This is a genomic window from Microvirga sp. BSC39 (assembly GCF_000739015.1).
GTDB lineage: Bacteria > Pseudomonadota > Alphaproteobacteria > Rhizobiales > Beijerinckiaceae > Microvirga.
In genome coordinates this window covers 1-56868 of the sequence record NZ_JPUG01000046.1, presented here as the reverse complement: position 1 = coordinate 56868, position 56868 = coordinate 1, and the positions used below count along the sequence as shown (strand labels likewise).

Below are 56868 nucleotides of genomic sequence, written 5' to 3'. Positions count from 1 at the left end.
CCGCTTTCGATCGTCTCGGCGAGGGCGAGGGAAAAGGCGGGCCTTGCGCCGCCCGGCAAGACGATCTCGACGGGATCGGGGCAATCGCCCGTCTGCCATCCCAGATACGCCGCCTTGGCCGCCGCCGTGGCGCAGGCGCCCGTGGTCCAGCCACGGCGCAAGGTTCCGGCGGGTTTGCTCTCGTCCATAAGCCCTCTTACAACGTCCCCATGAATTCCAACAGCCACATTGCCGCCGGTTGGTTCCGGAGGTCTGCATGACCGCCCTCTCCCGCCTCACGCCGCCTTTCGCGCCCGGCACGGTCTGGCTCGTCGGCGCAGGTCCTGGCGATCCCGGCCTGCTCACGATCCATGCCCTGAACGCCCTCGCGAAGGCGGATGTCATCGTCTACGACGCCCTCGTCGATCCCGCCGTCCTGTCCTTTGCCCGCGAGGGGGCTGCCCTGGAATTCGCCGGCAAGCGCGGCGGCAAGCCCTCGGCGGTTCAGCGGGACATCTGCGAACGGCTGATCCAGCTCGCCCGCGAGGGCAAGCGGGTGCTGCGGCTCAAGGGCGGCGACCCCTTCATCTTCGGGCGCGGGGGCGAGGAAGCGCTCGCGCTGTCCGAGGCGGGCATTCCCTTCCGCATCATTCCGGGCGTGTCGAGCGGGCTTGCTTCGCTGGCCATGCATGGCGTGCCGGCGACCATGCGCAAGACGAACCACGCGGTGATCCTGGCCACCGGGCACCCTGCCCCGGATGCGGAGATCGAATGGGCGTCGCTGGCCCGCACCGGCGCGCCGATCGTGCTCTACATGGCGGTGTCGAACCTGCCCTCCATCGTGCAGGGCCTCATGGAGGGCGGGCTTGCCAGCGACACGCCGGCGCTCGTGGTCCATGGCGCGACGACGGCCAAGGAAAGCGTGGTCGAGGGAACGCTCGCGACCCTGCCGAAGCTCGCCGTGGACGGGCTCATCCGCTCGCCCGCCATCGTGGCCATCGGGGCCATCGCGGCCTTCCGCTCGGCCATCGCCAATCACCTGCTCGAATTCGGCAGCGAGGCGGCCCAGTGAGCCTCGGCCCGGGCCTGCTCGTCGCTGCACCCCGTTCGGGATCGGGCAAGACGACCATCGTGCTCGGCCTTCAGCGGGCGCTGACGCGACGCGGCCTCAACGTGCGCGGCGTGAAATGCGGCCCCGATTACATCGACCCGGCGTTTCACGCAGCCGCCACCGGCACCCCGAGCTTCAATCTCGACAGCTTCGCCATGAGCGCGCCCCTGCTCGGCTCGATCGCATCGCAGGCTGCCGGCAATGCAGACCTCGTGATAGCCGAAGGCTCCATGGGTCTCTTCGACGGCATCCGCCACGAGATCGGCCGCACGGGCGCGAGCGCCGACATTGCGGCCCTGTTCGGCTGGCCGGTGATTCTTGTGCTGGATGTGTCGGGACACGCGCAATCGGCCGCCGCCGTAGCACTCGGCTGCGCCCGCTTCGATCCGCGCATCAATGTGGTCGGCGTGGTGCTGAACAAGGTCGCGAGCGACCGGCACCGCAGGCTGGTGGAGGACGGAATGGCCCGCATCGGCCTGCCCGTTCTCGGCGCACTCGTACGCAACGCGGACTTGGCCCTGCCGGAGCGCCACCTCGGTCTTGTCCAGGCAGGCGAGACGGAGGAGCTCGACGCGCGACTGGAGCGCCTGGCGGACGCGGTGGAGGACGCCGTCGATCTCAACCGGCTCATGGCCTTGGCCCGCCCGACGCAGCTCGCCAGCCCTGATGACGTGATCCCCCTGCCCCCGCCGGGCCAGCGGGTCGCGCTGGCGTCGGACCAGGCCTTCTCCTTCGTCTACCCGCATGTACTCGCCGGCTGGCGCAAGGCGGGTGCGGAGATCGTCACCTTCTCGCCGCTCGCCGACGAGGCTCCGCCTTCGGATTGCGACGTCTGCTGGCTGCCGGGGGGATATCCGGAGCTTCACGCTGCGCGCATTGCAGACGCCAGTCGCTTTCTCGAAGGCCTGCGGAGCTTTGCAGAGAGCCGGCCGGTTCACGGGGAATGCGGCGGCTACATGGTCTTAGGCATGTCCGTTGAGGATGGTGAAGGCCATGCCCACGCCATGGCGGGCCTCCTGCCGGTCGAGACAAGCTACGCCAAGCGCAAGATGCATCTCGGCTACCGGGTCGCGGATCTCCTCCACGACGGCGTGCTTGGACAAGCCGGCGCGCGCCTTGTCGGCCATGAGTTCCACTATGCCTCCGTCACGCAACGCGACAGGTCGGCGGAAACGGCTTTCGCTAAAATTGCGGACGCAGAGGGCAGCGACCTCGGCACCGCCGGCCATCGCAGGGGTCTCGTGACGGGGAGCTTCTTCCACACCATCGCGACCCGCTGACGGTGTGATCCCTCAAACGCTCACGCTGCGGCAGGCGCGCTGAATTTCACCCACGAGACGGCCGGGCTGCACGGGCTTCTGAAGCACGACGATGTCGGGATGGCGGTCGCCCACGCCCGAGGGCAGCCCTGCGCTGCCGGTATAGACCACGACGCCGACCTTCCGGGCACGCAGGGATTCCAGCACAGGCGTCACGTCCCCATCGCTCAGGTTGACATCGAGCACCGCCGCATCGATGGCCTGGTCGGCCTTGACGGTCTGCCTCGCCTCTCGCAGCGACCCGACGGGACCGATCACCTCCCCCTCGGCCCGCTCGATCAGGTCGCTGATGTCGGTTGCAATGGCAGGATCGTCTTCGACCACGAGAACACGCAAGCCATTCAACATCCCGGTCTCCTCGGTTGCAGGACAAGGGCTTTAGATCGAGTCAATTCGCCATGTCGGCGGCTGTTCCGGCTGCCGGACGAGGGGCAGCCATGTGCCTGAGGACGAGCCTGGGGAACAGAGCTTCGCAAATGCACGTTTCGACAGGTTAGCGTTTTCACATCATGTCATGAGTCCGGCTTGTGAGCAGCAGCCCATCACCGTTCAGAGGAGCCGAACTCCTCCCCATGTCGAACCGATCCGAGGAATTGGCATACCGGCTCCGGCAGCAGGAGGTTCTGGCGGGCTTCGGCCTCTTCGCCCTGCAGGCAACGGACCTCGATGCCCTTCTGCAGGAGGCCTGCAGGGTCAGTGCTGCCGGATTGGGAAGCGAGCTGGCGAAAGTGCTCGAATACCGCCTGGATGACGACGAGTTCCTGCTGCGGGCCGGCGTCGGATGGCGGCCCGGCGTGGTCGGGCATGCGCGCGCCGGGGCCGACCTGGGCTCGGCAGCCGGCTATGCGTTCCGCACCGGTGAAGCCGTCCTGTCCAGCCATCTCGGAGCCGCCGCTGCCGAGGGCGAGGACCGGTTCCGCGCCTCTCAGGTCATGATCGAGCACGGCGTCCGTCGCGCCATCAACGCGCCGATCCGCGGACGCGACTGGTCCTTCGGCGTGCTTGAAGTCGACAGTCCGCAGGAGAGCAAGTTCACCCAGGCCGACCTCGCGTTCCTGCAGGGTGTGGCCAATATCCTGGGCGTCGCCATGGAGCGCGTCAGGGTCGAGCAGGCGGTGCAGGAGAGCGAGGAGAGCTTTCGCACCCTGGCCAACTCCATCCCGCAGCTCGCCTGGATGGCCGACGCTTCCGGCTCGATCTATTGGTACAACCAGCGCATTTTCGACTACACGGGCCTGGGTTTCGAAGAGATCAAGGGGTGGGGCTGGCGCTCCCTGCATCACCCCGACCACGTGGAGCGGGTGGTGGAGCGCATCCGCCGCTCCTTCGAGACGGGCGAGCCGTGGGAGGATACCTTTCCGCTCCGCGGTCAGGATGGTTCCTACCGCTGGTTCCTCTCCCGTGCCCTGCCGATCCGCGACAGCGCCGGCCGGATCCTGCGCTGGTTCGGCACCAACACCGATGTGACCGAGCAGCGGGAGGCGGAGGAACGAAACCAGCTGATGACCCAGGAGGTCAGCCACCGGGTCAAGAACTCCCTGGCCCTGGTGGCGAGCCTGCTCGGGCTTCAATCCCGCTCGACCACCAACCCCGAGGCGCGGCAGGCCCTGGAGGATGCCTATGCGCGGGTGCAGACCATCGCGCAGATCCATGATCGGCTCTGGCGGCAATACGACGCGCAGAGCGTCGACCTGTGCGGCTTCCTCAACGACCTCTGTCACAAGCTGCAGGAAACAGCCATGGAACACCGGCTTGAGTTTCATGGCCATACGGTCATGATCACGACCGATCGGGCGATTTCGCTAGGCTTGTTGCTCAACGAGATCGTCACCAATGCATTCAAATACGCCTATCCTGAAGGGGGCGGCGGACCTGTCGAGGTGCGTCTCTCGGCGAGCGGCGGGGAGCTTCGGCTGGAGGTGGCGGATCAGGGCGTCGGCCTCCCGGCCGATTTCGAATTCTCAAAGCATCGTCGGAGCCTTGGATCACGCCTGATCGTGAACATTGCCCGACAGCTGCAGGCTCAGGTGGAACCGAGCGCGAACTCCCCCTCAGGGGCACGTTTCACGGTGACCATGCCGGTCGAACCGAGCTGACGGGTGAACCTCCTGAAGGGGTGGGAGTTGAACAGAACCCAACAAGGAGACCACCATGCGCCTGAAACTGATCCTGCCCCTGGCCGCCCTCCTCGCGCTGTCCGCCTGCGGCGACGATGGTCCGGACCAGACCGGAAGCACGGACAATAACAACCAGCCGGCCACGACGACGCCCGCCAATCCCGCCGCTCCGAGCCGCCCGGCCGGACCGCCTGCGCAGTAAGCCGACGCCTGTTTTTATAGTCTGAAACTCCCCCGAGGCGGCGACGCTGAACGTGCGCCTCGGCCTTATCCCACGCTCTTGCGCTCACAAGCTCTTCGCACTCTCCTGACCTACGTCATGTCCGGAACAGGGACGGCATCATGCCGCGGCAGGGCCTCGACGAGGAAATCGTCATCCTTTTGCCGCAGCCGTGGTTCTTGATCCGGCGAAAGCGTGGAAGGAAGCAAGCGGACAATCAAGCTTGGCAGCTCCATTCCGGAGAGCGCATGGCGCTCCCGCCGGGACCCAAGCTCCTGTCCTTGCGTCGAGGATCGTGGAGGCGCCCATGAGAGAGGCATTCCATATCGGACAGCTTGTCCGCATCAGCAGGCCCGCCGCGGGCTATGCGGATCACCGCACCTATTGCATCGTCTGCCTTGTGTCGAAGACGGGCGGACACGCGGTTTACCGGGTCAAGAACACGGTGGGGATCGAGCGCCTCGTCAGATCCGACGAGATCGAGCCGGCGGCTCTCACAGCCGTCCCGTAGAAAGAGCGTCCGAATCCCCGATGGGTCACTCGGCCCGCCGGAGATCGATCTCCGGCGGCGTATTAGCCCATGGTAGCGGGTGACGGCACCTTGCCCTCCCCGGACTGGCGCGACAGAATGCTTCCCTAACGACGCCCAAAATGGGCAGCCGGCAACAAGACCGGCAGGTGCATGCGTCGGCACGGCCATGCATCAAGAGGGAACGTAGCCATACCGCGCCATGAGACGCGCGGGTGCCAGGGAGGTTGACGTCTTTGACGGCAGCAGCAGATGCGCGCGCGGACACATTCCCAAAACTGCTCGTGCGCAATGCGCGCATGCGCCCGAACCGCACGGCGTTTCGGCACAAGGACCTGGGCATCTGGCAATCCTGGACATGGGCCGAGGTGCACGAGATCGTGCGCGCCTACGCCAGCGGGCTGCAGGCCCTCGGGCTGAAGCGTGGCGGCAAGATCGCCATCATCGGCTATAATCGCCCCTATCTCTACTGGAGCATCGCCGCCGCCCAATGGATCGGCGCGATCCCGATCCCGGTCTATGCCGATTCCGTCGCGGACGAGATGGCCTATGTGCTGGCTCATGCGGAGGTCACTCACGCAGCCGTGCAGGACCAGGAGCAGGTCGACAAGCTTCTCTCCGTGTCGGAGCAACTGCCCCAGCTTCAGCATGTGCTCTATGACGAGCAGAAGGGCCTGAGGGATTACGATCACGGCCACCTCCACTCCATCGAATCCGTCGTGGAGGAAGGCCGTGCGCGGCTCAAGGATGCCCAGGAGGCGGAAGCCGTCGAGCGCGCCCTGCAGGATGGCAAAGGCGCGGATCTCGCCATCATTCTCTACACCTCCGGAACCACGGGCCGCCCCAAGGGGGTGATGCTCACCTCGGACGCGGTGATCGCGGCGGCCGAGATCGGCTGTGATTTCGACAAGCTCGACGAGAGCGACGAGATCATGGCCTATCTGCCGATCGCCTGGGTGGGCGACCACATCTTCTCCTATGCGCAGGCGTTTCTCGCCGGGCTCTGCGTGAACTGCCCCGAAAGCCCTGAGACGGTGGCGGACGACCGCCGCGAGATCGGCGCCACTTACGTCTTCGCCCCCCCGCGCATCTTCGAGAGCATGCTGACGCTCACCATGGTGCGCATCGAGGATGCGAGCGCCTTGAAGCGGCGCATGTTCCACTACTTCATCAACCACGCCAACAAGGTCGGCGAGAGGATCCTGAACCGGGAGCCGGGCGTCGGCGCCTGGGACCGCCTGCTCTGGAAGCTCGGCAACGTGCTCGTCTATGCGCCGCTGCGCAACCGCTTCGGCATGACGCGCGTGAAGGTGGGCTACACGGCGGGCGAAGCCATCGGGCCCGAGATCTTCCGCTTCTATCGCTCCATCGGGGTGAACCTGAAGCAGCTCTACGGGCAGACGGAAGCGAGCGTCTACATCACCATGCAGCCCGACGGCGAAATCCGCGCCGACACGGTGGGTCGCCCTGCCCCCCAGGTGGAGATCCGCATCGCCGACAACGGCGAGGTGCTCTACCGCTCGCCCGGCATCTTCGTGGGCTACTACAAGGACGACGAGAAGACCGCCGAGACGAAGACACCCGACGGCTTCGTGCATTCGGGCGATGCCGGCTTCTTCGACCAGAACGGCCACCTCAAGATCATCGACCGCGCCAAGGACGTGGGCAAGATGCGCGACGGCGCGCTCTTCCCGCCGAAATACGTCGAGAACAAGCTGAAGTTCTATCCCAATATCAAGGAAGCGGTCTGCTTCGGCGACGGCCGGGATTATGTTGCCGCCTTCATCAACATCGACCTCGTGGCGGTGAGCAACTGGGCCGAGCGGAACGGCGTCACCTACGCGTCCTATCAGGAGCTCGCCGGCCATCCGCGTGTGTACGACATGATCGAGAAGCACGTGGACGAGGTGAATCGCTCTCTCGCCTCCGAGCCGCGGATGGGAGGCGCACAGATCAAGCGCTTCCTGATCCTGCACAAGGAGCTCGATGCCGACGACGGCGAACTCACGCGCACGCAGAAGGTGCGCCGCGGCTTCATCGCCGACCGTTACGCCCCCCTTATCCAGGCACTCTACGACGGCTCCGCCGAGGCCGACATCTCGACGGAAGTCACCTTCGAGGACGGTCGCAAGGGCGTCATCTCCGCACGCGTCAAGATCAAGGACATGACGCTCTATCCGGCCGAACACTCCACGCCCCTTCCGGAGGCCGCAGAATGAGAGCGCCCGACAATCCGGTCTTCGCCAAGGGCGACGTGCTGCTCGCCGTTGATAACGTCTCCCTGGGCTTCGGCGGCGTGAAGGCGCTCACCGACGTGTCCTTCGACATCCGCAAGAGCGAGATCCGCGCCATAATCGGACCCAACGGCGCCGGCAAGACATCGATGCTCAACTGCATCAACGGCTTCTACTACCCGACCGAGGGACGCATCACCTTCAAGGGCGTGAAGCGCCCCAAGATGCGGCCCTACGAGGCGGCGCGCGGCGGCATCGCCCGCACCTTCCAGAACGTGGCCCTCTTCAAGAGCATGTCGACGCTCGACAACATCATGGCCGGCCGGTCGATCAAGATGCGGTCGAACTTCTTCTGGCAGCTCTTCCGCCATGGCCCGGCCATGAAGGAAGAGGTGGAGCATCGCCGCTTCGTGGAGGAGATCATCGACTTCCTCGAGATCCAGCACATCCGCAAGACGCCCGTGGGACGCCTTCCCTATGGCCTGCAGAAGCGGGTCGAGCTCGGGCGCGCGCTCTCCATGGAGCCGGAGCTTCTGCTCCTCGACGAGCCCATGGCCGGCATGAATCTCGAGGAGAAGGAGGACATGTCGCGCTTCATTCTCGAAGTGAACCAGCAATACGGCACCACCATCGCGCTCATCGAGCACGACATGGGCGTGGTGATGGACCTCTCCGACCGGGTCGTGGTGCTGGAATACGGGCGCAAGATCGCCGACGGAACGCCGCAGGAGGTCAAGGGCGATCAGCGCGTGATCGATGCCTATCTCGGCGTGGCGCATTGAGGACGGGCGATGGACATTCTCTATAAGGTTTTCATCGAGCCCTTCGTGTTCATGGGCGAGGCGCCGGATCTTCTGATCCAGACCCTCTGGGAGGGGCTCGTCTCCGGCGTGCTCTATGCGCTGATCGCGCTGGGCTTCGTGCTCATCTTCAAAGCCTCGGGCGTGTTCAACTTCGCGCAAGGGATCATGGTCGTGTTCGCGGCCCTGACCCTCGTGGGGCTCTACGAGAGAGGCGTTCCGGCCTTTCTGGCCCTGATCCTCGCAGTGCTCGTGATGCTCGTTCTCGCGGTCGTGGTGGAGCGGGTGGTGCTGCGGCCACTCGTCAACCAGCCCGACATCATCCTGTTCATGGCGACCTTCGGGCTCACCTATTTCCTCATCGGCTTCGGCGAGCTCATCTTCGGCGGCAATCCGAAGGAAATGATCACCGACGCGCTGTTCCTGCCCCAGGGAACCTCGGAGGTGGACATGCTGGGCGGGATGGTGCGCTTCCAGCACCTCGACATCGCGGCGGCCATCATCGCCTCGATCATGATCGGCCTGCTGGCGGTGTTCTTCTCCAAGACCCGCATCGGCCGGGCGCTGCGCGCGGTAGCGGACAGCCACAAGGCGGCGCTTTCGGTCGGCATCTCGCTCAACCAGATCTGGGTCATCGTGTGGTTTGCCGCCGGCATCGTGGCGCTGGTGGCGGGCATCATGTGGGGCGCGCGCTCCGGCGTGTCCTTCTCGCTCCAGATCATCGCCTTGAAGGCCCTGCCGGTCCTCATCCTCGGCGGCTTCACGTCCATCCCCGGTGCCATCATCGGCGGGCTCATCATCGGCGTGGGCGAGAAGATCGGCGAGTTCTACTGGGGCCCGCTCGTGGGCGGCGGCATCGAGACGTGGCTCGCCTACGTGATCGCCCTGCTCTTCCTGCTCTACAGGCCGCAGGGGCTGTTCGGCGAGAAGATCATCGAACGGATTTGAGAGGGATCATTCAGTGCTCTACCGTGAGGCCGGCCAGTTCAAGACCAACTACGTCGCGGACAGCGCGATCTTTCCCCTGCGCCAAGACAGGCTCGGGCTCGGTCTCATCATCGTGGCCGCCTACGCGCTGGCTTTCATGGGAAGCGACTTCCTCCTCCAGGCGGTGCTGATCCCGTTCCTGGTGTTCTCGCTCGCGTCCATCGGGCTCAACATCCTCACGGGCTATACGGGCCTGCTGTCGCTCGGCACCGGCGCCTTCATGGGCGTGGGCGCCTATGCCTGCTACAAGCTGATGACGGCCTTTCCGGGGGTGAACGTCATCGTCTGGATCTTCGTGTCCGGCTTTTTCTCCGCCGCCATCGGGGCTCTGTTCGGCCTGCCTTCCTTGCGCATCAAGGGCTTCTATCTGGCGGTCGCGACGCTCGCCGCGCAGTTCTTCCTGCAATGGTGCTTCATCCGCATTCCGTGGCTGGTGAACTACAACGTCTCGGGCGCCCTCGAGGCGCCCCTGCGCACCCTGTTCGGCATTCCCATCGTCGGAGCGACCGCCACGCCGCAGACGCGCTATCTCGTGGTGCTGACCATCGTCATCGTGCTCACCTGGCTTGCCTCGAACCTCGTGCACGGCCGCATCGGACGCATGTGGATCGCCATCCGCGACATGGATCTCGCGGCGGAACTCATGGGCATCCGCCCCCTGCAAACGAAGCTCCTGGCCTTTGCCGTGTCGTCCTACTATTGCGGCGTTGCCGGCGCGCTCCTCGTGTTCCTCTGGTATGGCGGCGCCGAATACGACGTGTTCAACATCAACCAGTCGTTCTTCATCCTGTTCATGGTGATCATCGGCGGCCTGGGCAGCCTCATCGGCTCGTTCTTCGGCGCGGCGCTCATCTTCATCCTGCCGATCGTGCTCGGCATCGTGCTGCCGGCGATGATGTCGCCCTTCGGCATCTCGGTGGGCGCGGATGTGATCGAGCATCTGCGCTTCATGATCGTGGGCGCTCTCATCATCTTCTTCCTGATCGTCGAACCGCACGGCCTCGCGCGGCTCTGGCAGATCGGCAAACAGAAGCTCCTGGTCTGGCCGTTCCCCTACTGACGGTGGGCTGCAAGGAGACGAACAAGACGGAACAAGAACTCGGCCTTTCAGCCGATACAACGGGAGGAAACGCAAAAATGTCGTTTCGCAAATTTGGTCTTGGATTAGTCGCCGCGACCCTGCTCGCCGGCACCGCGCTGCCGGCCTTCGCACAGGACTCGGTCTATGTTCCCCTCTTCACCTACCGCACCGGCGCCTTCGCCGGATCCGGCATTCCCATCGCCGACGGCATGCATGACTACCTGCAGATGCTGAACGAGCGTGACGGCGGCATCGGCGGCGTGAAGCTCGTGCTCGAAGAATGCGAGACCGGCTACGACACAAAGAAAGGTGTCGAATGCTACGAGTCCGTGAAGGGCAAGAACCCGGTCATCGTGAACCCGTGGTCCACCGGCATCACCCTGCCGCTGATCCCGCGCGCCTCCGTGGACAAGATCCCGATCCTGTCCATGGCCTACGGCCTCTCGGCCTCGGCCCGCGGCGACATCTTCCCGTGGATCTTCAACCCGCCGGCCACCTACTGGGACGGCATGTCGATGATCGTGAAATACATCGGCGAAAAGGAAGGCGGGCTCGAGAAGCTGAAGGGCAAGAAGCTCGGCTTCCTGCATCTGGACGCCGCCTTCGGCAAGGAGCCAATCCCGCTGCTGCAGGAACTCGCCAAGCAGTACGGCTTCGAGGTGGCACTCTACCCTGTTGCTGCCCAGGACATGCAGAACCAGTCCTCGCAGTGGCTGAGCGTGCGCCGCGACCGTCCCGACTACATGGTCATGTGGGGCTGGGGCGCCATGAACGGCGCAGCCGTGAAGGAAGCGGTCCGCTCGGGCTATCCGATGGACAAGTTCTATTCTGTCTGGTGGCCGGGTGAGGACGATGCCCGTGCGGGCGGTGCAGGCGCCAAGGGCTTCAAGATGCTGAATTGGCATGCCGTGGGCGCGGATCTCCCTGCCCTGAAGGACATCCAGAAGCACGTGGTCGACAAGGGCCTCTCCAAGGCGCCGAAGGACAAGGTCGGCGAGCTCCTCTACAATCGCGGCATCTACAACTCGCTGCTGATCGCCGAAGGCATCGCCCAGGCCCAAAAGGTCACCGGCAAGAAGGTCGTGACCGGCGAGGACGTGCGCCGCGGCATGGAGAACATCAAGCTCGATCCGGTCCGTCTCAAGGAGCTGGGGCTTGAGGGCTTCACGGACCCGATGACCCTCACCTGCACGGACCACAACAGCCACAGTGCGGCCTTCATGCAGGAATGGGACGGCTCAAAGTGGGTGAAGATTTCCGAGCCCATCAAGCCGATGACCGAGCAGGTCCGCGCCCAGCTCGACGCCGCAGCAAAGGACTACGCCGACAAGAACCCCGGCTGGCCCAAGCGATCCGAGCGTTGCGACAACCAGAGCTAAGGCCACAGCCCCTCTCCCGCTTTGCGGGAGAGGGTTTCCCAGGTGCCAACTTGGGGCGGGAGCGGGAAACGTTCGATCTTCGGCAGTCCTTCTCCCGCCTCAAGCCGTTCCCGCCCTCTCCTGCGACTAAGGAGAGGACCAGGAGATTGTCATGACCGCCGCCCTCCAGCCCGCTCCTGCCCAAACCGTCCTCACGGTCAACAACATCGAGGTCGTCTACGACCACGTGATCCTCGTGCTGAAGGGCGTCTCGCTCACCGTGCCCAAGGGCGGCATCGTGGCGCTCCTCGGCGCGAACGGCGCCGGCAAGACGACGACGCTCAAGGCGATCTCCAACCTGCTGCATGCCGAGCGCGGCGAGGTCACCAAGGGCTCGATCGAGTTCAAGGGCGAGCGCGTCGACAAGCTCTCGCCGAACGAACTCGTCCGGCGCGGCTGCATCCAGGTGCTGGAGGGCCGCCACTGCTTCGGCCATCTCACCATCGAGGAGAACCTGCTCACCGGCGCCTTCACGCGCAAGGACGGCAATGCCGCCATCCGGCGCGACATCGAGGCGATCTACGAATACTTCCCGCGCCTCAAACAGCGGCGCACCTCCATGGCGGGCTACACCTCCGGCGGCGAGCAGCAGATGTGCGCCATCGGCCGGGCCATGATGTCCAAGCCCTCGATGATCCTGCTGGACGAGCCCTCCATGGGTCTCGCGCCGCAGATCGTGGAGGAGATCTTCGAGATCGTGCGCAAGCTCAACGCAACGGAGGGTGTCTCCTTCCTGCTTGCGGAGCAGAACACCAACATGGCGCTCAAATACGCCACCTACGGCTACATCCTCGAAACCGGCCGCGTGGTGATGGACGGGCCTGCGAAGATGCTGCGCGAGAACGAGGACGTGAAGGAATTCTACCTCGGTGTATCGGAAGGCGACCGCAAGTCGTTCCGTGCAGTGAAAAGCTACAAGCGGCGCAAGCGCTGGCTGGCCTGACACGAGGATGTGCCGAACCGCACTTGACGCTACGTCATAGCTTTTCCTACGGTCCGTTCCCGTGAGCGATGAACAGCTCGCGTCATTCCTTACTGGGGGCATTCAATGGACTTCGCACAAGCAATCAGAACCGGTCTCAACAAATACGCCACCTTCACGGGTCGGGCCCAGCGTTCGGAGTACTGGTACTTCTTCCTGTTCCTGATGATCACGAACATCGTCGCGAGCGTCCTGGACTCGGTGATCTTCGGCGACATCCCGGTTCTCTACCTCATCGCCACGCTGGCTCTCATTATCCCCAGCATTGCTGCGGGCGTGCGCCGCCTGCACGATACGGACAAGTCGGGCTGGTGGCTGCTGCTGGGATTCATCCCATTGGTCGGCGCCATCGTGCTGATCGTGTTCTTCTGCCAGCGCGGCACCGTTGGGCCCAATCAGTTCGGACCGGATCCGCTGCAGGCGTCGATCGCCAACGCGCATATGGCCCGCGCCTGATACTCTGTCTGCGCCAACACGCGAGTGGAGAGATCATCGGACGGCTCCGACGATCTCTCCGAAACAGCATCCAATTGAACGAGGGATACGCTCTTGGCAGATCACTATGATCCTCTCGAAACCCGTGATCCCTCAGAGCGCGAGGCGTCGCTCTTCGCGCGGCTGCCGGAGATCCTGAGGCAGGCCATGCACTCGCCGGCCTATGCCGAGCGTCTGCAGGGGATCGATCCTGCCGCTATTACAAGCCGTGGGGCTCTGGCGACCTTGCCCGTGCTGCGCAAGGCCGAACTGCCGGGCCTGCAGAAGGCCGCCCTTCCCTTCGGTGGCTTCGTGGGCGAGGCGCCAGGATCGTTCGGGCGCCTCTTCACCTCGCCCGGTCCGATATTCGAGCCTGAGCCCGCTGTCGCTGACCCATGGCGTTCCGCGCGCGGGCTGTTCGCGGCCGGGTTCCGGCGTGGCGACGTGGTGCTCAACACCTTCAGCTATCATCTCACCCCCGGCGGCTTCATCATGGATTCCGGCGCGCGGGCCCTGGGCTGCGCCGTCATTCCGGCCGGGCCCGGCAACACCGAGCAGCAGTTCGAGCTGATCGAAGCCTATCGCCCGGTGGCCTATTGCGGCACGCCGGACTTTCTCAAGATCCTGCTCGACGGCGCTGCGGCATCGGGACGGGACGTCTCCTCCATCAGGCGCGCGCTCGTGTCGGGGGCGGCCTTTCCAAAATCCCTGCAGGAGGAGTTCTCCGCAAAGGGCATCGAGGCCTATCAGGCCTATGCCACGGCGGATCTCGGCTTCATTGCCCATGAGACCTCCGCCCGCGAAGGGCTCGTGGTGAACGAGGACATCATCGTCGAGATCGTCCGGCCAGGCACCGGCGATCCGGTTCCGGAGGGCGAGGTCGGCGAGATCGTCGTCACCACTCTCGACCCGCACCACCCCTTCATCCGCCTGGCCCTCGGCGACCTAACAGCCATCATGGCGGGACCCAGCCCCTGCGGGCGCACGAACATGCGGATCAAGGGCTGGATGGGCCGGGCCGATCAGGCCACCAAGGTCAAGGGCATGTTCGTGCGCCCCGAGCAAGTGGCGGAGATCGGCCGCAGGCATCCGGAACTGGGCCGCCTGCGCCTGATCGTGACCCGCGAGGGCGAAACGGACGTGATGACCCTGGCGGCGGAAACGGTCACGCCGAGCGACGACCTTGCCGCCGCTCTCGGCGCGACGTTGCTCAGCGTCGCGAAGCTGAAGGGTACCGTGACTTTCGCCTCGCCTGGAAGTCTCCCGAACGACGGGAAGGTCATTGCCGACGAGCGCAGATACGATTGAGCCGCCTTGCTTTCATCCTGGCAATCCGGCTTTGCGTGAATGCAATGACAGCCAAGCTTACATGCCTTGAACGCCTGACTCGCAGTTCATAATCTCAAGCTAGACAGTGATTCGGAAAATCGTGAAAAGATGAGGAATCACAAAAAGAAAGAGCACCCCGAAGGGTGCTCTAAGGTGTCCGGCCGTAGGGGCAAAAATGACCGGAGATGCCTAATAACGCAGGCACCGAAAGTTAGTTCCAAATTTTTTTGAAAAATTTTCGCGCCGGGACAACGCCTCAATGAGGTCACGTTTTCCGGGTCTAGAGCTGAGCTTCCCGTGGGGGCAACTACGGGCCGGGGCCGCGACCACAGATCCTTCAAGGACGGGTCGCGGCTATTCCCCTCTTCAGCACCCGTTCCTACCCGTTGGCCGGTTCAGGGAACGAGAGTAGGCCCGGGACATCCCGGGCCTGATTGGCATGGGCCAGATCGGCCTCAGAACGTGCCGAACTTGAAGTTCAGCTTGGCCCGGGCGATGAAGAAATCGTTCTCATTGTCCCCTCCGGTAGGAGCGACGACCGGAATGGCTGCTCCTCCGCCGGCCGGCGTGAAGGTTCCGACCACGCCATTGAAGTCGTCATCGTCCTCATCGAAGCTGAGCCACAGGCCCTCGATACCGAAGGTGACCGCCGAGGAGCCGAACCAGTTCACGGGCAGAGCCCACTCCACGCCACCGCCTGCAACCCACCCGGTGGTGTCCTCCGAATAGGCAAGACCACCTGTGGCGTAGATCAGGACGCGGTCGAACGCCACGCCTGCGCGGGCACGGACGGTGCCGAACCAATCCGACAGATTGTTGTCGAACTCACCGGGCACGAAGGTGCCGGGAGCACCGGCCGGAAAGAACCTGACGTCCTCGCCCTCATCGGTGTCCGCCCACTGGATGTCGGTCTCGACGCCGATCACGAAGGACCCGATCTGATAGTTGTAGCCAATCTGGGCGCCGCCGGTGAATCCACCATCTCCATTGTCCGGGAAGACCAGCGTCCCCGGGGTAGCGCCGCCGAGGACGACGGTCTCTTCATCATCACTGCGCCAGCCCCAGCCGGCGTTCGCGCCGCCGTAGAAACCGCTCCAAGTGAAGATCGGGGCCGCCGCAACGAAGGGAACCGGAGGCGGTGCTGCGCGGGCCGGGAGGTCCGCAGCGGAGGCAGCGGCTGCAGCAAGCGTCACGCTCGCAACCCCTGTCAGGAGGCTAAGTACGCACTTTCTCATGACCGTAACCCCTTGGTGTGAGGAACCACGGGCAAAACTTACGCCTCTTGCGCAAGGGAAGGCTATGGCAAACCAGCAACACCTGAGCAAACGTCGAGTATTCAAATGGCAAAAAAGTAGTACCACCTTTGTAATTAAGAATATTATCTATAGATCCTGAAAATAAGTCTCTTAATAATTTATTGAAACTTGATTGACATTGCTGTTCGCGGATGCCCTAATATCTATGTTTTCGGCTTGACAACCGAAGGCGAGGAGATCACTCAACCCTGCCCCACCGGGCGGGGTTTTTTCTGGAAAGCCGCCTTTGGCGTTCCGGTCGGGCTAGAGATCGCCCAGCAACAATTGAGCCTGACGGCCTGTCTTCGCGCTCGGGCGCTTCTTGTCCGGAGACGCAGCAGCCCGAATGTCGCGCCTCTCAGCGCGCTTGCGCCCATCCGGATTGGCCATCCGCGCCTTCGCCTTGTCTCTTGCGATGGCTTCGGGGGCCGCCGGGTTGTCATCCAGCCACTTGCCGCGCTTGATCACCTCGTTGACGCGGCCCTGGTTGACGCCGAGCTGGAAGGCGATCTCCTGCTGGGTCATCTCCGTCGTCGCATGGAGCTCCAGGATGTGCCTGGCGAGTTCCGGTGTCATCTTGCGCCCGGCGATGCGTCGCGCAGGCGTCACTGAACGCTTGGTCCGGTCCCGATCCCGCAGCTTCTGCAGGATGGCGAGGGCCATGTGCATTCCCTGCTCGCGCAGGGCATCCTCGAATTCCTTGAGCGTGGTCAAATCGAACGCACTCCTTCAGAGACAAGGAAGACGAACAGGCACCCGGCTTCCAACCCGAACGTCCTCCACCGAGTCAACGGCCACGCTCAGGCTTGGTTTCAGCAACGGCCGGGCGATCAGTCCTCCTCTTCCTTGCAGGGCCAGGATTTCGGTTGGGAAAGGCCGTCCGGAAGCTTGGTCTGCGCCGTGCCGCAGGCAATATCGACCTGGGACTGGGTCAGGCCAACCGCGCGGCTCAGATCCGAGCCGCCGATCTGAGCCAGGAACATGTAGGTCCCGGTGAAGTTCGCCCCCTGAAGGTCAAGCCCGGTGAGGCGCGCACGGGACAGATTGGAGTAGCTGAAATCCACCCCCGTCACCCTGGCGCTCTGAAAGAGCACGCGGGCGAGTTCCGCCTTGGCCAGGTTTGCCCCTGTCAGATCCGCGCCGCTGAAGTCCGACCGGTTCAGCTCGGCCTTGTTGAAGTTCGCTCCCGCGGCTTTGGCCTGGGCAAAGTTGGAGCGGCTCATATCGGACGAGACGAACACGGTTCCGATGAGAGTGGCCTGCCCGAAATTGGCGCGCCAGCCGAGGGCCTTGGTGAAGTCGGCGCGGGACAGATCCGCCCCCTCGAAGCGGGTGCGGCTCACTTCGGTCTCAGCCAGATTGGCTCCTGCCATCTTGGAGGATGCGAAGTCGCTCAACGTCAGCAGGGAGCGCTGGAAGATCGTTCCGGTCAGATCCTCTCCGGTGAGGACGAGGCGGGCCTTGGAGCATCCGGACCAGTCGGCACCCGGACCCGGCGCGTCCTGGCACTTGGCCGCGGCAGGCGCTGCCCAGAGGGCAAGGAGGATCAGGCCTCCCATAATCCGGCTCCCCGCCCCCACCGCTAACGATGACGTCCGAATCTGCACGAACTCACGGTCCTCCATCGGGCCCTCTCAAGGCTATGATTGATAACTAGGCTTCGCGCCTGCGCCGAGGAGGCCCAAGCTGCAACTTTCCTGGATCGTGCAAGACTCGACTTCCCTTACGTATGGTCTAGCTTTTGCATCGATTCTTGTGGAGCCGCATATGCGTACCATCGCCACCATTTCCGCACTCCTTCTCGCCGGGTCTACCCTGGGCGGCTGTGTTGCCTCCACAGGCCCCGTCGGCGTTCTGCCTCGTGACCCTGTTCCGCCCCCGCCGTCCATCTCCGGCCAGGCACCACGGGCCAACGCCAGCCAGACCACTCGCACGGCGACCCAGCGCCGGACCCTGAGCGTGCCGGGCCAAGCCGCCTCTCCCCGTTCCTGATCCTGTGGGCGGCAACTCGCGGCCCTGTGGAGAACACCCCTTCTTTAGAGCCTTCGATGCTGCGCCAATGCGTAGCTGGCGCAGATTCCTATTCCGATGATATATGCCCTAACGGGATATGAGAATGCGGGTGGGATTCCATGACTTGGTCCATAACTTGGGTTGAGGCCATCGGCTGGCTGGGCGCAGCCCTTGCCATCACGGGCTGCGCGATGAAGACGATCATCCCGCTGCGTTGCATCGGGATCGCGGCCAACATCTGCTCCCTGATCGTCGCCGCCTATCTGCACAACATTCCGGGCGTCGTGGCCAATCTGATCCTGCTGCCGATCAACAGCGTGCGACTCTACCAGATGCTCGGCCTGATCAAGCGCGTGAAGCAGGCCTCCAAGAGCGATCTCTCCATGGAGTGGCTCAAGCCCTTCATGACCCGCCGCAAGACGAAGGCCGGCGAGGTGCTGTTCGCCAAGGGCGACGTCGCCACCTGCATGTTCTACACGATCTCCGGGCGCTACCGCCTGAAGGAGATGGGCATCGAGCTGGTTCAGGGCCAGGTGGTCGGCGAGATGGGCTTTCTCTCTCCGGACAACACCCGCACCCAGACCCTGGAATGCATCGAGGCCGGCGAAGTGCTGAGCATCTCCTATGACGAGGTGCGCCAGCTCTATTTCCAGAATCCTCAGTTCGGCTTCTATTTCCTGCGCCTCGCCAGCGAGCGGCTGTTCGCCAACATGGAACGGATGGAAGAGGAGATCGCCCGCCTTCGCACCGCCATGCCTGAGGTCGAGACGGTCCGGAAAGCCGCATCAGCTTAGAAGAATTATAAGGAATTGTCAGTTTAGAATTCTTATAAGTTATTGATTTTTATCCGCTTTTTGATTGACCGCAAAGTGCGGTCGTGGTTCTTGCAGCATTATTGGGATACGGCACCACGCCGCCCACAATCAATTCTGAAGGAACTCATGATGGCGAACATCTCGTTTGCGCGCGGTCTGCTCTGCGGGGCGGCTGCTCTTGGTGCCCTGGCCGGTTCGGGCTTTTCCGCCTCGGCCGAGGAAGTGCTGAACATCTACACCACCCGCGAGCCCGGCCTGATCAAGCCGGTCCTTGATGAGTTCGCCAAAGAGACCGGCATCAAGGTCAACACGATCTTCATCAACAACGGCCTTGAGGAGCGCATTCGCACCGAGGGCGCGAACAGCCCGGCCGACGTGATCATCACGGTCGATATCGGCCGCCTGGCAGCCGCCAAGGATTACGGCGTCACTCAAGCCGTGAAGTCGGAAGCCCTCGAGAAGGTCATTCCGGCGGCCTATCGCGATCCGGAGGGCCACTGGTTCGGCATCGCCCTGCGCGGCCGCGTGGTCTACGCCTCGAAGGAGCGCGTGAAGCAGGACAAGATCACCTACGAGGAGCTCGCCGATCCCAAGTGGAAGGGCAAGGTCTGCATCCGCTCGGGCCAGCACCTCTACAACATCAGCCTGATCGCCGCGATGATCGCCCACAAGGGCGAGGCGAAGGCCGAGGAGTGGCTGAAGGGCGTGAAGGCGAACCTCGCCAAGAAGCCCTCGGGCGGCGACCGCGAGCAGGCCAAGGACATCCTGGCCGGCGTCTGCGACATTGCCGTCGGTAACACCTACTACGTCTCGCTCATGCTGAACGGCAAGGACGAGGAGCAGAAGAAGTGGGGTGAGGCGATCAACGTGATCCTCCCGACCTTCGAAGGCGGCGGCACCCACGTGAACGTCTCCGGCCTCGCTCTGGCCAAGAACGCCCCGAACAAGGCCAACGCCGTGAAGTTCATGGAGTACATGGTCTCGGACGCGTCCCAGCAGATCCACGCCGAAGCCAACTCCGAGTATCCGGTGAAGGCGGGCATCAAGATCCACCCGACCATCGCGTCCTTCGGTGAGCTCAAGGCCGACAACGTGCAGATCTCCGAGATCGCCAAGCTCCGCAAGAAAGCCAGCGAGCTGGTCGACAAGGTTGGCTTCGACCAATAAGACATTGGACGGCTCCAGCGCATCGTGCGAAAAAGTGGATCCGGTTTTTCGCGCCGTACGATGCACTTCTAAGGGAGTGAGCATCGGCTGGATCCCAAAAGTGCCTTCCACTTTTGGGGCCGATGCTCTAAGCCGCCCTCTCCCTTTTATGAGAGGCGCTGCCGGTGACGGTGGCGCCGTTTCCTTTTGACAGTGATCGCCAGAACTCAGACAGCCATCGGCCTTTCCTCCACGAAGGCAAAGCGCATTCCATGGTGGCTGTCTGCCGCCGTGGCGGCTGCCGGTCTGCTCGCGCTTCTGCCCGTCGGCGCCCTCCTCGGCATCGCCGCCGAGGGTGATGCGGAGATCTGGCCACATCTCATCGCCAATGTGCTCCCGGCCAGCACGATCGACACGCTCGCCCTGCTTGCTGGCGTTGCGGTCGTGGCGGGCTCCATGGGCATCACGACGGCCTGGCTCGTCACCGCTCATCGGTTTCCCGGTCGCGATGTGTTGGTCTGGCTCCTGCCGCTGCCGCTTGCCGTGCCCACCTACATCACGGCCTATATCTACGTGGAGATCTTCGATTCCGCCGGCCTCGTGCAGATGGCCTTGCGCGACTTCATGGGCTGGCGGTCGCGGTCCGATTACTGGTTTCCCGAAATCCGCTCGCTGCCCGGCTGCATCCTCGTCATGTCGGCGGTGCTCTACCCTTACATCTACATCGCCGCGCGGGCGATGTTCCTGACGCAGAGCGCCAGCATGCTGGAGGTGGCGCGCACCCTGGGCGCGAGCCGCATCAAGCTGTTCCGCATCATCGCGCTTCCGCTGGCCCGCCCGGCGCTCGCGGTCGGCGTGTCGCTGGCGCTGCTGGAGGCGCTCAACGACATCGGCGCCAGCGAGTATCTCGGCGTGCGCACCCTCACAGTGTCCGTCTACAACACCTGGCTCAATCGGGGCAGCCTTGCGGGCGCGGCGCAGATCGCCTGCGTCATGCTTGCTTTCGTCGTCGGTCTGATCCTGATCGAGCGCTATGGCCGGCGGGACAGGCGCTATGCCCTATCGCCGAAACGCCATCGCACGGTGCATCCGGTTGCGCTTGTCGGTGGACGCGGCTGGACCGCCTCTCTGCTCTGCGCGCTTCCCGTCTTTTTGGGCTTCATTCTGCCGACAGGATTTCTTCTGCGTGAAACTCTTCGCGGCGGGCTTTTAGAGCAGTTCGACAGGGACTTCCTCGCTCATTTCATGACGACCATCGGCCTGTCTGTGGTCGCGACCCTGGCGGTCCTGGCCATTGCCGTCATCCTGGTCTCGGCCGCGCGCCTGTCCAAGACCTCCCTGACCAAGGGAGCGCTCCTTGCAGCGGGGCTCGGCTATGCCCTGCCGGGCACCGTGCTGGCGCTCGGGCTCATGACGCCTCTGGTCGGCTTCGATAACCTGATCAGCACGATCTGGCGCCACCTGACCGGCGAGCGCCTCGGCCTCCTGCTCATGGGGGCTGCCGGCGGCATCATCATTGCCTACGTGATCCGCTTCCTGTCGATCGCGACGGGCTCCCTGTCAGCCGGCCTCGACCGGGTGTCGCCGAGCCTCGAGGATGCAGCGCGCACTCTCGGGGCCTCCCGGCGTGAGATGGTCTGGAAGATCCAGATTCCGCTCATGCGCCCTGCCCTGGCAAGCGCCGCCCTGCTGATCTTCGTTGACTGCATCAAGGAATTGCCCGCGACCCTGCTGCTGCGGCCGCTCAACACGGAAACGCTCTCGACGCTCGTCTACACCTATGCCTCGCGCGGGCGCTTCGAGGACGGGTCGCTCGCAGCCCTCGTGATCGTGCTGGTTGGGCTCGTTCCGGTGATCCAGCTGGTGCGCAGCGCCGAGGCTCGCCCCAAGGTGGCAGCAGAGGCTGAAAACTCGACCGGCTCTTCGAGCCCATAGGAAAAGCGGCCCTTTCGGGCCGCTTTCTATTTCAGTGTCATTCCCGGCCGCAGCGCACCGGAGGGGAAGGGACTCCATAGCGCTGAGCTTAAGAGTGGATCCCCCGGCCTTCGGCCGCCGGGGGCGACACGCGCGTTTGTATCAGGCTGCGTTCGACTGTCCGCCGTTCAGGTCAACCTTGAAGTCCGCCGCCGTCTTGGCCTTGATCTCTTCGACCGTCACGCCCTCAGCCAGCTCAATCAGGGTCATGCCGGAGCCGCCCTTCTTGTCGACGGAGAAGACGCCAAGGTCGGTGATCACCAGGTCGACCACAGCAGCACCGGTCAGCGGCAGGTTGCACTCCTTGAGGAGCTTCGGGTCCTCGGAGCCGTCCTTGCCCTTCGCCACATGCTCCATGACCACCACGACGCGCTTCACGCCTGCCACGAGGTCCATGGCGCCGCCCATGCCCTTCACCATCTTGCCCGGTATCATCCAGTTGGCGAGATCGCCGTTCTGGGCCACCTGCATGGCACCGAGGATCGACAGGTCGATATGGCCGCCGCGGATCATGCCGAAGGAATCGGCGGATGAGAAATAGCTCGTCGTCGGCAGTTCGGTGATCGTCTGCTTGCCGGCATTGATGAGATCCGCATCCTCCTCGCCCTCGAAGGGGAACGGGCCCATGCCGAGCATGCCGTTCTCCGACTGGAGCTGCACGCGCATGCCCTTGGGGATGAAGTTGGACACCAGCGTCGGGATGCCGATGCCCAGATTCACGTAGAAGCCGTCGCGCAGCTCCTTGGCCGCGCGGGCGGCCATCTGTTCACGGGTCCAGGCCATCAGACTTCCTCCCCTGCTCCGGCAGGCGCCGCCGCTTCGGCGCGCTTGCGGGTCGTGCGTTGCTCGATGTGTTTGACCGGGTTCGGCACATGCACCATGCGCTTCACGAAGATGCCCGGGGTGTGCATGCAATCCGGGTCGATCTCGCCCGCCGGCACCAGATGCTCGACCTCGGCGATGGTCATCCGCGAGGCGGTGGCCATCATCGGATTGAAGTTGCGGGCAGTCTTCCGGTAGACGAGGTTGCCTTCCGTATCGCCCTTCCAGGCGTGCACCACGGAGATGTCGGCGAACAGCCCCGTCTCCATGACGTATTTCTCGCCGTTGAACTCGCGCACTTCCTTGCCCTCGGCAATGAGGGTGCCCACGCCGGTCTTGGTGTAGAAAGCCGGAATGCCGGCGCCGCCGGCGCGGATGCGCTCGGCGAGCGTCCCCTGCGGGTTGAACTCGAGCTCGAGCTCGCCGGAGAGGTACTGCTGGGCAAAGAGCTTGTTCTCGCCCACGTAAGAACTGATCATCTTGCGGATCTGGCGGGTTTCCAGAAGGCGCCCGAGGCCGACCCCGTCCACGCCCGCATTGTTGGAGATGAAGGTCAGCTCCTTCGCCCCCGAATCACGAATCGCTTCGATCAGCGCCTCAGGAATGCCGCAGAGGCCGAAGCCCCCGGCCATGATGGTCATGCCATCCTTGACCAGGCCAGCCAGCGCCGAGCTCGCGTCGCTGTAAACCTTATCCATCAAATCCTCTCCTTGGGCAGGTGCGTACCCGTTCGAAGTGTCGCGGTTCGAATGGCGGCACCCTGCAACTTGGCCTCAATTTAGACAATCCCTTCGTATGGATATATGGAAAGGTTTCATGAAGTCGGCCCTGCCCTGAGGACATCTCCTCTTCACCGCTTGCGAGGCAGCGCTCAAGGTTTACAACATTCGTTCCATGTCCCGCCGCGTTGTCTTTCTCATCGCCTTGATTTCGCTTGCCGTTCTGGGGACGGCGGCCGCCCCCTGGACGTTGCCCGGAGGCGGCCTGTCGGCGGAACTGAGGGAGCATGTCAGAGAGCGCTACGGCCTCGACCTGACGGTGAGGGGCCGGAGCACCTTCGCGGTGCTGCCCATCCCACGGGTCAAGTTCGAGAATGTGGCGCTTGAGTTCCCGGACGGGGCGCTCGAGGCCGAAGGCGGCACCTTAAGGGGCGAGCTGCGCATCCTGCCGCTGCTCTTCGGGCGGATCGAGCTTTCCGACTTCGACCTGACGGAAACCCGCATCACCGCATCGGTCCGGAAGCTCCAGGCCGTCAAATGGACGGAGGTCTTCAAGGACCGCTCGACCGAAACCCATGCCCGCCGGCTGGTGGTGACGAAATCCTCGGTGCGCTGGACCGACCTGAAGGACGCCAACGTCGATGGCCTCAGTGCCATTGTCCGCTGGGTGGATCCATCCCAGCCTCTGACCGTGTCAGGGTCCGCTCGCTGGCGGGACGAACTCGTTTCCCTGGAGCAGGCCTCGATCTTCCCGGACCTGCTGGCTTCCAACAAGATCAGCCCGTTCTCCCTGACCCTTTCCGCCCCCGGCGGCCGTCTCACGGCCGAGGGTGAGGCGCATCTCGGGGATGGGCCTCGCGTCACGGGAGAAAGCACCATCAAGACCACTTCGGTGCGCAACTTCACCCGCTGGAGCGGAATGGATCTTCCCTTCGGATCCCTGCTGCAGGCGCTGTCGATCAGCGGCGACTTCTCCATGGACCGCCGCCGCCTGTCCTGGCCTGCGGTCGCCATTACCCTGGGCTCGGACAAGCTTGAGGGCACCTTGGGCGTCCGTTTCGACACGGAGAGGCCGGTCATTACCGGCACCCTGGCGGCCGATACCCTCAACCTGTCCGACCTTTTCGCCCCATTCAATCAGACGCGGACATCCTCGGGCGCGTGGAGCGAGGAGGCGATCGACATGGCCGGAGCCACAGGGGCCGACCTCGACTTTCGCCTCTCGGCCACGACCGCCACCCTCGGGCGTCTCAGCCTCGACGACATGGCGGCCAGCGTGCTCGTCCAGCCCGGCCGCATCGAAGCTTCCATCGGGCGTGCCGACTTCTATGACGGCACCTTGAAGGGGCGGTTGTCGCTGGCAGCCCAGAACGGCCTCGTCGACTTCAAGAGCCAAGGCACCTTCTCAGGGGTGAAGATCGCCCCCTTCCTCGCCGCTGTCGGCGAGCCGCGCTGGATCACCGGCCGCGCCCAGGGGCAGTTCAGCTTCGACGGGCACGGCCGGAACCCTGCGGATGTGATCCGTCAGGCGGCGGGCCGCTCCTCGATCGAGCTGACCGACGGAGAACTGGTGGGGATCAACCTCGAAGACGCCCTTCGTCGCGTTGATAAGCGCCCTCTCCTGGCCTCCCTGAACTGGAAGGGCGGCCGCACGCCTTTCGGCAAGGCCGAGGCCCAGGTTGTGATGCAGGATGGCGTCGGCGAGATTGTCGAAGGCCGGCTGAAAGGGGCTGCCGTGCAGGCCCACCTGCGCGGGCAGGTTCTGCTGGTCGACCGAACCCTCCAGGTCACGGCCGGCATTGCGTCGGTCGATGCACCGGCGGGACAATCTCCCTCCCTCGCCTTCGACGTCAATGGCGATTGGGACAATGTGGAGATCAGCCCTCAGGTCCGCTCGCTCATCGAGCGGTCTGGAGCGGCCAAGCCGCTCTTCCCAACGCCGCGCGTTCCGGCAGGTGAGCAGGACCCGCAGGCCACCGCTCAGTGAGCGTTGCGGCGCGAGCGCATGACGGAGCGCTTGCTTATGAGGGTCGCTGAGATCACGCCCAGGGTCACGATCCCGATCAGAAGGGCCGAGGCCGCATTGACCTCCGGAGAGAGCCCAAGCCGCACCGCGCTGTAGATCTTGATCGGCAGCGTCGTGGCCCCTGGACCCGTGTTGAAGCTCGCGATCACCAGATCATCCATCGACAGGGTGAAGGCGAGCAGGAAACCCGCCACGATGGAGGGCGCAATGAGCGGCAGCGTCACCGAGAAGAACGTGCGCAGGGGCGGCGCGCCGAGATCCATCGCCGCCTCCTCGAGCGAGCGGTCGAAGGTCATGAGGCGCGACTGCACCACCACCGTCACGAAGCACATGGTGAGCGTGGTGTGGGCCAGCGTAATGGTCCAGAAGCCCCGGTCGAAATCGACAGCCACGAAGAACAGCAGCAGCGACAGGCCGGTGATGACCTCCGGCATGACCATGGGCGCGTAAACCATGCCGGTGAACAGCGTCCGCCCGGGAAAGCGCCCATAGCGGGTGAGCGCGAGCGCCGCGAGGGTGCCAAGGACGGTGGCAAGCGTTGCGGACAGCAACGCGACACGCAGCGTCACCCAGGCTGCTTCCATGAGCGCTTCGTTGCGGAACAACGCGCCATACCACTGCGTGGAGAAGCCGCCCCACACGGTGACGAGCCGCGAGGCGTTGAAGGAATAGATCACCAGCAGCAGGATCGGCAGGTACAGGAACGCGAATCCGATCACCAGCGAGGTGACGTTGAAGACGCTGAGGCGGCGCATGGTCATCGCTGTGTCTCCACGCGCCGGGCTTCGACATCGCGATAGATCACGATGGGCACCACAAGAACGATCAGAAGCAGGATCGCGACCGCGGAGGCGAGCGGCCAGTCACGGTTCGAGAAGAACTCGCTCCAGAGCTGCCGGCCGATCATCAGGGTCTCCGAACCGCCCAGCAGATCCGGGATCACGAACTCGCCCACGGCCGGGATGAAGCACAGGAGCGAGCCGGCAATGATGCCCGGCATGGCGAGCGGCACGGTGATTGTCCAGAACGAGCGCCACGGCGTGGAGCCGAGATCGAGGGCGGCCTCCAGCAGCGTGTCGTCCATCTTCTCGAGCGTCGCGTAGAGCGGCAGCACCATGAAGGGCAGGTAGGCATAGACGATGCCGATATAGACCGCCGTCTCGGTGTTCAGGATGTCGACGGGCTCGGAGATCAGGCCAATTGCCATCAGCGCTTGGGTGAGCAGCCCCTCGGGCTTGAGGATCGCCACCCAGGCATAGATGCGGATGAGAAAGCTCGTCCAGAACGGCAGGATGATCGCCGCGACCAGGAGCGTCCGGTAGCGCTCCGGCGCGCGCGCCATGCCGTAGGCGATGGGAAATCCCACGAGCAGAAGCAGTAATGTCGACACGGCGGCGATGCGCACGGACGAGAGCGTCGCCCGGAAATAGAGATCGTCCTCGACCAGCAGGGTGAAGTTCTCGAAATCGAGCCCGCTGAAAAAGCCGGCGATGTCGCTCCACTCGAAGACGGGCCGGTAGGGCGGCTGTGCCACCGCCGGGTCGGAGAGGCTGATCTTGAGGACGATCAGGAACGGCACGAGGAAGAGCACGCCGAGCCACAAGTAAGGTACGGCGGGCACGAGACCTGCGGAGAGGCGCCGCGTGAGGGTGCGTTCCATCATGGCTATTCCGCCAGGATCACCGCCGCATCCGGCGCGAAGGTGACATAGACCTGCTCGTCCCACTCGATGGGGCTCTCGACGAAGCGGGAAGCGTTGGCGCGGGTCACGCGCAGGATCTCTCCGGTGGCGAGCTTGACCCGATAAACGGTCCAGTCGCCCAGATAGCCGATGTCCCACACCTCGCCGGTGAGCACGTTGATGGCGCCAGGCCCCGGCGGGTCGCGCTGGATCACCATCTTTTCCGGCCTCACGGCAATCGCCACGGGCTGGCCGGAATGCAGCACCTCGTCCGGATCGTCGATGGTGAGCGGCACTTCGGCCGAGGACGTCTTCACCCGCCAGAGGCCGTTCTCCTGACCCTGGACATGGCCTTCGATGATGTTCACGTCGCCCACGAACTCGGCGATGAAGCGGGTCTTGGGCTGCTCATAGATCTCGCCCGGCGTGGCGACCTGCACGATCCGGCCATGGTCCATCACGGCGATCCGGTCGGCCATGGTCATGGCCTCCTCCTGATCGTGGGTGACGACCACGAAGGTCATGTGGAGATCGTGCTGGATGTCCATCAGCTCGAACTGGGTCTCCTCGCGCAGCTTCTTGTCGAGGGCGCCGAGCGGCTCGTCGAGGAGCAGCACCTTGGGCTTCTTGGCGAGAGCCCGGGCGAGCGCCACGCGCTGACGCTGGCCGCCGGAGAGCTGGCTGGGGTAGCGGCGGGCGAGCTTCTCGAGCTGGACGAGGCGCAGCATCTCGCCCACCCGGTCGGCGATCTGGTCCTTCGGCATCCCGTCCTGCTTGAGCCCGAAGGCGATGTTCTTCTCCACGCTCATATGCGGGAAGAGCGCATAGGACTGGAACATCATGTTCACGGGCCGCCGATAGGGCGGTACGCCCGCCAGGTTCTGGTCGCCCAAGGTAATCGTGCCCTCGGTCGGGGTCTCGAAGCCGGCGAGCATGCGCATGAGGGTCGTCTTGCCGCAGCCGGAGGGGCCCAGCAGGCAGAAGAACTCGCCTTCGAAGATGTCCAGGGAGAGATGATCGACCGCAGTGGACTCGCCGAAACGTTTCGTGACGTTCTCGAAGCGGATGAGCGGCTTGGCATCGGGATTCGCCCAGGGGGCGAAGGAGCGGCGCACGGCGCCGACGGAGGCGGATTGACGGGTTGGAGGAGGCAAGATGCTTGAACTTCACCTGTCTGAGAAAAACCTGGGCGCAAACTATGATGTTTGGGCTGCCAGAACAACAGCTTAAAAGCCCTGCGTCCCCATGCTTTGCGCCGTCTGCCTGCCCTCACCCATCGGCATCTTTTTGCCGCCGCGGCAGCGGGCCATCCTCGACCGGGCCTGTTCAAAGAAAAGCCCGGCCTGTGGCCGGGCTGGAGTCGTGGAGGTTGCCTCTTAGTGCCCACCGCCACCGGCAGGAGCGGCCCGGGGCTTCTTGATGAACGGCAGGGCGAGGATCAGGCCCAGGAACAGGATCGTCAGCAGAAGGAACACATCCGCGAAGGCCATGACCATCGCCTCGCGGTGGACCATGTTGGACAGGGTCTTGATCGCAGCCGTGCCGGCATCCGGACCGAGGGACTGGAACTTCAGGGTCATGGCGTTCAGCGTCTCGACGGCCGCGGACCGGCCCCAGTTCACGCTCTCGCGCAGGCGCTCGACATGGAGGTCAAGGCGGTCGTTGATCCCCGTGTTGATGAGCGCCAGACCCACGGCACCGCCCAAATTACGGGTGAGGTTGTAGAGCCCCGACGCGTTCTTGATCCTGTCCGGCGGCAAGGTGCCGAGCGCGATGTTGTTGATCGGCACCATGCAGATCATCAGGCCGACGCCCCGGAAGATCTGAGGCACGAGCAGCTCCCAGAAATCCCAGTCCTTGGTCAGGCCGCTCATCATCCACGTGCCGAAGGCGAAGGCGGCAAAGCCGATGGCCATCATGATGCGCGGATCCATCTTGCGGGACAGGACACCCGCCACCGGCGCCATCAGGAACATGGTCGCGCCGGACACGAACATGGTCTCGCCGATCTGCAGGGACGAATAGCCCCGCACGCCGCCGAGATAGACCGGGTAGAGATAGGTCAGGCCGTAGAGGCCGATGCCCATGACGAAGCTGAAGGAGGAGCCCGCGAGAAAGTTGCGGTCGGCAAACGCGCGCAGGTCCACGATCGGCTGCTTCGCCGTGAAAGCCCGGTAGAAGAAGCCCAGGCCGCCGACCACGCACACGATGGTGAGGATCAGCACCAGCTCGTCCTGGAACCAGTCGTTCAGAGGGCCCTCCTCCAGCACGTATTCCAGGCTGCCGAGGAAGGCCGCCATGAAGCCGAGGCCGGCCCAATCGAAGCTCTTGAAGAGGCTGAGATCAGGCTCGTCGAAGTCCACCAGCAGATAGGTGGAGATCGTGACCAGGATACCGGGCACGATGTTGACGAGGAATAACCAGTGCCAGGAGAACAGATCGGTGAGATAGCCGCCGAGCGTCGGGCCGATAGTCGGTGCGAGGGTCGCCACAAGACCGATAATCGGCGAGATCACAGGCCGCTTTTCCGGCGGGAAGATCGTGAAGGCCGAGGCGAAAACGGTCGGGATCATGCCGCCGCCGATGAAGCCCTGCAGCGCGCGATAGACGATCATCTGATCGATGTTCGTGGCCGTCGCGCACATGAAGCTCATGAACGTGAAGCCGCCGGACGCGATCACGAACATCCAGCGCGTGGAGAGCACGCGCGAGAGCGTGCCCGACAGCGGGATCATGATCACTTCCGCGATCAGGTAGCTCGTCTGCACCCAGGAGATTTCCTCCGACGACGCGGAGAGACCGGCCTGGATTTCGGCGAGCGACGCGGAAACGATCTGAATGTCCAGGATCGCCATGAACATGCCGAAGACCATGCAGAAGAACGCGAAGGTCCGACGCCCGCTCACGGGCGCCGGCTTCGCGGCCGGCATGGAGCCTTGCGGCTTGTTCGGGATGGCAGCCGATGCAGCCATGGTTCCTTACTCTTTGAGGCTGGCCGTCTTTTCAGGTTCAGTCGAGGTGCGCGTATCCACGTCCACGACCACGGAGAGGCCGGGACGCAGGATGCCCTTCTGGACGGTCTCCGGATCGACGGAGACCCGCACGGGCACGCGCTGAACGATCTTGGTGAAGTTGCCGGTAGCGTTCTCCGGCGGCAGCAGGCTGAACACGGCGCCCGAAGCTGGCGAGACGCTCTCCACCGTGCCGATCACGTCGGCATCCGGAAAGGCATCGACTTCGATGCGCACCTTCTGGCCGACCTTCAGGGACGCGATCTGCGTCTCCTTGAAATTGGCGTCCACATGCACGCTGGTCATGGGCACGAGAGCCGCCAGGCGGGCGCCGGGCTGCACAAAGGTGCCGACCTCCATGGCCTTGTTGCCGATGACGCCATCGACCGGCGCGCGGATCTCCGTGAAGGTAAGGTCGCGCTCCGCCTTCTCGACGGAAGTCTGCTGCTCGGCGGCCACGCGGCGAGCCTCGTTCTGCTGCGCGTCGAGAACGTCGACATTCGCCCTGGCGGCAGCGAAAGCTGCTTCGGCGCTCTGCACATTGGCCTGGGCCCGGTCGCGGGCAGCCTTGGCGTTCTCGAGCGCGGCCCGGCTGGTGAAGTCGGAGCGGGCGAGCTGCTGCTGGCGGGCATAGTCGCTCTCGGCACGCTCGGCCTCGGCCTTCGCGGCGGCGATCTGCGCCTGGGCCTGCGCCACGGAGGCGCGACCCGCCTCGATCTGGCGGCCGATGCGCGTGACGGCACTCTGCTGCGTCGCGAGTTTGTCCCTGGCCGACTGGAGGGCGAAGCGGTAATCGCCGTCGTCGATCTTGGCGATCAGGTCGCCCGCCTTGATGCTCTGGTTGTTGGTGACGGCCACGGATTGCACATAGCCGGACACCTTGGCCGACAGGATCGTGATGTCCGCCTGCACATAAGCGTCTTCGGTGGAGACCATGAAACGGCCGTTGGTCCACCATTCGTGGCCCTCGTAGCCGCCAAACGCCAGCGCGCCGGCCATGACCGCCAGGATCAGCGGCTTCTTGCCAAGGCCCTTCTTCTTGGCCTCGGGCGCAGCCACTTCGGGAGCACCCTGCCCGGTCTGGCGTGCCGGCGCATCGACGGCGCCTTCGGTGCCGCTCTTAGCGCCCTGCTCGAACTCTTCCCGATAAGCCATGTTAAACCTCTGCAAGGCCTGCAGAATCCGTAAGCACTGAACTGCCAGACAGGCCTTGATCTGTGTTGTGCGCCTGCCATATATGATTTGACCGAACCGTTCGGTCAATGGACTTTAAAGGAAATTATAGAAGCCATGACCGCCGTGCATGACAGCGATCAGGATCGAGAACTCTCTCCAGCTGTCGAGGAGAGCCCCGAGAGCGCCAAGCCCCGCCAGATCCTGGAAGGCGCCCGCAAGGTGTTTCTGGTGCAAGGGTTCGACGGCGCCAGCATGGGTGAGATCGCCAAGGTTGCCGGCGTCTCGAAGGGCACGCTCTATGTCTATTTCGACAGCAAGGAGAGCCTGTTCGAGGCTCTGACGACGGAAGAGAAACGGGGCCTGGCGGAGGTTCTGTTCAAGCTCGACCCGGAAGATCCCGATGTTCGTGGCGTCCTGAGAACCCTCGGCCTGAGCTACCTGCGCCGCATGGGCAAGCCTGAGCATATCTCCTCAATCCGCATGGTCATGGGCGCGGCGGAGAAGTTCCCGCGCCTGGGACAGGCCTTCTATGAGGCCGGTCCCTGCCAGGGCATCGCCCGGCTCAAGGCCTATTTCGACCGGCAGGTCGAGGCGGGACGGCTTTCCATCGAGGACACCGGGGTCGCCGCCCAGCATTTCCTCGACCTCTGCGTCTCGGGCATGCTGCGACGCCTGCTCTTTTCCGTCGGCGAACCGCCGACCGAAGAGCAGATCCAAAAGAACGTCGAGAATGCCCTGCGGGTCTTCTTCGCGGCCTATGGGCCTGATGCCCCGAGGCAGTAAGGACCCAGTTCGAGCTTTCCCGCTGCCCTGCGCTTTACTAGTCTGACCCGCAATCGGCTGGGAGCGGGTAATGAGAAAGCGTGAGGGCAGCGGAGCAGGACATATCGCGGCCTTTGCCGCGATGGCGCTGATCTGGGGCCTGACCTGGCTTCCCATGAAGATCGCCTCCGAGGCCGTGCCGCCGATCTTCCTGGCGATGATACGCTTCCTGCTCGCCGGCCTCTGCTACCTCGCCTTCATTCTCGCCAAGGGGCTGCCGTTGAAGATGGTGCAGCCGTGGCGTGTCATTGCCGCGTCGCTTCTCATCACGACCGGCTGCTACAGCCTGCTCTTCTGGGGCGTGGCCCGAGCCCCGACCGGCCTGTCGTCGATCGTCAACCTCTCCCTCATGCCGATCTTCCTCATCCTCATCGGTGCCCTCTATCGGCAGGAGCGCATTACGCCGCGCAGGCTGGGAGCGATTGCCCTCGGGGTCCTGGGACTTGTGATGCTCTTCTCCGGGCGGACGGGTTCGGCGCAGGATGGCGCCCTGCTCGGCCTTGCCGCTGTGGCCGTCGCGACCCTCAGCTATGCCTGGGGCGCGGTGGTCAGCCGCCCGCTGATGCAGGCAATGCACCCGATCACCCTGGCCTTCTGGGAGACGAGCATCGGCGCCCTCGGGCTTATCCCCGTGTCGCTCCTGGTCGAGGGTTACGATCCCGCCTATTTCGTGGGGCTCATGGACGGGCGAGCGATCATGGGCCTGATCATCCTCGTCCTCGGCGGCTCGCTCGGAGGTTTCTCGATTTATCTCTGGCTGGTGCGCGACTGGGGCGCCTTCCGGGCCGGGCTCTATTCGTTCGTCAGCCCCGTTGTGGCGGTCGCCGTGGGCGTCGCCTTCGCGAACGAGGCCTTCGGCTGGCCGGAGGCGGTCGGAATGGCCGTGATGCTGTCCGCCACGGCGCTCGCCCTCACGGAGGGCAAGCGTGCAGCAGCGGTCGCCTAATGATCGGTCCGGAATGCCTCGGCAACCCGCTCCTTGAGCACGTCCGGTTGGCGCAGGATTAGGGCGCCCCTGGTGCGCTCGATCAGCCCCTCCTGGGTCAGCATGGTGAACTCGCGGGTGATCTGCTCGCGGCGGCAGCCGATGCGGGCGGCCACGATATGATGGAAGGGCGGCGGCGTGATCACCCGCTCGCCCGACTTGTCCTGCCGCGGCGTCGACAGGCGCAGGAGCTCCGAATAGAGCCGATGCCGCAGATCGAGCACCGTCTGCTCCATGAAGCGGGCATTCAGCTCGCGGATTCGGGACGCCATGAGGCAGAACAGGCGCTCGGCCACTGGCTGATGGGAGAAGAGCATCTCCTTGAACACCGAGGCCGGCATCACGCAGGCTTCGCCCCGGGTGAGCGCCGTGACGTTCGCGGAGCGGGGAACGCCGTCGAGGGCCGCCAGTTCGCCGAACAGGTCGCCGGGCTTCATCTCGTGGAGGATGACTTCCTTGCCGGAAGCCGTGCGCATGAGGACCCGCACCTCGCCGGAGAGAAGGAAATAGACGTCCGTGGAAGGCTCGTCGAAGTCGACCAATACCTCTTCCGGATCGAAGCGGCGCCAGTTGGCTCGTGACTCGAACGGCGTAAGGTCGATCTCCAGGCCCTTGAACAACTTGATCCCAGTGAGCCGCCCCATCGGTTTCCTCCCTGCACGATATCTTGGCTATAGCATATATTCCGAACTGACGGTACGGGAGAAATGCCGTATCCCTTTGTCAGGCCTTCAGGATCCTGTCACTGGCGATTTCGGCTATCGCCGGACCTTATGCGAGGCGGCTGCAAAGCGGCGAAGCCGCCTAAACACCTTGCCAGAGCGGTCTTCCCGCGCCAAAAGGCGGCATGCTCCACGTTAACGACCTGACCTACCGCATCGGCGACCGGCTGATCCTCGACCGTGCCTCCTTCAACCTGCCTGACGGTGCGAAGGTGGGCCTCGTCGGGCGCAACGGTGCGGGCAAGACAACCCTGTTCAAGATCATCCAGGGCGACCTCGCCACCGAGAGCGGTACCGTCACCCTGCCCCGCGGCATGAAGATCGGCGCCGTCGCCCAGGAGGCTCCGGGCGGGCCCGAGACCCTGATCGAGGTGGTGCTCGCCGCCGACAAGGAGCGCGCCGCCCTGCTCGCCGAGGCCGAAACCGCAGACGGCCTTCGCCGGGCCGAGATCGAGACGCGGCTGACCGATATCGGCGCCCATTCGGCCCCTGCCCGCGCGGCCTCCATTCTCCACGGCCTCGGCTTCGATGCCGAAGCGCAGAACCGACCCTGCTCGGATTTCTCCGGCGGCTGGCGCATGCGCGTGGCCTTGGCCGCCGTGCTCTTCACGGAGCCCGACCTGCTGCTCCTCGACGAGCCGACCAACTATCTCGACCTGGAGGGCACCCTCTGGCTCTACGATTATCTGGGGCGCTACCCGCATACCGTGCTGGTGATCAGCCACGACCGCGAGCTGCTCGACACCTGCGTCAACCACATCCTTCATCTCGACCGGGGCAAGCTTGCGATCTATCGCGGCGGCTACACGTCCTTCGCCAAGCAATACGCCGAAAAGCGCGAACTCACTGCAAAGGCGGCAGCCAAGCAGGAGGCCGAGCGCAAGCACCTCCAGGCGTTTGTCGACCGCTTCAAGGCCAAGGCCTCCAAGGCCAGGCAGGCGCAGTCCCGCGTCAAGCGGCTGGAGAAGATGGAGGCGATTACGACCATCGTGGAAGACGACGTGCTGCCCTTCAATCTGCCGGGGCCGGAGCGCCCCGCCGCTCCGCCGCTGATCACGGTCGAGAGCGGCGCCGTCGGCTACGGCGAGCGCATCGTCCTCGACCGCCTCAACCTGACGATCTCACCGGATGACCGGATCGCGCTGCTGGGCTCCAACGGCAACGGCAAGTCCACCTTCTGCAAGCTCATTGGCGGCAGGCTCGCGCCCATGAAGGGCGAGATGCGCACGCCCACGCGCATGGACGTGGCCTACTTCGCCCAGCACCAGCTCGACGAGCTCAATCCGAAGGCCACGGCCTACGATCATGTGGCGGAGCGCATGCCGGATACGCCTGTCGCCAGGATCCGCGCCCGCACGGCGCAGATCGGCTTCCCCGGAGCGAAGGCCGATACGCCGGTCTCCGCCCTCTCGGGCGGCGAGAAGGCGCGCCTGCTCATGGGGCTTGCCGCCTTCAACGGGCCTCACCTGCTCATCCTCGACGAGCCGACAAACCACCTCGACATCGACAGCCGCACGGCCCTGATGGAGGCGATCAACGACTATACGGGGGCTGTCATCCTGGTCAGCCACGACCGCTTCCTGATCGAGGCCTGCGCGGACCGGCTCTGGATTGTCGGCAACGGCAGCGTGAAGCCGTTCGACGGCGACATGGACGATTACCGCCAGCTCGTCCTCTCGGGAGAGCTCGATCCGCAGAAGCGCTCCGACAGGCCGCAGGCTCCTACCGCCTCCAAGACCGACGGGCGCCGGGCCGCTGCCGAGCGCCGGGCGGCCCTTGCCCCCCTGCGCAAGAAGCTCGAGGCTCTTGAGAGCCGGATGGCGAAACTCACGGACGTCATCGGCAGGGTCGATGCCGCTCTTGCGGACGGCACCGCCTTCCAGAAGGATCCGGCAAAGGCCTCCGAGCTGTCCAGAATGCGCGCGGAGGCCGCGTCCACCCTGGAAACGGTCGAGGAGGAGTGGCTGGCCCTGAGCAGCGAGATCGAGGAAGCCGGCGCCTGAAGGATCGGACCCGGAAGTGGAGCGCACTTTCTGGATCGGGCACGATGCTCCGGAAGCGCCCCTGCCCAGCTACCTCCCCAGAGCAGCCGGGCTACCTCCTCGGAGTGCGCCCAAAATCGAAGCGTGGTCGTAAGCTGATCCTAGCCTTTGGGGGAGGCTGACCATGCGAATCCTGATTTCCGCCTGCACCGACCGGGCCTTTGCCGGGGGCCTCGTGCCGATGGCCCATCTGACGCACGGATCGGCATCGGCCGTGAATGACAACACGGCTCAAACCCAATCCAGATGGCGGCTTCGCCTGCATCGGAGCCACTCTTCCAATCTGACGCGTCAGGCTGCCTCGTAAGCCGAGTGCGGGGGAGCACATCGGACCGTTCCGTCCGGGGCTAGCTTTCGGCCGTCCGCGGTGGAGGCTCCGATGGCCCAAATCCTGTCCTACGGCACCACGAAACTGTTCGCTCGCGCCCTACTGCCGCTGGTAATGATCAAGCCACAGCCGGTCGCAAGCGCCAATGACGACGATCCCCCGGCAGCGTTCCCGAGCGTGTGGCGGTAAGCGGCCATTTGGGTCGTGGCACTCGGGTTGTGAACACTCGCCATTACTGCTGCGTTCATCATGAGAGGCGTATGTCGGTACACCTGGAATGGAGAACGGACCATGTTTCGTGCAGTTTTGGCCACCGCTTTGCTCATCGGTGGCGCAATGTTGGCGACACCGTCTGGGGCACAGGCGCAAGGATTGGTGCCTTGCGCACGGGAGAACGGGTTCTGCCGTGTTCCTTATCCGACCCGGGTGATCTACGGCATTCCCGGCCGGAGCGTCGAAGTTTTCGTAAGGGATGGCGGCGTTCCCTGCTCCAACAGGGTGTTCGGCGATCCTGCCCCGGGTGTTGCGAAGCGCTGCGCCTTCGTCGCCCGCGGAAGCGACAGAGGCCCGAGACGATATGAGGAGCGATCCGGACGATACGACGACGGGTACCGCAGATCCTTCCGCGAGTATGATCGCGGCCCGCGGGACTATTATGACGACGAGGGATACGAAGAGCCCTACCGGCGCTATGAGGTTTACTGATCCGTCGAACAGACGGTCGGCCCCGGAGTAGACGATCGAGGAGGCGTGCGCGCAGGTCCTGCGCGCACGCCTCTTTGCTGTCCTGCTCCTGGCTCGTTCTTCATCAATCGTTAATCATCATCTCAGTTTGCGACCGTACCGGCGGTTATACGCCAGATGAACGGGTCGCCTTGCCACCATTCAGCCATGCTGTCGGATGATGCAGTCACGAGGGGTTAACCGCCCTGTGGCACAACTCGGGCCTGAAACATTCGACGGGTCTCGCTCTGAGAGCAGCCCGCCAACAGAAGACTGGGGAGACAACGATGGCGACTATCTACGGGGATGACTTCGACGATATTATCGATGGTTTTTACACCTCGGATATCATCTACGGCTATGCCGGCGATGATCTGCTCTATGGTTGGGATGGGGACGACGACATCTTTGGCGACTGGGGTCACGACACGCTCTATGGCGGCAACGGGGATGACGATCTCTACGGCGACGATGGGGACGACGATCTCTACGGCGGCGGCGGCCATGACGATCTCTACGGCGGTGACGGATGGGACGACCTCTATGGGGGATCCGGCCTCGATTATCTCTCCGGCGGCTTCGGTGACGATCTTCTGTCCGGCGGAACCGGGCGCGACACGCTGGCCGGCGGTGCAGGAGAAGACGAGTTCTTGTTCAAGCGGGGCGACTCGGGCATCACCACCAGCACGGCCGACACGATCACGGACTGGAACCGTTCCTTCGACTTCATCGACATGACGATCAAGGGCACGAGGAGCAATTACCGTGAGGTCAAAACGGATGCCCGCTCTATCGCGACGGCTGCCTCCGATGCCGACTTCCTGTACGGCGACACGAATGTCCGGCACGTGTTCCTGTACAACCCCAAGACCGACAAAGGCTTCCTGATCTCCGACCTCAACGCGGACGGCTACTTCGAAACGGGTGTCGTGCTCAAGAATGCCGGCCTCGCGTCCGACATGAGGTTCGACTACATCATCTGAAACCGCATTGCTCATCAACAAAAATGGCCGCATTCGTTGCGGCCATTTTTGTTTGCAGGCTCAAAAGCGTCGAATCGGAAAGGCTCAGGCCAAGGGAACAGGCCTCAAGGCTTCACCACCCGGTCGAGGCTGTTGTTCACGAAGAAGTACAGCTCGCGACCGCCGGGCTCGGAATAGAGCACCTGCACCTCGCGCTGTCCCTTGCCGCTCTCACCCACGAGCACGTCCGTAGCCGGCTTTCCCTTCAGGCGCACGAGATCGCATTCGGTGATGCCGGGCTCAATGGCCGTCGCGGTGCCAGCGGGGGTACCGGTGCAGCGGCCATCCGGGCCGAGAACGGGGCCGTCGATTTGCGGTCCGAGGGACGCCATCGGCGCAGGGGTCGCAGGCGCTGCGACCGGTGGCGCGGACCGGGTGCTGTTGCACGCGGACAGGACCATTGCCGCAAGGGCGACACTCGACAGAACTCTTGTACGCATTCCCATCAATCCTTGCTATCCGCCGCTCTCGCCTGCAGGGCCCCGTCGAAGAGCCGCTGCACATCGGCCTTGAAGGCCTGTCGTGACGCCTGCCGCGAATAGAACATGTGGCCGCCTTCGTAAACCGTCAGCCCCACACGCTTCTGGGGCCCCAGATCGGGCAACTGGTTCAGCAGCAACTGCGAGGCGAAATATGGCGTCACCAGATCGGTGAAGCCGTGGGTGACGAGCACACGCATCTTTCCGTCGAGCGACAGGGCCTGCCGCAGCTCATCCAGGTTTTCAGGACCGTTGCGCCCGCCGCCCCAGCGCCACGCGCCATTGACGGAGCCGTTGAGCAGATTGTAGCGCCCCTCCGCCTTGTAGTTCAGGGTGTGGGTGAGGTGATGGATGATCGCGCTCGTCAGGGGCGCCGTCATGCCGTCGAGGACCGGATCCTCGAATCGGGAGACCTGGGCATTCGGGTTCGGGTCTGCGGTCGCCACGTTGGTATCGTAGGCGCTGACGATCTCGGACGATCCGCGGCGCAACTCCCTCTGGGCGGCGCGCATGTCGATACGTCCTGCCAGGCGCCGCGAGACCTCGGGGCTGAGCCCGCTCAGTTCGGCGACGCGCCGGCTGACGCGCTCCACCGCCTCCTTGTCCTGGAGTCCGCGCATGAGATCGACGAGGTACTCGCCGGACGCATAGGCTTCCGCGTCCTTCAGCGCTTCGCGCGACACGGGACCGTTCCGCGAAAGGTTCGTGGCCGCGAGCGACGGCAGAACCGCTGCGTTGATCCACGGTGCGCCGGCGCCCTGGTCGAGCCAATCGAAGTCGAAGACCGGCGAAACGAGAACGAGACCACTGAACCCGATGCCCTGATCGCTCTGGAGCTTCTGGGCCAACAGCGGGCCCCGGAAACCACCATAGCTCTCGCCAGTGAAGAATTTCGGCGACATGAGCCGGTTCTTTTCCTTGAGCCAGCGCATCACGAAGGCGGCAAGCCCGTCGATATCGCCCTGAACGGAATAAAACCGCTCCCGCACCGGATCGCCGCCGACCACGCGGCTGTAGCCCGTTCCCGGTGGATCGATGAAGACCAGGTCGGTGAAGTCGAGCCAGGTCTCGGCATTGGGAACGAGTGCGGGAGGGGCCGAGGGGCTGATCGTAGGGCCGTCGAGAGGCAGGAGCCACGGTCCGACAGCGAGGAGGTGCAGATAGGCCGAAGATGCGCCTGGGCCGCCATTCACCGCGAATGTCACCGGCCGGGTCGCCGGGTCCGCATCGTCCCGCGTGTACGCCACGAACCCGATCTCCGCCTGTGGCGCACCCTGCGGATCAGCCAGGGTCAGATGCCCGGCCGTCGCTGTAAACGACAGGGTCCGGCCAGGAAATTGAAGGGTGTGTCGCGTCACCGATTCCGGCGGCAGCGCCTGCGCATCCCTGGCCTCGGGCCGGGGCCGGCGCTGTTCCTGCTGTTGCCCTTGCGGCTGCTGTTCCTGGGCTCCGGCTCCGATCGGCAGAGCCAGCGAGAGAAACAGGGCGGCATACAGAGGAAGGCGCAGCTTTCGGGTCATTGGAACATCCTTATGGCCGCCCTGAAACTGGAGGGTTTGCCCCCTATGGCAAGCGCTGGGGCGATGAAGTGTTCGTGTGCAAAGGTCCGTGGCCACCCTTTCCTGTGCGACCTCACGGTCATGGCCGGGCTTGTCCCGGCCATCTCGATCGGAAGAGCACGACGCCTCTCGAAACGGGATCACCGGCACAAGGCCGGTGATGACGTGCGAGAGATTATTTCTCGTCAGGCGCTAGGCCTTCCGCTGCCAGCGGCCGCTCTCGTCCTGCTGCCAATAGGTCGCGTCGTGGCCGCCCTCCTTCACCGCCCGCCACTGATCGCGGGCGAAGGCGAGCGCCTGGATGTCGTTGCCGTCGAACAGGATCGCCAGGCGCTGGTAGGCGGCCATGTCCTCCGGCAGGTCGGCGCCTTCCACCAGGAAGCGGATGGAGGCGTCGTTGGGATTGGCGCCCGACAGGGTGATGAGGATCGGCTGGTCCGCCGCATGGGCCTCCCTGTCCGTTCCATGCGGCAGGAAGCTCTCGTCGGTGAAAGTCCACAGGTGATCGTCGAGAGCGGACATGCGCTCCTCGGTCACGACCTGAATCACCGCGCGCCACCCGCGCTCCAGGGTCTTCTGCAGGAGCGTAGGCAGCACGGCCTCGAGGGGCTGATGCTGGAGATGGTAGAAAAGGACCTCGGTCATGATACTCCTGTCATCCCGGACGGCGCGACGCGCAGATCCGGGATCTTTGCCAGGATCAAGCACCATTCTCGTTGAGCGATCCCGGGTTCTGCTGCGCAGCCCCGGGATGACGCTTAGGAGTTTCGGGCCTCGTAATGATCGCGCACGAGGCGGTCGAGGAGGCGCACGCCCCAGCCGGAGCTCCAGCCGCGGTTGATTTCGGTCGAGGGCGAACCCATGGCCGTGCCGGCGATGTCGAGATGGGCCCAGGGCACATCGTTGACAAAGCGCTGGAGCAGCGCCGCCGCGGTGCTCGACCCGCCGAAGCGCCCGGCCGAGTTCTTCATATCGGCGAACTTGGATTCTATCATCTTGTCGAACTCAGGTCCCAGCGGCATGCGCCACACCCGCTCGCCGGTCGCCTTGCCGGCAACGGTCAGGCGCTCGGCCAGCTCGTCGTTGTTCGAGAACAGGCCGGCATATTCCTGGGCCAGAGCCACCATGATCGCACCCGTGAGGGTCGCCAGATCGATCATGAACTTGGGCTTGAAGCGATCCTGCACGTACCAGAGCACATCGGCCAGCACGAGGCGTCCCTCGGCATCCGTGTTGATGATCTCGATGGTCTGGCCCGACATGGTGGTGACGATGTCGCCGGGCCGCTGGGCGTTGCCGTCGGGCATGTTCTCCACGAGGCCGATGGCGCCGACCACGTTGGCCTTGGCCTTGCGGCTTGCAAGCGCATGCATGAGCCCGACCACGCAGGCGGCCCCCGCCATGTCGCCCTTCATGTCCTCCATGCCGGCGCCCGGCTTGATCGAGATGCCGCCGGTGTCGAAGACAACGCCCTTGCCCACGAAGGCGATGGGCTTGTCGTTGGACTTAGCCCCGTTCCAGCGCATGATGGCGACCCGACCCGGTCGCACGGAGCCCTGGGCCACGCCGAGCAGCGCCCCCATGCCGAGCTTCCTCATGGCCTTGTCGTCGAGAATCTCCACCTCGACCCCAAGCTTGGTCAGGGCCTGGGCGCGGGCGGCGAATTCCTGCGGTCCCAACACATTCGGCGGCTCGTTCACGAGGTCGCGGGCGATGATGACACCCTGCTGGATCCCCTCGCGGGACTTGTAAGCCTTCTTGACCGCAGCAGGATCAGCCACGCTGAAGACCAGCCGTCCGCCGCCCTTCCCGTTGTCCTCGTCCTTCTTCTTGGTCTTGTAGCGGTCGAAGCTGTAGCGACGCAGCTGAACACCGAGGGCGATATCCGCCACCGCCTCAGGGGTGATCTCGGTTTCGGGCAGGTCCAGGACCACCGTGGCCAACTTGCCGTTCACCTTACCGGCGATCAGGCCGCCCAGCTGAACGAAGTCCAAGTCGTTCCGGTCTTTCTCTCCGCCGGTGCCGATGACGATCAGCCGATTGACGGACAGCCCCGTGGGGACCACGATCGACATGGCGGACTTGGCCTTGCCCTTGAAGCTTTCCGCAGCGGCAGCCTTGGCAATCAGGTCGACGCCCTTCGGCCCGAGCTGCTTGGCCACGGCGGCGGAGGGCTTGAGATTCTCCCCGACGAAGACGATGAGATCGCCGGATTCGACCTTGCCGTGGGCCTGGAAGTCGATCTTGAAGCTGTCGGCCATGAAATCCTCTTTGTTCTGGTGCATGTCCGGTCTCGGGGCCGGCTGCGACGCTGATGCGCGGTGGTGACGGTTGGGACATATATCATATTGTGAGCGCGGCCACGGGGAAGCCGCCGTGAAATCGGCGCAATCTCAGGCTGTTGAAAACGGCCGTCTTGCCTGAGACTGTCCGACACGATACCCAGGGCGTAACCGCCCGGGGGCGAAGGGCCTTATGACACTTCTCGAACGCTACATCCTGAAAATCACGTTCAGCGCCTTCGCCGCATGCCTGGTCGCCCTCACGGGCGTGATCTGGATCACGCAGGCCCTGCGGGAACTCGACCTGCTCACCGGCAAGGGCCAGACCCTCCTGATCTTCCTGACGGTCACTGGGCTCTCGCTGCCGGCCCTGATCAGCGTCATCGCGCCGGTCGCCCTGTTCCTTGCGACCATCTACACCCTGAACAAGCTGAACGGGGATTCCGAACTGATCGTCATGAGCGCCGGGGGCATGCCCCCGGGACGGCTTCTGCGGCCGTTCCTGGCGCTGGCGGCCTTCGTCTGCCTGGCCGTGGGCATCATCTCGATCCACATCATGCCCGCGAGCTTCCAGGAGATGCGCCAGCTGTTCACGAAGATCCGGGCCGACTTCGTGGGCACCATGGCCAAGGAAGGCCAGTTCATCAGCCTGGATAACGGCATCACGTTCCACTACCGGGAGCGGCAAGGCGATTCCCTGCTCGGTATCTTCATGGAGGACCTCCGGGAGAAGAACAAAGCCATCGTCTATCTGGCCGAGCGAGGCCAGACCGCCGAGCAGAATGGAACGTCCTATTTGGTGCTCCAGAAGGGAAGCGTTCAGCGCAAGGAGCCGAACAGCCGCGATTCCTCCATTGTCGCCTTCGAGCGCTATGCGGTCGATCTGTCGGCCTTCAACAAGGAGGGTGGAGAGGTCGTCTACAAGCCGCGGGAGCGCAGCACCCTCCAGCTCCTGTTCCCCGACAAGAGCGAACCCATCTATCAGGAACAGTCGGGGCGCTTCCGGGCCGAACTTCATGAGCGCCTGTCTTCCTGGCTCTACCCGCTCGCCATGATGATGATCGCTTTCGCGGCTCTCGGCGAACCCCGCACGACCCGCCAGGGCCGTGGTATGGCGATTGCCAGCGCGGTCGTGGCGATCGTGCTGATGCGGATCCTCGGCTTTGCCGCTTCGAGCGGGGTCGCCCGGACCTCAGCCGCGGTCGTCGCGATCTATGCTGTGCCGCTGGCAAGCATCCTGATCAGCCTGCTGCTGATCCTGCAAGGTCCGGCCATGCGATCGGCCCAGGCCAAGCTCTTGAGAGCTCTCAACAATCTGCTGCCGGGGCGCACTCCCGCGATCCAGAAAGCCTGACCATGCTGATCGGCCGGACCCTTGGCGCCTATTTCTCGCGGCAATTTCTCAAGACCATTTTCCTGGTCTTCGCGACGGTCTTCACCCTGGTCTATACCCTGGACTTCGTGGAGCTCATGCGCCGGGCCGGTGATGCGCCGAGCGCGACGACGGGGGTCATTGCGCAACTGGCCCTGTTCCGCACTCCGGCCATCGCCGAGCAGGTCATGCCGTTTGCCGTGCTGTTCGGCAGCATGGCGGCTCTCCTGCAGCTCAGCCGCAAGCTCGAACTGGTGGTGGCGCGGGCGGCGGGAATTTCCGCCTGGCAGTTCCTTCAGCCGGGGCTCCTGATTGCCGTGCTGATCGGCGTGCTCTCCGTCACCGTCTACAACCCCCTTTCCGCGGTCCTCAAGCAGCGCGCCTCCACGCTGGAAACGAGCATCTTCTCCAGGAATGTTCAAACCCGGGAGAAACCGATCTGGCTTCGTCAGAGAAGCCAGGACGGACAGGCGATTTTCCGCGCGAACGGCTCGGCGACGAACGCCGCAACCCTCTATGACGTCACGGTTTATGTCTTCGAGCACGACGGTTCTTTCAGTCATCGGGTCGAGTCCCGCGAAGCGAGCCTGCACGAGGGCTTCTGGGAACTGAAGGACGCCAGGGTTCTGTCCGCTATCGAGGAGCCCCGCTCCCATGATCGCTACCTGATCGCCTCCAGCCTGCAGCCCTCGGAGGTTCGACAGAGCTTCATCGACCCCGATGCGGTTCCGTTCTGGGACCTTAAGGCGACCATTGCCCGAATGGAGCAGGCGGATATCAACGCCACCACCTACCGCCTCCATTACGACCTGCTTATGGCCCGTCCCCTGCTCTTCATCGCCATGGTCTTCGTTGCCGCATCCGTCTCGTTAAGATTCTTTCGATTTGGCGGTGTAGCCATGATGGTTCTGGGTGGCGTCGCAGCCGGGTTCATGCTTTATGTCGCCACTGAGCTTATGGCGGAGCTTGGAGCCTCCGGAATCATCAGTTCGTTGGTTGCGGCCTGGTTCCCTGCTGTAGTAGGCAGTCTTTTAGGGACCTTGGCCTTATTGTACCAAGAGGACGGCTGACCGTTCTCAAGAAAGAGTATTGCGAAGGAGTGGGGATGCGGCGGCTCAAGACAACGATCGCAACGTCTGCGGTCGCAGCGGCACTGATGTATGCCGCTGGGTCAATGCCTGCGCTTGCCCAAGCCACGCTCAACGAGGCCATCGGCGCCCGCGCCCAATCGGGATCGGGGAACGACCGCCTCCTCGTGGACGCCAGGGAAATCGTCTACGACAACGACCGGAACACGATTGCCGCCACCGGCGACGTGCAGATGAACTACCAGGGCCGGACGCTTCAGGCCGACCGGGTCACCTATGACCGGAACACCGGCCGCGTCTTTGCCGAGGGCAATGCCCGCCTGACGGAGACCAACGGTACCGTGGCAACGGGTGACCGTTTCGAGCTCACCGACGACTTCAAGAGCGGCTTCATCGATTCCCTGAGGGTCGTGCAGACCACCGTGGAGCAGGGCCGTCCGCTGACGACCCGGTTCTCCGCCCCCAGGGCCGAGCGCGCCGAGGGCGAGACCACGACCTTTGAGCGCGGCACCTACACCGCCTGCGAGCCCTGCAAGGACAACCCGGAACGCCCCCCGCTCTGGCAGGTGAAGGCCGCGAAGATCATCCACAACAACAGCGAGCGGACGATCTATTACGAGGATGCGACCCTTGAGCTTCTCGGCATCCCGGTCGCCTACCTGCCTTATTTCTGGACGCCGGACCCGACGGTCAAACGCAAGACGGGCTTCCTGGCGCCGCGTTACGTCTACTCGAACACCCTGGGCTACGGCGGCTCGGTCCCGTTCTTCTGGGCGATTGCTCCCAATTACGACCTGACGATCAGCCCGACCATCCTGAGCCGCCAGGGGCTTCTCGGGCAAGTCGAGTGGCGCCACCGCCTGGAGACCGGCGCCTACAACATCCGCGCCGCCGGCATCAACCAGCTGGACCCGGAGGCCTTTCTCCCCTCTCCGCTCGGAGCCGGAGATCGCGATTTCCGCGGCTCCCTGGAAACATCGGGCGAGTTCTACATCAACCAGAACTGGCGCTGGGGCTGGGACATCGCCCTCGTGTCCGACAAATGGTTCCTCACCAACTACCGCATCCGCAGCGAGAGCCTGAGCAGCTATTACGTCAAGGAATCGATCTCGACCGTCTATCTCCAGGGCCAGGGAGACCGGTCGTTCTTCGATGCGCGGGGCTACTACTTCAAGACCCTCTCCACCTACGACTGGCAGAAGCAGCAGCCGATCGTTGCTCCGGTGGCCGACTACAACAAGCGCTTCACGCCTCCGACCATCGGCGGCGAGTTCGCGATCGACGTGAACGTCACCAGCCTGTCCCGCGAGGCAGCGCAGTTCGACCCGCTTTTTCCCGGGAATACGGCCTATTTCGGCATCGCGCGGACCTGCATCGAATTCGATCCAAGATCGTGCTTGGTTCGCGGCATCAGCGGCTCCACGTCGCGCGCTTCTGTGACAGCGTCCTGGCGGCGCGAGTTCATCGACCCGATCGGTCAGGTCTGGACCCCGTTCGCCTATCTCCGGGCTGATAATTTCTGGATCGCCCCCGATTTCAACGGCTACCAGAACCCGCAGCTCGCCAACTTCATCGACGGGAATGACGAGTATCTCTTCCGCGCCACCCCGGCGGTCGGGCTCGAGTACCGCTATCCCTTCATCGCCAGCCTCGGCACCTCGGGCCAGCAGATCCTGGAGCCCATCGCCCAGATCATTGCCCGCCCGAACGAGACCCGGATCGGCAACCTTCCCAACGAGGATGCCCAGAGCCTCGTCTTCGACGACACGTCGCTCTTCGATTGGGACAAGTTCTCCGGCTACGATCGGGTCGAGGGCGGCGTGCGCGCCAATGTCGGCCTGCAGTACACCGTTACCGGGGCAGACAACTTCTATGCCAACGTGCTGTTCGGGCAGTCCTATCAGGTTGCGGGACGCAACTCGTTCCGGCAGGGCGACCTGGCCAATGTGGGCTTGGATTCGGGCCTCGAGTCCCGGGCATCCGACTATGTCGGCCGCTTCCAGATCTCGCCGAATGCCAACTTTGCTTTCGTGACACGTGGACGCTTCGATCAGGAAGATTTCAGCCTGAACCGGTTCGAAGCCGGCATCCGGGCTGACTTCAATCCCTATCTGCCGGTCTCGACCTCCCTGACCTACGCCCGTTACGAGGCTCAGGAGGCCATCGGCTTCCCGACCCGTCGCGAGGGCCTGCTGGCTTCCGCACGCTGGGATATGACGCCGAACTGGTTCGTCACGGGCTCTCTGCTCCTCGACCTCGACCGCTATCTCGTGGCGCGCGAAGCGTTTGCCGTCCCTGCAGTAGTTGCTCCAGGAGCAGCGATCTCCCGACGTGAGAACGTCGGTTATGTGGCTGGCATGTCCCTGGGACTGGGCTACATCGACGAGTGCACGACCTTCTCGGTGAGCTATAGCGTCACGCCGCGCGATGTTACTTTTACCTCAGGCGAGAGGGAGCAGAACCACACGGTCGCTTTCAGTCTCGAGCTCCGCTCCCTCGGCGAGGTGGGCTATACTCAGCGGCTCAGCGGTTCCGACGATGAGTGATGGTGAAGGACACCGGTGTCGGCCTTGAACCAGCCCTCACTCCTGCTGACGCAGGGTGACCCGGCCGGGATCGGGCCGGAACTGGCCCTGAGGGCCTGGATGCTGCGGAAAGAACAGGCCCTGCCCCCCTTTGCGGTGTTGAGCGACCCCGCATTCCTTGAGCGCGTTGCTCAGAGCCAGGGTTGGGACATTCCGATCATGGCCGTCGAGGTGTCACGGATCCCGGACACATTCCCGAACGCCCTCCCGGTTCTCCCCTTGAGCGTTTCGGTCTCGGCACAACCGGGCAAGCCCGATGCAGGCGCTGCGGCCTCGGTGATCGAGTCCATCGAGACGGCCGTGCGGCTGGTCCAGAAGGGGGCCGCTTCGGCACTCGTCACGAACCCCATTGCCAAGCACGTCCTCTACGAGGCCGGGTTCCGGCACCCGGGCCATACGGAATTTCTCGCCGCCCTCGCGTCAGAAGGCAGGGATGAGATCTGGCATCCTGTGATGATGCTCTGGAGCGAAGAGCTGTCCGTGGTGCCCGTGACCGTGCATATCCCCCTCGCGGACGTGCCCTCCGCCCTCACCTCGGATCTGATCGTGCTGACAGGGCGCATCGTGGCCCGGGAGTTGCGGGAGCGGTTCGGCATCGCACATCCGAGACTGGCGTTGGCAGGCCTCAATCCTCACGCCGGTGAGAACGGAGCAATGGGACAGGAGGACAGCAGTGTCATCGCCCCGGCCATCGACATGCTGCGCGCCGATGGCATCGAGGTGACAGGCCCCTTGCCCGCAGACACCATGTTCCACGCCCGCGCCCGCAGCCGCTATGATGCGGCGCTTGCCATGTACCACGATCAGGCACTCATCCCGATCAAGACCATCGCGTTCGACGAGGCGGTCAACGTCACCCTAGGGCTCCCCTTCGTGCGCACTTCCCCGGATCACGGCACGGCCTTCGACATCGCGGGCCAAGGCATTGCCCGGCCCGACAGCCTCATCGCCGCTATCAAGCTCGCCGCGAGATTGGGAGCTCCATGAGCCAGATAGACGACCTTCCGCCCTTGCGCGAGGTGGTCCGCACCCATGGCCTCATGGCCAAGAAGTCGCTGGGCCAGAACTTCCTGTTCGATCTCAACCTCACCAGCCGCATCGCCCGCTCGGCCGGATCGCTGGAGGAGGCTACCGTCATCGAGGTCGGCCCCGGCCCCGGCGGTCTGACCCGGGCCATCCTGGCCGCTGGCGCCAAGAGAGTAATCGCCATCGAGCGCGACACCCGCTGCCTCCCGGCGCTTGCGGAAATCGCCGACCACTATCCGGGACGACTGGAGGTGGTCGAGGCCGATGCGCTGGAGTTTGATCCGCGCCCTATGGCCGGCGACGGGTTCGTCCGGATCATCGCCAACCTGCCCTACAATGTCGGCACGGCCCTGCTCACCGGGTGGCTCACCGGCGGCGCCTGGCCGCCCTGGTGGGCCTCGCTCACTCTCATGTTCCAGCGCGAAGTCGCCGAGCGCATCGTTGCCGACGAGAGCGACCCGAAGAACTACGGACGCCTGGGCGTCCTCTGCGGCTGGCGCGCGGAATCGCGCATCCTCTTCGACGTGCCGCCCTCCGCCTTCGTGCCGCCGCCGAAGATCAGGTCGAGCATCGTCCACCTGACCCCGCGGGCGAACCCTCTGCCCTGCCGTCTCGAAGCCCTGGAGGCCGTGACGCGGGCAGCCTTCGGGCAACGCCGCAAGATGCTGCGCCAGAGCCTGAAATCCATCGCTCCGGATCCGGCCGAGATCATTCAGGCGGCGGGGCTCGAAGAGACGACCCGGGCCGAGAACATCCCGGTCGAGGGCTATGTGGCGCTGGCCAATGCCCTGGACGCCACGCGCGGCTCACGGGCTTAGAACGACCAGGACGCTCGCCTCGTGCTCGATACGGCCTATATGCAGCCGCTCGACGGGAGCGGCGCCGGCCTTTCATAGGACCTTAACCCTGCCTCTCCCAGGATTGGTTCAGGTATGCGGCCTCATATAGCCGCGAGAGGAGGAAGCGGGCATGTCGCAGCCGCGCAAGAGGATCGGGCTTCTGTTCGGAGGCCGCTCAGCAGAGCATGAAGTCTCCAAGCTTTCGGCCGCCAATGTGCTGCGCGCCCTCGATCCGGACCGCTACGACATCATCCCCATCGGCATCGGTCGGGATGGGCGCTGGCTCCTCTGCGACAGCGGCAATGGCGGTGGACGGGGGGCGAGATCTCTGGAGATCCCCGAGGGAGCGCCCCAGGTTGCCCTGCTGCCCGGTGGGGCAGGCGAGATGATGGTCCTGAACGGCGACGCCGGCTCCACGACGCTTCACCTCGACGCGGTCGTGCCGGTGCTCCACGGGCCGAACGGCGAGGATGGGACGGTCCAGGGCTTCCTCGAACTCGCCAATATTCCTTATGTGGGCTCCGGCGTGATGGGCTCCGCCGCCGGCATGGACAAGGATGTGGCCAAGCGGTTGCTGCGCGACAGCGGCCTGCCGGTCGTTCCCTTCCTGACGCTGACGCCCCGCACCCGCGTCGACTATGGAGCTGCGGTGGATGCGCTCGGCACCCGTGATCTTTTCGTGAAGCCCGCCAATATGGGCTCGTCGGTGGGCGTATCCCGCGCCTCATCGGCTGAGGAGTTCGACAAAGCCTGCGAGCGCGCCTTCCGCTATGACGGCAAGTTGCTGGTGGAGCGCAGCGTCACGGGCGCGCGGGAGATCGAATGCTCCGTGCTGGAGGACGCCACAGGCGAGATCAAGGCCTCGCCGCTCGGCGAGATCGTGCCGGCCGGCAGCCACGGCTTCTACAGCTATGACGCCAAGTACATCGACGCGGACGGCGCCCTCCTGCGCATTCCCGCCGAACTCTCCTCAGACCAAGCGCGACGCATCCAGGAGCTTGCGGTTGAAACGTTCAGGACTCTCGGCTGCGAAGGATTGGCCCGTGTCGACTTCTTCGTGGATCCGAAGAGCGAGGGCAGCCTGTTCGTCAACGAGGTGAACACCCTGCCGGGCTTCACGGCGATCAGCATGTATCCCAAGCTTTGGGAGGCAGGAGGCCTGCCGCAGAGCGAGTTGATGGAGGTGCTGATCGGGCATGCCATCGCCCGCCATGAGCGCCGGAACCAGCTGGCGCTCGTCTGACAGGAAGCGTTGATCTAGTCGAGTTTCTCGTCCAGCAATCCTTCGACAAAGTCAGAGAGGCCGACGAGGCGATCGCGCTTGAGGCGCTCGGCCGCCTGGATGGCCTTGAGGCTCTGGAAGGAGCGGTCGAGGTCTTCGTTGACGATCACGTAGTCGTACTCGACCCAGCGCTCCATCTCGACGCGGGCATTGGCGAGACGCTTGGCGATGACGTCGGGTGCATCCTCCGCCCGGCGCTCCAGGCGCGCCTTCAGCTCCTTGAAGCTCGGAGGCAGGACGAACACGGTCACCACATCGTCCGGCAGCTTCTGCCGCACCTGGCGGGTGCCCTGGTAATCGATGTCGAAGACCATGTCCTGGCCGGCGGCCAGCGTCTTCTCCACGGGCTTGCGCGGCGTTCCGTAGAAGTTGCCGTGCACCTCGGCCCATTCCAGGAGCTCGTCGCGATCGCGCATCGCCTTGAACTCCTCCACGTCGATGAAGTGATAGTGCCTGCCCTCGATCTCCGACGGACGCTTGGGACGCGTGGTGACGGAAACCGACAGAACGCCGGCCCGCTCTTCCACGAGGCTGCGGGTGAGCGTGGTTTTGCCGGCACCCGATGGCGACGACAGGATGAGGATCAGGCCGCGACGGCCGACCGGGGACTTCGGATCTTGGCTCACCGCATCACTCCACGTTCTGAACCTGCTCGCGGAATTGCTCGATCACGGCCTTCAATTCAAGGCCGATCCGCGACAGGGAGACATCATTGGCTTTCGCGCACAGGGTATTCGCCTCGCGGCCGAATTCCTGCGCCAGGAAATCGAGACGCCGGCCGACCGGGCCGCCTTCCTGCAGCAGGCCGCGAGCGGCATCCACATGGGCGCGCAGGCGATCAAGCTCCTCGCGGATATCCGCCCGGGCCGCGATCAGCACCGCCTCCTGGTGGAGGCGTGCCGGGTCGAGGGCATGCTTGCCCTCGAACAATTCTGCGATCTGAGTTTCCAGCCGCGCGCGGATTGCCTCCGGCCGACGGGCGGGCGCGGCTTCGGCCTCGTCGACGAGCCGTGAGATGAGATCGACCTGCTGTCCGAGGACGGCGGACAGCGCCTGCCCCTCTTTCAGGCGGGCTGCCTTGAGCCCATCGATCAGCGCTCCGGCACCGGCTCTCAACGCGGCCGCAAGCTCCTCGTTCTGCCCCGGATCGTCGGCATCGTCGTCGAGTTCCACCACGCCACGTATGGCAAGGAGACCGTCGAGGGAGGCGGGCTTCACGTTCTCAGGAAGCGACAGGCCATTGAGGGCGGAGAGCAGCGATTGCAGCACATCCTGGTTGACGCGCAGCTTCGGGGCGGACGACGCCTTGCTCAGCGAGAGATTCAGCTGGCCTTGTCCCCGGGTGAGCGCCTTGAGGATCTGCCCGCGCGCCTCCTCGCCCAGGGCGTCGAGACCCGAAGGTGTCCGAACCCGCACTTCGAGCCCGCGGCCGTTCACGGTCTTGAGTTCCCAGGCCCATTGATAGGCGCCGGTGACACCGGCCTCGCGGGCAAAGCCGGTCATGCTCGCAATGGACATGCGTGAAACCTCGGACGGAATGAAAAATCGGCGCGACCATAATGCGCGCCGATCCAAGAGTCGATTGCAAGGATCAGGGATCTACCCTGGCAACTCATGGCTGTTGAAGAGCCGGGACGTTCTTCGGTTTAGTCAGGTCGAAGCTCTTGTTCTTGAGCGGATCCTTGTCGGTTCCCTCGCTGGCATCGAAGCCGCGTCCAGGGCGTCCGCCCCCAGCCGGCAGGGCGTTTGCGGTGCCGCGCAACGCGGGGGCGGCACCGGGTGTCACGCCGGTCTGCTCTGCATCGGGCAGCGCCCGGTCCACATCCCCAGGGCCGGGCGCGGGACGGCTCTTCTCGATCTGCCGCCACCGGGCCACGTTGCGCTGATGCTGCTCGTAGGTCTCGGCGAAGGCATGACCGCCGGAACCGTCGGCCACGAAGTAAAGGTCCTTGGTCCTGGACGGGTTGGCCACCGCCTCAAGCGCTGCCCGGCCGGGATTGGCGATGGGGCCGGGAGGCAGCCCTTCGATCACATAGGTGTTGTAGGGCGTCGCCGCCTCGATCTCGCTGCGCAGGATGCCGCGTCCCAGAGTGCCCTTTCCGCCCACCAGCCCGTAGACGATGGTCGGGTCGGACTGGAGCCTCATGCGCTTCATGAGCCGGTTGATGAAGACGCCGGCCACCCGCGTGCGCTCGTCGGCGCGGCCCGTCTCCTTCTCCACAATGGAAGCAAGGATTACGAGTTCCTGCGGGGACTTGATCGGCAGCTCGGACGAGCGGCGCTGCCAGATCTGCTCGAGGGCCTGACGTTGGGCCGCCTGCATGGTGTTGATGATCTGCTGGCGCGTGGTGCCGCGCTCGAACTTGTAGGTATCGGGCAGGAGCGAGCCTTCGCGCGGGGTTTCGCTGATGTCGCCCGTGAGGATCTCATGCTCGTAGAGACGAGCCATGATCTGCTCGCTGGTGAGCCCTTCCGGGACCGTGACTGTGTGCAGGATGGCCCGGCCCTGGATCAGGGTGTCGATGGCCTCTTCGACGCTGGTGCCGGCCTTGAACTGGAACTCGCCGGCTTTGAGCTGTCCGCGCTGGCGGTTCATGTAAGCATAAGCCTGGAACAGCATGGGCTGCTCGATCACGCCCTCCTCCTTGAGGATCTGGGCGATCTCACCGGTGCCGGTGTTGCGGGGGATCACCACCACCTTGTCGCTCTGCAGCGGCCCGTCGGTCGTCACCGCCTGCTGGAGCATGGAGAAACCGAAGATGCCCGCGATGGCTACGGCCACGAGCAGGGTCAGCAGCCCGCTGAGAAGGGAGAGCATGCCCCTGCGGCGGCGGCGGAGCCTGGGCGGCGGCGGCGGAGCCATCGATGGCTTGATGGCCTCGCTTGGGGATCGGGGCGCCAGGCGCGGCTGGGACGACCCGTTCTCGGAATCGTCTACGGGAGCAAGAAGGATCTTTTTCTTTCGTCCGAACATCACGCCGCTTTTCTGGTACCGGCCGGCGGTCCTGCCGGTCCGCCGACACCCTAGCAGGGATTATGGCGAAAAGCCGTAAGAGGCTCCCGCAGTCTTATGATACGCGACGAAGAATGAGCGAAGCGTTAGTTCCGCCGAACCCGAAGGAGTTCGACAGGGCCACGTTGACCTCCTTGTGCTTGGCCTGCTTCGGCACGAGGTCGATGGCCGTCTCCACGGACGGATTGTCGAGGTTGATCGTCGGCGGGATGATGCCGTCGCGGATGGCCAGGATCGAGAAGATCGCCTCGACGGCACCGGCGGCGCCGAGCAGGTGACCGATGGCCGACTTGGTGGACGACATGGAAAGCTTGCCGGCGGCATTGCCCATGATGCGCTCGACCGCCTTCAGCTCAAGCTCGTCGCCCAGGGGCGTCGAGGTGCCGTGGGCGTTGACGTAGTCGATCTCGGACACGTCGATGGCGGCGCGCTTGAGGGCGGCGGCCATGCAGCGATAGGCGCCGTCGCCGTCCTCGGACGGCGAGGTGATGTGATAGGCGTCGCCCGACAGGCCGTAGCCGATTACCTCGGCATAGATCTTGGCGCCGCGGGCCTTGGCGTGCTCGTATTCCTCCAGCACCACGATACCGGCACCCTCGCCCATGACGAAGCCGTCACGGTCCTTGTCGTAGGGGCGAGAAGCCTTCTCGGGCCTGTCGTTGTAGCCCGTGGAGAGAGCCCGGCAGGCAGCAAAGCCTGCGATGGAGAGGCGGTTGACCGGTGATTCCGTGCCGCCCGCGACCATCACGTCCGCATCGCCAAGCGCGATCAGGCGGGCTGCGTCGCCGATGGCATGCGACCCGGTGGAGCAGGCGGTCACGACTGCGTGGTTCGGACCCTTCAGGCCGTGCTCGATGGAGACGTAGCCGCCAGCCAGGTTGATCAGGCGGCCGGGGATGAAGAACGGCGAGATGCGGCGCGGGCCGCGCTCGATCAAGGTCGCGGACGCTTCGTAGATACCGCCGATGCCGCCGATGCCGGAGCCGATCAGCACGCCCGTGGCGCACTGCTCCTCATAAGTCTTCGGCTGCCAGCCGGAATCGCGAAGAGCCTGGGTCGACGCTGCCATCGCATAGACGATGAAGGGATCGACCTTGCGCTGCTCCTTGGGCTCCATCCAATCGTCGGCGTTGAAGGTGCCGTCGGTGCCGTCGCCCCGTGGGATCTGGCAGGCGATCTGGCAGGCCAGGTCGTCGACCTGGAAATCCGTGATCTTGCCGGCGCCGCTCTGTCCCTCGATGAGGCGGGACCATGTGGCATCGACCCCGCTGCCCAGCGGAGTGACCATGCCAAGACCTGTAACAACTACCCGGCGCATGAATTCCTGCCTTATCGATTGATAAAATTAGGGCGTCGGATGAATCACCCGACGCCCCTTCAGCTCTTAGGCTGCGTTCTTCTCGAGGAAGCGGACAGCGTCGCCGACCGTCACGATGGTCTCAGCCGCGTCATCCGGAATCTCGACGTTGAACTCTTCCTCGAACGCCATCACCAGCTCGACCGTATCAAGGCTGTCGGCGCCCAGGTCGTCGATGAAGTTCGCGTTCTCGACCACCTTGTCGGCTTCGACGCCCAGGTGCTCGACAACAATCTTCTTCACGCGATCAGCGACGTCACTCATCGTTTTTTCCTCAGTGGCTGCCGCCTCAGGATTGGGCGGATTCAAGAAATCAAATTAGATCAGCTGCTCAGCTGACAACGCTGAAACGGCTACCCTGCGCCGTGCAAAGCCGCATTTTTGAGCGCCGGTCAACCCCTTTGACCTGATCGGGATCATGCTTAACACAAGCTTATCCTGTCTGGCGAGAGGTTGTCGGCACCTGCAAACAGATTCCGAAAACGGCCATAAGTTCCTTTAGAACATGGCCATTCCGCCATTCACGTGCAGGGTCTGACCCGTCACGTAGGCGGCCTCAGTGGACGCGAGATAAACCACGGAAGAAGCGATCTCATCGCCTTGGCCCAGGCGCCCCATGGGGATCGTGCCCAGGATCCCCTCCCGCTGCTTGTCGTTGAGCACGTCGGTCATGGGCGACTCGATGAAGCCCGGAGCGACGCAGTTCACCGTGATGTTGCGGCTGGCGACCTCGGCGGCGAGCGCCTTGGTCATGCCGATGAGGCCGGCCTTGGAGGCGGCATAGTTGCCCTGCCCCGGATTGCCCGTGGAGCCCACCACGGAGCCGATATTGACGATGCGGCCGTAGCGGCGGCGCATCATGTTCTTCACCGCCGCCCGGGAGAGACGGAAGGAGGCGGTGAGGTTCACGGCGAGCACCGTGTCCCACTCCTCGTCCTTCATGCGCATGAACAGGTTGTCCTTGGTCACGCCGGCATTGTTGACCAGGATGTCGAGCCCTTCCATGGCCGCCTCAGCCGCCGGAACGAGAGCCTCGACCGAGTCCTTGTCGGACAGGTTGGCTTCGACCACATGGACCCGCTCGCCCAGCGACGAGGCAAGCTCGTCCAGGGCAGCGCGGCGGGTTCCGGAGAGGGTGACGGTCGCGCCCTGGGCATGAAGGGCGCGGGCAATGGCGCCGCCGATGCCGCCCGTGGCGCCGGTAACGAGAGCCTTGCGGCCGGTGAGATCGAACATGCGGGGTTCCTCTTATCCGTTCAGGGACGCCTTGAAGGCGGCAATGTCATCAGGTCCGCCGATGGCGGCAGACGAAGCGCCCGCCGCGATGCGCTTCACAAGGCCGGTCAGCACCTTGCCGGAGCCAACCTCATAGAAGGAATCGACGCCCTGGGAGGCCATATAGGCGACGCTCTCGCGCCAGCGCACGGTTCCGGTGACCTGGCGGACCAGGGCGTCGCGGATCGCCGACGGGTCGGTGATGGCGATGGCCTCCACGTTGGCCACGACCGGAACAACCGGGGCATTCACGGTCACGCCGTCCAGGGCCTCGCGCATGGCATCGGCTGCCGGCTGCATGAGAGCGCAATGGAAGGGGGCGGACACGGCCAGCATCACGGCACGCTTGGCGCCCTTGGTTTGGGCGATGGCTACCGCCCGCTCGACGGCGGCCTTATGACCGGACACCACCACCTGGGCGCCGCCATTGTCGTTGGCCGCATCGCAGACCTCGCCCTGAGCCGCCTCGCGGGCGACCTCGAGGGCGGTATCGTATTCGAGGCCCAGAAGCGCCGCCATGGCACCCTGCCCCACGGGAACGGCATTCTGCATGGCGTTGCCGCGGATCCTCAGAAGCCGGGCCGTATCGGAAATGGACAGGCTGCCGGCGGCGGCAAGCGCCGAATACTCGCCGAGCGAGTGGCCGGCCACAAAGGCGGGATGCCGCTTCAAATCGAGACCGGCCTCGGCTTCCAGGACGCGGATGGCCGCGAGACTCACGGCCATGAGGGCCGGCTGGGTGTTGGCCGTGAGGGTCAGCTCCTCCGCGGGGCCCTCCCACATAAGGGTGGAGAGCTTCTGGGACAGGG

General features: G+C 64.4%; 55 protein-coding genes (1 of these 55 only partly in view). 31 read left to right on the top strand and 24 right to left on the bottom strand.

The annotated features are described in order from the left end of the window. Window positions 1–188, bottom strand: partial view of a cobalt-precorrin-5B (C(1))-methyltransferase gene (locus tag MA07_RS05785; RefSeq protein ID WP_036347942.1) — the 5' portion only. The gene continues 916 nt to the left of window position 1, outside the view; only the first 188 of its 1104 coding nucleotides appear in the window; its start codon is at window positions 186–188; its stop codon lies off the left edge, out of view. Window positions 189–256: 68 nt separating this feature from the next. Between MA07_RS05785 and cobA the strand changes: the two genes are divergently transcribed. Together cobA and MA07_RS05775 are read left to right on the top strand one after the other, a co-directional pair. Continuing rightward, entirely contained in the window at window positions 257–1051 is a 795-nt protein-coding gene (cobA, locus tag MA07_RS05780) for a uroporphyrinogen-III C-methyltransferase (RefSeq protein WP_036347941.1), read from the top strand. Continuing rightward, window positions 1048–2370, top strand: a complete 1323-nt coding sequence (locus MA07_RS05775) for a cobyrinate a,c-diamide synthase (RefSeq protein ID WP_036347940.1) — start codon at window positions 1048–1050, stop codon at window positions 2368–2370. The genes cobA and MA07_RS05775 overlap by 4 nt, the downstream gene beginning before the upstream one ends. 12 nt (window positions 2371–2382) lie before the next feature. Here MA07_RS05775 and MA07_RS05770 read toward each other — a convergent pair whose 3' ends face one another. After that, the gene (locus tag MA07_RS05770; protein ID WP_052002876.1) at window positions 2383–2757 is read right to left on the bottom strand and encodes a response regulator; all 375 of its coding nucleotides are present in this window, start codon (window positions 2755–2757) and stop codon (window positions 2383–2385) included. Window positions 2758–2981: 224 nt separating this feature from the next. Between MA07_RS05770 and MA07_RS05765 the strand changes: the two genes are divergently transcribed. From MA07_RS05765 to MA07_RS05720, 11 genes are all read left to right on the top strand, one after another. After that, a complete protein-coding gene (locus MA07_RS05765) occupies window positions 2982–4505 on the top strand; it encodes a histidine kinase dimerization/phosphoacceptor domain -containing protein (RefSeq protein ID WP_052002875.1) in 1524 nt (507 codons plus the stop codon). Between the two features lie 55 nt (window positions 4506–4560). Beyond that, entirely contained in the window at window positions 4561–4728 is a 168-nt protein-coding gene (locus tag MA07_RS30005; RefSeq protein WP_160195393.1) for a hypothetical protein, read from the top strand. A gap of 325 nt (window positions 4729–5053) precedes the next feature. Continuing rightward, window positions 5054–5257, top strand: a complete 204-nt coding sequence (locus tag MA07_RS05760) for a hypothetical protein (protein WP_036347939.1) — start codon at window positions 5054–5056, stop codon at window positions 5255–5257. Between the two features lie 317 nt (window positions 5258–5574). Next, a complete protein-coding gene (locus MA07_RS05755; RefSeq protein WP_052002879.1) occupies window positions 5575–7494 on the top strand; it encodes an AMP-binding protein in 1920 nt (639 codons plus the stop codon). Next, window positions 7491–8291, top strand: a complete 801-nt coding sequence (locus tag MA07_RS05750) for an ABC transporter ATP-binding protein (protein WP_036347937.1) — start codon at window positions 7491–7493, stop codon at window positions 8289–8291. Before MA07_RS05755 ends, MA07_RS05750 begins: the two co-directional genes overlap by 4 nt. 9 nt (window positions 8292–8300) lie before the next feature. After that, window positions 8301–9257, top strand: coding sequence for a branched-chain amino acid ABC transporter permease (locus MA07_RS05745; protein WP_200879326.1), 957 nt, complete (start codon window positions 8301–8303; stop codon window positions 9255–9257). A 13-nt stretch (window positions 9258–9270) separates the two neighbouring features. Continuing rightward, on the top strand, window positions 9271–10356 hold the full coding sequence (locus tag MA07_RS05740; RefSeq protein WP_036347936.1) for a branched-chain amino acid ABC transporter permease: 1086 nt from the start codon (window positions 9271–9273) through the stop codon (window positions 10354–10356). A gap of 77 nt (window positions 10357–10433) precedes the next feature. After that, on the top strand, window positions 10434–11756 hold the full coding sequence (locus MA07_RS05735) for an ABC transporter substrate-binding protein (protein WP_036347935.1): 1323 nt from the start codon (window positions 10434–10436) through the stop codon (window positions 11754–11756). A gap of 151 nt (window positions 11757–11907) precedes the next feature. Continuing rightward, complete coding sequence (locus MA07_RS05730) at window positions 11908–12738, top strand: ABC transporter ATP-binding protein (protein WP_036347934.1); 831 nt, start codon at window positions 11908–11910, stop codon at window positions 12736–12738. Window positions 12739–12843: 105 nt separating this feature from the next. Then, window positions 12844–13233: a DUF805 domain-containing protein gene (locus tag MA07_RS05725; RefSeq protein ID WP_036347933.1), complete on the top strand. Its 390-nt coding sequence runs from the start codon at window positions 12844–12846 to the stop codon at window positions 13231–13233. A 93-nt stretch (window positions 13234–13326) separates the two neighbouring features. After that, window positions 13327–14559, top strand: a complete 1233-nt coding sequence (locus MA07_RS05720; protein ID WP_036347932.1) for an AMP-binding protein — start codon at window positions 13327–13329, stop codon at window positions 14557–14559. A gap of 476 nt (window positions 14560–15035) precedes the next feature. On the opposite strand, the gene MA07_RS05715 is transcribed toward MA07_RS05720, so the two are convergent. From MA07_RS05715 to MA07_RS05705, 3 genes are all read right to left on the bottom strand, one after another. Next, window positions 15036–15773 (bottom strand): porin family protein, encoded by a 738-nt coding sequence (locus MA07_RS05715; protein ID WP_052002874.1) that lies wholly within the window; start codon window positions 15771–15773, stop codon window positions 15036–15038. 366 nt (window positions 15774–16139) lie between these two features. Then, a complete protein-coding gene (locus tag MA07_RS05710) occupies window positions 16140–16589 on the bottom strand; it encodes a sigma factor-like helix-turn-helix DNA-binding protein (protein ID WP_036347930.1) in 450 nt (149 codons plus the stop codon). A gap of 116 nt (window positions 16590–16705) precedes the next feature. Further along, window positions 16706–17434, bottom strand: coding sequence for a pentapeptide repeat-containing protein (locus MA07_RS05705; RefSeq protein ID WP_052002873.1), 729 nt, complete (start codon window positions 17432–17434; stop codon window positions 16706–16708). 208 nt (window positions 17435–17642) lie between these two features. On the opposite strand from MA07_RS05705, the gene MA07_RS29495 reads away from it, so the two are divergent. The 4 genes from MA07_RS29495 to MA07_RS05690 all read left to right on the top strand — a co-directional run bounded on the left by MA07_RS29495 (window position 17643) and on the right by MA07_RS05690 (window position 21784). Further along, a complete protein-coding gene (locus MA07_RS29495; RefSeq protein WP_152568746.1) occupies window positions 17643–17867 on the top strand; it encodes a hypothetical protein in 225 nt (74 codons plus the stop codon). 140 nt (window positions 17868–18007) lie between these two features. Beyond that, the gene (locus MA07_RS05700; RefSeq protein ID WP_036347929.1) at window positions 18008–18682 is read left to right on the top strand and encodes a Crp/Fnr family transcriptional regulator; all 675 of its coding nucleotides are present in this window, start codon (window positions 18008–18010) and stop codon (window positions 18680–18682) included. Window positions 18683–18829: 147 nt separating this feature from the next. Next, on the top strand, window positions 18830–19870 hold the full coding sequence (locus MA07_RS05695) for a Fe(3+) ABC transporter substrate-binding protein (RefSeq protein WP_200879325.1): 1041 nt from the start codon (window positions 18830–18832) through the stop codon (window positions 19868–19870). A 192-nt stretch (window positions 19871–20062) separates the two neighbouring features. Continuing rightward, window positions 20063–21784 carry an iron ABC transporter permease gene (locus tag MA07_RS05690; protein WP_244445164.1) on the top strand — a complete coding sequence of 574 codons (1722 nt, stop codon included), beginning with the start codon at window positions 20063–20065 and terminating at the stop codon, window positions 21782–21784. Between the two features lie 141 nt (window positions 21785–21925). Here MA07_RS05690 and MA07_RS05685 read toward each other — a convergent pair whose 3' ends face one another. Both MA07_RS05685 and MA07_RS05680 read right to left on the bottom strand, forming a co-directional pair. Beyond that, window positions 21926–22606 carry a 3-oxoacid CoA-transferase subunit B gene (locus MA07_RS05685; protein WP_036347928.1) on the bottom strand — a complete coding sequence of 227 codons (681 nt, stop codon included), beginning with the start codon at window positions 22604–22606 and terminating at the stop codon, window positions 21926–21928. Beyond that, window positions 22606–23343 carry a CoA transferase subunit A gene (locus tag MA07_RS05680; protein WP_036347927.1) on the bottom strand — a complete coding sequence of 246 codons (738 nt, stop codon included), beginning with the start codon at window positions 23341–23343 and terminating at the stop codon, window positions 22606–22608. The genes MA07_RS05685 and MA07_RS05680 overlap by 1 nt, the downstream gene beginning before the upstream one ends. A 196-nt stretch (window positions 23344–23539) precedes the next feature. Here MA07_RS05680 and MA07_RS05675 point away from each other — a divergent pair, with 196 nt between their 5' ends. Next, window positions 23540–25351, top strand: a complete 1812-nt coding sequence (locus MA07_RS05675) for an AsmA family protein (RefSeq protein WP_036347926.1) — start codon at window positions 23540–23542, stop codon at window positions 25349–25351. On the opposite strand, the gene MA07_RS05670 is transcribed toward MA07_RS05675, so the two are convergent. The 5 genes from MA07_RS05670 to MA07_RS05650 form a co-directional block, all read right to left on the bottom strand. Then, the gene (locus MA07_RS05670; RefSeq protein ID WP_036347954.1) at window positions 25345–26145 is read right to left on the bottom strand and encodes an ABC transporter permease; all 801 of its coding nucleotides are present in this window, start codon (window positions 26143–26145) and stop codon (window positions 25345–25347) included. The two genes, MA07_RS05675 and MA07_RS05670, sit on opposite strands and share 7 nt — an antisense overlap. A gap of 2 nt (window positions 26146–26147) precedes the next feature. Further along, window positions 26148–27050 (bottom strand): ABC transporter permease subunit, encoded by a 903-nt coding sequence (locus MA07_RS05665; protein WP_152568749.1) that lies wholly within the window; start codon window positions 27048–27050, stop codon window positions 26148–26150. 5 nt (window positions 27051–27055) lie between these two features. Then, a complete protein-coding gene (locus tag MA07_RS05660; RefSeq protein ID WP_036347925.1) occupies window positions 27056–28225 on the bottom strand; it encodes an ABC transporter ATP-binding protein in 1170 nt (389 codons plus the stop codon). Window positions 28226–28447: 222 nt separating this feature from the next. After that, on the bottom strand, window positions 28448–30043 hold the full coding sequence (locus tag MA07_RS05655; protein WP_036347924.1) for a DHA2 family efflux MFS transporter permease subunit: 1596 nt from the start codon (window positions 30041–30043) through the stop codon (window positions 28448–28450). A gap of 6 nt (window positions 30044–30049) precedes the next feature. Continuing rightward, window positions 30050–31237, bottom strand: coding sequence for an HlyD family secretion protein (locus MA07_RS05650; RefSeq protein ID WP_036347923.1), 1188 nt, complete (start codon window positions 31235–31237; stop codon window positions 30050–30052). A gap of 135 nt (window positions 31238–31372) precedes the next feature. Between MA07_RS05650 and MA07_RS05645 the strand changes: the two genes are divergently transcribed. Both MA07_RS05645 and MA07_RS05640 read left to right on the top strand, forming a co-directional pair. Continuing rightward, a complete protein-coding gene (locus tag MA07_RS05645) occupies window positions 31373–32041 on the top strand; it encodes a TetR/AcrR family transcriptional regulator (protein ID WP_036347922.1) in 669 nt (222 codons plus the stop codon). A gap of 70 nt (window positions 32042–32111) precedes the next feature. Next, entirely contained in the window at window positions 32112–33026 is a 915-nt protein-coding gene (locus tag MA07_RS05640) for an EamA family transporter (protein ID WP_036347921.1), read from the top strand. Here the strand turns inward: MA07_RS05640 and MA07_RS05635 are convergent. Beyond that, window positions 33023–33709: a Crp/Fnr family transcriptional regulator gene (locus tag MA07_RS05635; RefSeq protein WP_036347920.1), complete on the bottom strand. Its 687-nt coding sequence runs from the start codon at window positions 33707–33709 to the stop codon at window positions 33023–33025. The two genes, MA07_RS05640 and MA07_RS05635, sit on opposite strands and share 4 nt — an antisense overlap. A gap of 203 nt (window positions 33710–33912) precedes the next feature. Between MA07_RS05635 and MA07_RS05630 the strand changes: the two genes are divergently transcribed. The 5 genes from MA07_RS05630 to MA07_RS05615 all read left to right on the top strand — a co-directional run bounded on the left by MA07_RS05630 (window position 33913) and on the right by MA07_RS05615 (window position 37863). Further along, window positions 33913–35790, top strand: coding sequence for an ABC-F family ATP-binding cassette domain-containing protein (locus MA07_RS05630; protein ID WP_036347919.1), 1878 nt, complete (start codon window positions 33913–33915; stop codon window positions 35788–35790). A 163-nt stretch (window positions 35791–35953) separates the two neighbouring features. Then, entirely contained in the window at window positions 35954–36136 is a 183-nt protein-coding gene (locus MA07_RS05625; RefSeq protein WP_036347918.1) for a hypothetical protein, read from the top strand. A 72-nt stretch (window positions 36137–36208) separates the two neighbouring features. Further along, window positions 36209–36346, top strand: coding sequence for a hypothetical protein (locus MA07_RS30000; protein WP_160195392.1), 138 nt, complete (start codon window positions 36209–36211; stop codon window positions 36344–36346). A 102-nt stretch (window positions 36347–36448) separates the two neighbouring features. Then, window positions 36449–36862 (top strand): hypothetical protein, encoded by a 414-nt coding sequence (locus tag MA07_RS05620; RefSeq protein ID WP_036347917.1) that lies wholly within the window; start codon window positions 36449–36451, stop codon window positions 36860–36862. 305 nt (window positions 36863–37167) lie between these two features. Next, the gene (locus MA07_RS05615; RefSeq protein ID WP_052002870.1) at window positions 37168–37863 is read left to right on the top strand and encodes a hypothetical protein; all 696 of its coding nucleotides are present in this window, start codon (window positions 37168–37170) and stop codon (window positions 37861–37863) included. A gap of 104 nt (window positions 37864–37967) precedes the next feature. Here the strand turns inward: MA07_RS05615 and MA07_RS05610 are convergent, their stop codons facing one another. The 4 genes from MA07_RS05610 to MA07_RS05595 all read right to left on the bottom strand — a co-directional run bounded on the left by MA07_RS05610 (window position 37968) and on the right by MA07_RS05595 (window position 42201). After that, window positions 37968–38348, bottom strand: coding sequence for a hypothetical protein (locus MA07_RS05610; protein ID WP_036347916.1), 381 nt, complete (start codon window positions 38346–38348; stop codon window positions 37968–37970). Continuing rightward, complete coding sequence (locus MA07_RS05605; RefSeq protein WP_036347915.1) at window positions 38348–39901, bottom strand: peptidase S10; 1554 nt, start codon at window positions 39899–39901, stop codon at window positions 38348–38350. The genes MA07_RS05610 and MA07_RS05605 overlap by 1 nt, the downstream gene beginning before the upstream one ends. A gap of 231 nt (window positions 39902–40132) precedes the next feature. After that, window positions 40133–40585, bottom strand: a complete 453-nt coding sequence (locus MA07_RS05600) for a DNA polymerase III subunit chi (protein ID WP_036347914.1) — start codon at window positions 40583–40585, stop codon at window positions 40133–40135. Between the two features lie 113 nt (window positions 40586–40698). Next, on the bottom strand, window positions 40699–42201 hold the full coding sequence (locus MA07_RS05595; RefSeq protein ID WP_036347951.1) for a leucyl aminopeptidase: 1503 nt from the start codon (window positions 42199–42201) through the stop codon (window positions 40699–40701). A 214-nt stretch (window positions 42202–42415) separates the two neighbouring features. Here MA07_RS05595 and lptF point away from each other — a divergent pair, with 214 nt between their 5' ends. The 6 genes from lptF (at window position 42416) to MA07_RS05565 (ending at window position 50375) form a co-directional block, all read left to right on the top strand. Then, window positions 42416–43576, top strand: coding sequence for an LPS export ABC transporter permease LptF (lptF, locus tag MA07_RS05590; protein ID WP_036347913.1), 1161 nt, complete (start codon window positions 42416–42418; stop codon window positions 43574–43576). 2 nt (window positions 43577–43578) lie between these two features. Next, window positions 43579–44664, top strand: coding sequence for an LPS export ABC transporter permease LptG (gene lptG / locus MA07_RS05585; RefSeq protein ID WP_036347912.1), 1086 nt, complete (start codon window positions 43579–43581; stop codon window positions 44662–44664). Window positions 44665–44699: 35 nt separating this feature from the next. Continuing rightward, the gene (locus MA07_RS05580) at window positions 44700–47228 is read left to right on the top strand and encodes an LPS-assembly protein LptD (protein WP_036347911.1); all 2529 of its coding nucleotides are present in this window, start codon (window positions 44700–44702) and stop codon (window positions 47226–47228) included. Between the two features lie 24 nt (window positions 47229–47252). Beyond that, on the top strand, window positions 47253–48254 hold the full coding sequence (pdxA, locus tag MA07_RS05575) for a 4-hydroxythreonine-4-phosphate dehydrogenase PdxA (protein ID WP_081928805.1): 1002 nt from the start codon (window positions 47253–47255) through the stop codon (window positions 48252–48254). Beyond that, on the top strand, window positions 48251–49111 hold the full coding sequence (rsmA, locus tag MA07_RS05570) for a 16S rRNA (adenine(1518)-N(6)/adenine(1519)-N(6))-dimethyltransferase RsmA (RefSeq protein WP_036347909.1): 861 nt from the start codon (window positions 48251–48253) through the stop codon (window positions 49109–49111). The genes pdxA and rsmA overlap by 4 nt, the downstream gene beginning before the upstream one ends. Window positions 49112–49262: 151 nt before the next feature. Then, window positions 49263–50375: a D-alanine--D-alanine ligase family protein gene (locus MA07_RS05565; protein WP_036347908.1), complete on the top strand. Its 1113-nt coding sequence runs from the start codon at window positions 49263–49265 to the stop codon at window positions 50373–50375. A 14-nt stretch (window positions 50376–50389) separates the two neighbouring features. Here MA07_RS05565 and gmk read toward each other — a convergent pair whose 3' ends face one another. The 7 genes from gmk to fabD form a co-directional block, all read right to left on the bottom strand. Further along, window positions 50390–51040 carry a guanylate kinase gene (gene gmk / locus MA07_RS05560; RefSeq protein ID WP_036347907.1) on the bottom strand — a complete coding sequence of 217 codons (651 nt, stop codon included), beginning with the start codon at window positions 51038–51040 and terminating at the stop codon, window positions 50390–50392. Window positions 51041–51044: 4 nt separating this feature from the next. Beyond that, window positions 51045–51932, bottom strand: a complete 888-nt coding sequence (locus MA07_RS05555) for a YicC/YloC family endoribonuclease (RefSeq protein WP_036347906.1) — start codon at window positions 51930–51932, stop codon at window positions 51045–51047. Between the two features lie 94 nt (window positions 51933–52026). Further along, window positions 52027–53388 carry an endolytic transglycosylase MltG gene (mltG, locus tag MA07_RS05550; protein WP_036347905.1) on the bottom strand — a complete coding sequence of 454 codons (1362 nt, stop codon included), beginning with the start codon at window positions 53386–53388 and terminating at the stop codon, window positions 52027–52029. 94 nt (window positions 53389–53482) lie between these two features. Then, window positions 53483–54745 (bottom strand): beta-ketoacyl-ACP synthase II, encoded by a 1263-nt coding sequence (fabF, locus tag MA07_RS05545; RefSeq protein ID WP_036347904.1) that lies wholly within the window; start codon window positions 54743–54745, stop codon window positions 53483–53485. Between the two features lie 66 nt (window positions 54746–54811). Then, window positions 54812–55048 (bottom strand): acyl carrier protein, encoded by a 237-nt coding sequence (locus MA07_RS05540; RefSeq protein WP_036347903.1) that lies wholly within the window; start codon window positions 55046–55048, stop codon window positions 54812–54814. A 234-nt stretch (window positions 55049–55282) separates the two neighbouring features. Next, window positions 55283–56020, bottom strand: coding sequence for a 3-oxoacyl-[acyl-carrier-protein] reductase (gene fabG / locus MA07_RS05535; protein WP_036347902.1), 738 nt, complete (start codon window positions 56018–56020; stop codon window positions 55283–55285). A gap of 12 nt (window positions 56021–56032) precedes the next feature. Then, window positions 56033–56868 (bottom strand): ACP S-malonyltransferase (gene fabD / locus MA07_RS05530; protein ID WP_036347901.1); only part of this gene is annotated, 836 nt, incomplete at its 5' end.

Bases quoted from the DNA above. Each gene is read 5' to 3' on its own strand.
- MA07_RS05750 (WP_036347937.1), top strand. From the start codon at position 7,491: ATGAGAGCGCCCGACAATCCGGTCTTCGCCAAGGGCGACGTGCTGCTC.
- MA07_RS29495 (WP_152568746.1), top strand. From the start codon at position 17,643: ATGCGTACCATCGCCACCATTTCCGCACTCCTTCTCGCCGGGTCTACC.
- MA07_RS05555 (WP_036347906.1), bottom strand. From the start codon at position 51,932: ATGTCCATTGCGAGCATGACCGGCTTTGCCCGCGAGGCCGGTGTCACC.
- MA07_RS05565 (WP_036347908.1), top strand. From the start codon at position 49,263: ATGTCGCAGCCGCGCAAGAGGATCGGGCTTCTGTTCGGAGGCCGCTCA.
- MA07_RS05650 (WP_036347923.1), bottom strand. From the start codon at position 31,237: ATGGCTTATCGGGAAGAGTTCGAGCAGGGCGCTAAGAGCGGCACCGAA.
- MA07_RS05670 (WP_036347954.1), bottom strand. From the start codon at position 26,145: ATGCGCCGCCTCAGCGTCTTCAACGTCACCTCGCTGGTGATCGGATTC.
- MA07_RS05645 (WP_036347922.1), top strand. From the start codon at position 31,373: ATGACCGCCGTGCATGACAGCGATCAGGATCGAGAACTCTCTCCAGCT.
- MA07_RS05635 (WP_036347920.1), bottom strand. From the start codon at position 33,709: ATGGGGCGGCTCACTGGGATCAAGTTGTTCAAGGGCCTGGAGATCGAC.
- MA07_RS05615 (WP_052002870.1), top strand. From the start codon at position 37,168: ATGGCGACTATCTACGGGGATGACTTCGACGATATTATCGATGGTTTT.
- fabF (WP_036347904.1), bottom strand. From the start codon at position 54,745: ATGCGCCGGGTAGTTGTTACAGGTCTTGGCATGGTCACTCCGCTGGGC.
- MA07_RS05625 (WP_036347918.1), top strand. From the start codon at position 35,954: ATGCGAATCCTGATTTCCGCCTGCACCGACCGGGCCTTTGCCGGGGGC.
- MA07_RS05725 (WP_036347933.1), top strand. From the start codon at position 12,844: ATGGACTTCGCACAAGCAATCAGAACCGGTCTCAACAAATACGCCACC.
- MA07_RS05765 (WP_052002875.1), top strand. From the start codon at position 2,982: ATGTCGAACCGATCCGAGGAATTGGCATACCGGCTCCGGCAGCAGGAG.
- MA07_RS05755 (WP_052002879.1), top strand. From the start codon at position 5,575: ATGCGCCCGAACCGCACGGCGTTTCGGCACAAGGACCTGGGCATCTGG.
- mltG (WP_036347905.1), bottom strand. From the start codon at position 53,388: ATGTTCGGACGAAAGAAAAAGATCCTTCTTGCTCCCGTAGACGATTCC.
- MA07_RS05665 (WP_152568749.1), bottom strand. From the start codon at position 27,050: ATGGAACGCACCCTCACGCGGCGCCTCTCCGCAGGTCTCGTGCCCGCC.
- MA07_RS30005 (WP_160195393.1), top strand. From the start codon at position 4,561: ATGCGCCTGAAACTGATCCTGCCCCTGGCCGCCCTCCTCGCGCTGTCC.
- MA07_RS05595 (WP_036347951.1), bottom strand. From the start codon at position 42,201: ATGGCCGACAGCTTCAAGATCGACTTCCAGGCCCACGGCAAGGTCGAA.
- cobA (WP_036347941.1), top strand. From the start codon at position 257: ATGACCGCCCTCTCCCGCCTCACGCCGCCTTTCGCGCCCGGCACGGTC.
- MA07_RS05745 (WP_200879326.1), top strand. From the start codon at position 8,301: ATGGACATTCTCTATAAGGTTTTCATCGAGCCCTTCGTGTTCATGGGC.
- MA07_RS05730 (WP_036347934.1), top strand. From the start codon at position 11,908: ATGACCGCCGCCCTCCAGCCCGCTCCTGCCCAAACCGTCCTCACGGTC.
- fabG (WP_036347902.1), bottom strand. From the start codon at position 56,020: ATGTTCGATCTCACCGGCCGCAAGGCTCTCGTTACCGGCGCCACGGGC.
- lptF (WP_036347913.1), top strand. From the start codon at position 42,416: ATGACACTTCTCGAACGCTACATCCTGAAAATCACGTTCAGCGCCTTC.
- MA07_RS05685 (WP_036347928.1), bottom strand. From the start codon at position 22,606: ATGGCCTGGACCCGTGAACAGATGGCCGCCCGCGCGGCCAAGGAGCTG.
- MA07_RS05705 (WP_052002873.1), bottom strand. From the start codon at position 17,434: ATGGGAGGCCTGATCCTCCTTGCCCTCTGGGCAGCGCCTGCCGCGGCC.
- MA07_RS05675 (WP_036347926.1), top strand. From the start codon at position 23,540: ATGTCCCGCCGCGTTGTCTTTCTCATCGCCTTGATTTCGCTTGCCGTT.
- MA07_RS05700 (WP_036347929.1), top strand. From the start codon at position 18,008: ATGACTTGGTCCATAACTTGGGTTGAGGCCATCGGCTGGCTGGGCGCA.
- MA07_RS05760 (WP_036347939.1), top strand. From the start codon at position 5,054: ATGAGAGAGGCATTCCATATCGGACAGCTTGTCCGCATCAGCAGGCCC.
- MA07_RS05605 (WP_036347915.1), bottom strand. From the start codon at position 39,901: ATGACCCGAAAGCTGCGCCTTCCTCTGTATGCCGCCCTGTTTCTCTCG.
- MA07_RS05610 (WP_036347916.1), bottom strand. From the start codon at position 38,348: ATGGGAATGCGTACAAGAGTTCTGTCGAGTGTCGCCCTTGCGGCAATG.
- MA07_RS05695 (WP_200879325.1), top strand. From the start codon at position 18,830: ATGATGGCGAACATCTCGTTTGCGCGCGGTCTGCTCTGCGGGGCGGCT.
- MA07_RS05630 (WP_036347919.1), top strand. From the start codon at position 33,913: ATGCTCCACGTTAACGACCTGACCTACCGCATCGGCGACCGGCTGATC.
- MA07_RS05580 (WP_036347911.1), top strand. From the start codon at position 44,700: ATGCGGCGGCTCAAGACAACGATCGCAACGTCTGCGGTCGCAGCGGCA.
- MA07_RS30000 (WP_160195392.1), top strand. From the start codon at position 36,209: ATGGCCCAAATCCTGTCCTACGGCACCACGAAACTGTTCGCTCGCGCC.
- MA07_RS05770 (WP_052002876.1), bottom strand. From the start codon at position 2,757: ATGTTGAATGGCTTGCGTGTTCTCGTGGTCGAAGACGATCCTGCCATT.
- MA07_RS05600 (WP_036347914.1), bottom strand. From the start codon at position 40,585: ATGACCGAGGTCCTTTTCTACCATCTCCAGCATCAGCCCCTCGAGGCC.
- rsmA (WP_036347909.1), top strand. From the start codon at position 48,251: ATGAGCCAGATAGACGACCTTCCGCCCTTGCGCGAGGTGGTCCGCACC.
- lptG (WP_036347912.1), top strand. From the start codon at position 43,579: ATGCTGATCGGCCGGACCCTTGGCGCCTATTTCTCGCGGCAATTTCTC.
- MA07_RS05620 (WP_036347917.1), top strand. From the start codon at position 36,449: ATGTTTCGTGCAGTTTTGGCCACCGCTTTGCTCATCGGTGGCGCAATG.
- MA07_RS05735 (WP_036347935.1), top strand. From the start codon at position 10,434: ATGTCGTTTCGCAAATTTGGTCTTGGATTAGTCGCCGCGACCCTGCTC.
- MA07_RS05540 (WP_036347903.1), bottom strand. From the start codon at position 55,048: ATGAGTGACGTCGCTGATCGCGTGAAGAAGATTGTTGTCGAGCACCTG.
- MA07_RS05640 (WP_036347921.1), top strand. From the start codon at position 32,112: ATGAGAAAGCGTGAGGGCAGCGGAGCAGGACATATCGCGGCCTTTGCC.
- MA07_RS05655 (WP_036347924.1), bottom strand. From the start codon at position 30,043: ATGGCTGCATCGGCTGCCATCCCGAACAAGCCGCAAGGCTCCATGCCG.
- MA07_RS05680 (WP_036347927.1), bottom strand. From the start codon at position 23,343: ATGGATAAGGTTTACAGCGACGCGAGCTCGGCGCTGGCTGGCCTGGTC.